At 50.9% G+C, this 57671-nt stretch carries 54 protein-coding genes (2 of these 54 cut by a window edge); 27 read left to right on the forward strand and 27 right to left on the reverse strand.

Translation table 11 applies throughout. The annotated features are described in order from the left end of the window. The 4 genes from BUF15_RS08870 to BUF15_RS08890 all read left to right on the forward strand — a co-directional run. Nucleotides 1–177: the final stretch of a biotin carboxylase N-terminal domain-containing protein gene (locus BUF15_RS08870; RefSeq protein WP_073613120.1), read on the forward strand. It extends 1227 nt beyond the left edge of the window; 177 of the gene's 1404 nt are visible here — the last part of the coding sequence; its start codon lies off the left edge, out of view; it ends in the stop codon at nucleotides 175–177. 27 nt (nucleotides 178–204) lie between these two features. Then, a complete protein-coding gene (locus tag BUF15_RS08875; protein WP_073613121.1) occupies nucleotides 205–2472 on the forward strand; it encodes a carboxyl transferase domain-containing protein in 2268 nt (755 codons plus the stop codon). A gap of 683 nt (nucleotides 2473–3155) precedes the next feature. Further along, nucleotides 3156–3743 carry a hypothetical protein gene (locus BUF15_RS08885; RefSeq protein ID WP_073613123.1) on the forward strand — a complete coding sequence of 196 codons (588 nt, stop codon included), beginning with the start codon at nucleotides 3156–3158 and terminating at the stop codon, nucleotides 3741–3743. 88 nt (nucleotides 3744–3831) lie between these two features. Next, nucleotides 3832–4500 carry an ATP-binding response regulator gene (locus BUF15_RS08890; RefSeq protein WP_268753176.1) on the forward strand — a complete coding sequence of 223 codons (669 nt, stop codon included), beginning with the start codon at nucleotides 3832–3834 and terminating at the stop codon, nucleotides 4498–4500. Nucleotides 4501–4555: 55 nt separating this feature from the next. Here BUF15_RS08890 and BUF15_RS08895 read toward each other — a convergent pair whose 3' ends face one another. The 4 genes from BUF15_RS08895 to BUF15_RS08910 all read right to left on the reverse strand — a co-directional run bounded on the left by BUF15_RS08895 (nucleotide 4556) and on the right by BUF15_RS08910 (nucleotide 9890). Further along, nucleotides 4556–6202, reverse strand: a complete 1647-nt coding sequence (locus BUF15_RS08895; protein ID WP_073613125.1) for a putative ABC transporter permease subunit — start codon at nucleotides 6200–6202, stop codon at nucleotides 4556–4558. After that, on the reverse strand, nucleotides 6202–7032 hold the full coding sequence (locus tag BUF15_RS08900; protein WP_073613126.1) for an ABC transporter ATP-binding protein: 831 nt from the start codon (nucleotides 7030–7032) through the stop codon (nucleotides 6202–6204). Before BUF15_RS08900 ends, BUF15_RS08895 begins: the two co-directional genes overlap by 1 nt. A 90-nt stretch (nucleotides 7033–7122) precedes the next feature. Next, nucleotides 7123–8520: a transglutaminase-like domain-containing protein gene (locus tag BUF15_RS08905; RefSeq protein WP_073613127.1), complete on the reverse strand. Its 1398-nt coding sequence runs from the start codon at nucleotides 8518–8520 to the stop codon at nucleotides 7123–7125. A gap of 149 nt (nucleotides 8521–8669) precedes the next feature. After that, complete coding sequence (locus tag BUF15_RS08910) at nucleotides 8670–9890, reverse strand: MFS transporter (protein WP_073613128.1); 1221 nt, start codon at nucleotides 9888–9890, stop codon at nucleotides 8670–8672. A 396-nt stretch (nucleotides 9891–10286) separates the two neighbouring features. Here BUF15_RS08910 and BUF15_RS08915 point away from each other — a divergent pair, with 396 nt between their 5' ends. Continuing rightward, nucleotides 10287–10790 carry a DsrE family protein gene (locus tag BUF15_RS08915; protein WP_073613129.1) on the forward strand — a complete coding sequence of 168 codons (504 nt, stop codon included), beginning with the start codon at nucleotides 10287–10289 and terminating at the stop codon, nucleotides 10788–10790. A gap of 33 nt (nucleotides 10791–10823) precedes the next feature. Beyond that, nucleotides 10824–11279 (forward strand): Lcl C-terminal domain-containing protein, encoded by a 456-nt coding sequence (locus BUF15_RS08920; protein WP_073613130.1) that lies wholly within the window; start codon nucleotides 10824–10826, stop codon nucleotides 11277–11279. A gap of 18 nt (nucleotides 11280–11297) precedes the next feature. On the opposite strand, the gene BUF15_RS08925 is transcribed toward BUF15_RS08920, so the two are convergent. Further along, nucleotides 11298–12275: a hypothetical protein gene (locus BUF15_RS08925; protein ID WP_073613131.1), complete on the reverse strand. Its 978-nt coding sequence runs from the start codon at nucleotides 12273–12275 to the stop codon at nucleotides 11298–11300. A 203-nt stretch (nucleotides 12276–12478) separates the two neighbouring features. On the opposite strand from BUF15_RS08925, the gene BUF15_RS08930 reads away from it, so the two are divergent. Continuing rightward, on the forward strand, nucleotides 12479–13270 hold the full coding sequence (locus tag BUF15_RS08930) for a substrate-binding periplasmic protein (protein WP_073613132.1): 792 nt from the start codon (nucleotides 12479–12481) through the stop codon (nucleotides 13268–13270). 29 nt (nucleotides 13271–13299) lie between these two features. Here the strand turns inward: BUF15_RS08930 and BUF15_RS08935 are convergent, their stop codons facing one another. After that, on the reverse strand, nucleotides 13300–13803 hold the full coding sequence (locus BUF15_RS08935; protein ID WP_073613133.1) for a GNAT family N-acetyltransferase: 504 nt from the start codon (nucleotides 13801–13803) through the stop codon (nucleotides 13300–13302). Between the two features lie 313 nt (nucleotides 13804–14116). Here BUF15_RS08935 and minC point away from each other — a divergent pair, with 313 nt between their 5' ends. From minC to minE, 3 genes are all read left to right on the forward strand, one after another. Beyond that, nucleotides 14117–14914 (forward strand): septum site-determining protein MinC, encoded by a 798-nt coding sequence (gene minC, locus BUF15_RS08940; protein WP_073613134.1) that lies wholly within the window; start codon nucleotides 14117–14119, stop codon nucleotides 14912–14914. A 152-nt stretch (nucleotides 14915–15066) separates the two neighbouring features. Then, complete coding sequence (minD, locus tag BUF15_RS08945; RefSeq protein ID WP_073613135.1) at nucleotides 15067–15918, forward strand: septum site-determining protein MinD; 852 nt, start codon at nucleotides 15067–15069, stop codon at nucleotides 15916–15918. A 1-nt stretch (nucleotide 15919) separates the two neighbouring features. Further along, the gene (gene minE / locus BUF15_RS08950; protein WP_073613136.1) at nucleotides 15920–16174 is read left to right on the forward strand and encodes a cell division topological specificity factor MinE; all 255 of its coding nucleotides are present in this window, start codon (nucleotides 15920–15922) and stop codon (nucleotides 16172–16174) included. Nucleotides 16175–16262: 88 nt separating this feature from the next. Here the strand turns inward: minE and BUF15_RS08955 are convergent, their stop codons facing one another. The 6 genes from BUF15_RS08955 to BUF15_RS08980 all read right to left on the reverse strand — a co-directional run bounded on the left by BUF15_RS08955 (nucleotide 16263) and on the right by BUF15_RS08980 (nucleotide 19958). Next, the gene (locus tag BUF15_RS08955; protein ID WP_073613137.1) at nucleotides 16263–16877 is read right to left on the reverse strand and encodes an NAD(P)H-dependent oxidoreductase; all 615 of its coding nucleotides are present in this window, start codon (nucleotides 16875–16877) and stop codon (nucleotides 16263–16265) included. A 214-nt stretch (nucleotides 16878–17091) separates the two neighbouring features. Then, nucleotides 17092–17442: a DHCW motif cupin fold protein gene (locus BUF15_RS08960; RefSeq protein WP_073613138.1), complete on the reverse strand. Its 351-nt coding sequence runs from the start codon at nucleotides 17440–17442 to the stop codon at nucleotides 17092–17094. A gap of 69 nt (nucleotides 17443–17511) precedes the next feature. Continuing rightward, a complete protein-coding gene (locus tag BUF15_RS08965) occupies nucleotides 17512–17856 on the reverse strand; it encodes a DsrE family protein (protein ID WP_073613139.1) in 345 nt (114 codons plus the stop codon). A 55-nt stretch (nucleotides 17857–17911) separates the two neighbouring features. Then, on the reverse strand, nucleotides 17912–18472 hold the full coding sequence (locus BUF15_RS08970; protein WP_073613140.1) for a cysteine hydrolase family protein: 561 nt from the start codon (nucleotides 18470–18472) through the stop codon (nucleotides 17912–17914). Between the two features lie 129 nt (nucleotides 18473–18601). Beyond that, nucleotides 18602–19036 (reverse strand): hypothetical protein, encoded by a 435-nt coding sequence (locus BUF15_RS08975; RefSeq protein WP_073613141.1) that lies wholly within the window; start codon nucleotides 19034–19036, stop codon nucleotides 18602–18604. Between the two features lie 385 nt (nucleotides 19037–19421). Next, complete coding sequence (locus tag BUF15_RS08980; protein ID WP_073613142.1) at nucleotides 19422–19958, reverse strand: DUF3750 domain-containing protein; 537 nt, start codon at nucleotides 19956–19958, stop codon at nucleotides 19422–19424. A gap of 566 nt (nucleotides 19959–20524) precedes the next feature. On the opposite strand from BUF15_RS08980, the gene phnP reads away from it, so the two are divergent. From phnP to nudC, 5 genes are all read left to right on the forward strand, one after another. Next, on the forward strand, nucleotides 20525–21283 hold the full coding sequence (phnP, locus tag BUF15_RS08985) for a phosphonate metabolism protein PhnP (protein WP_073613143.1): 759 nt from the start codon (nucleotides 20525–20527) through the stop codon (nucleotides 21281–21283). Between the two features lie 132 nt (nucleotides 21284–21415). Next, complete coding sequence (locus BUF15_RS08990; protein WP_234981144.1) at nucleotides 21416–22369, forward strand: histidinol-phosphatase; 954 nt, start codon at nucleotides 21416–21418, stop codon at nucleotides 22367–22369. A 211-nt stretch (nucleotides 22370–22580) separates the two neighbouring features. Continuing rightward, nucleotides 22581–22781 (forward strand): 4-oxalocrotonate tautomerase DmpI, encoded by a 201-nt coding sequence (gene dmpI / locus BUF15_RS08995; RefSeq protein WP_073613144.1) that lies wholly within the window; start codon nucleotides 22581–22583, stop codon nucleotides 22779–22781. Nucleotides 22782–22941: 160 nt separating this feature from the next. Then, nucleotides 22942–23313 carry a winged helix-turn-helix transcriptional regulator gene (locus BUF15_RS09000; RefSeq protein ID WP_073613145.1) on the forward strand — a complete coding sequence of 124 codons (372 nt, stop codon included), beginning with the start codon at nucleotides 22942–22944 and terminating at the stop codon, nucleotides 23311–23313. Between the two features lie 27 nt (nucleotides 23314–23340). Then, nucleotides 23341–24162 (forward strand): NAD(+) diphosphatase, encoded by an 822-nt coding sequence (gene nudC, locus BUF15_RS09005; protein WP_084553781.1) that lies wholly within the window; start codon nucleotides 23341–23343, stop codon nucleotides 24160–24162. A gap of 21 nt (nucleotides 24163–24183) precedes the next feature. Here the strand turns inward: nudC and BUF15_RS09010 are convergent, their stop codons facing one another. Then, nucleotides 24184–25629, reverse strand: a complete 1446-nt coding sequence (locus BUF15_RS09010; protein ID WP_073613146.1) for a multicopper oxidase family protein — start codon at nucleotides 25627–25629, stop codon at nucleotides 24184–24186. Between the two features lie 179 nt (nucleotides 25630–25808). After that, complete coding sequence (locus BUF15_RS09015) at nucleotides 25809–26162, reverse strand: type II toxin-antitoxin system RelE family toxin (protein WP_073613147.1); 354 nt, start codon at nucleotides 26160–26162, stop codon at nucleotides 25809–25811. Nucleotides 26163–26391: 229 nt separating this feature from the next. On the opposite strand from BUF15_RS09015, the gene aroC reads away from it, so the two are divergent. Then, a complete protein-coding gene (gene aroC / locus BUF15_RS09020) occupies nucleotides 26392–27483 on the forward strand; it encodes a chorismate synthase (RefSeq protein ID WP_073613148.1) in 1092 nt (363 codons plus the stop codon). 304 nt (nucleotides 27484–27787) lie between these two features. Continuing rightward, the gene (locus BUF15_RS09025; protein ID WP_073613149.1) at nucleotides 27788–29872 is read left to right on the forward strand and encodes a chloride channel protein; all 2085 of its coding nucleotides are present in this window, start codon (nucleotides 27788–27790) and stop codon (nucleotides 29870–29872) included. Between the two features lie 30 nt (nucleotides 29873–29902). Here BUF15_RS09025 and BUF15_RS09030 read toward each other — a convergent pair whose 3' ends face one another. Continuing rightward, a complete protein-coding gene (locus BUF15_RS09030) occupies nucleotides 29903–31324 on the reverse strand; it encodes an FAD-dependent oxidoreductase (protein ID WP_073613150.1) in 1422 nt (473 codons plus the stop codon). 17 nt (nucleotides 31325–31341) lie between these two features. After that, complete coding sequence (gene gltB, locus BUF15_RS09035; protein ID WP_073613151.1) at nucleotides 31342–35802, reverse strand: glutamate synthase large subunit; 4461 nt, start codon at nucleotides 35800–35802, stop codon at nucleotides 31342–31344. A gap of 342 nt (nucleotides 35803–36144) precedes the next feature. Here gltB and BUF15_RS09040 point away from each other — a divergent pair, with 342 nt between their 5' ends. From BUF15_RS09040 to BUF15_RS09065, 5 genes are all read left to right on the forward strand, one after another. Beyond that, a complete protein-coding gene (locus tag BUF15_RS09040) occupies nucleotides 36145–37164 on the forward strand; it encodes a BMP family lipoprotein (protein WP_073613152.1) in 1020 nt (339 codons plus the stop codon). Nucleotides 37165–37257: 93 nt separating this feature from the next. Further along, the gene (locus BUF15_RS09045; RefSeq protein ID WP_073613153.1) at nucleotides 37258–38961 is read left to right on the forward strand and encodes a hypothetical protein; all 1704 of its coding nucleotides are present in this window, start codon (nucleotides 37258–37260) and stop codon (nucleotides 38959–38961) included. Between the two features lie 192 nt (nucleotides 38962–39153). Then, a complete protein-coding gene (locus tag BUF15_RS09050) occupies nucleotides 39154–39942 on the forward strand; it encodes a substrate-binding periplasmic protein (protein WP_073613154.1) in 789 nt (262 codons plus the stop codon). A gap of 119 nt (nucleotides 39943–40061) precedes the next feature. Further along, entirely contained in the window at nucleotides 40062–44036 is a 3975-nt protein-coding gene (locus tag BUF15_RS09055) for a VWA domain-containing protein (protein WP_073613155.1), read from the forward strand. An 811-nt stretch (nucleotides 44037–44847) separates the two neighbouring features. Then, nucleotides 44848–45273, forward strand: coding sequence for an ArsC/Spx/MgsR family protein (locus BUF15_RS09065; protein WP_073613157.1), 426 nt, complete (start codon nucleotides 44848–44850; stop codon nucleotides 45271–45273). 87 nt (nucleotides 45274–45360) lie between these two features. On the opposite strand, the gene BUF15_RS09070 is transcribed toward BUF15_RS09065, so the two are convergent. Beyond that, nucleotides 45361–45606 carry a hypothetical protein gene (locus BUF15_RS09070; RefSeq protein WP_159441264.1) on the reverse strand — a complete coding sequence of 82 codons (246 nt, stop codon included), beginning with the start codon at nucleotides 45604–45606 and terminating at the stop codon, nucleotides 45361–45363. A 472-nt stretch (nucleotides 45607–46078) separates the two neighbouring features. Here BUF15_RS09070 and BUF15_RS09080 point away from each other — a divergent pair, with 472 nt between their 5' ends. The 3 genes from BUF15_RS09080 to BUF15_RS09090 all read left to right on the forward strand — a co-directional run bounded on the left by BUF15_RS09080 (nucleotide 46079) and on the right by BUF15_RS09090 (nucleotide 49736). After that, entirely contained in the window at nucleotides 46079–47812 is a 1734-nt protein-coding gene (locus tag BUF15_RS09080) for a sensor domain-containing diguanylate cyclase (protein ID WP_073613160.1), read from the forward strand. A 229-nt stretch (nucleotides 47813–48041) separates the two neighbouring features. Beyond that, nucleotides 48042–48533, forward strand: coding sequence for a cyclic nucleotide-binding domain-containing protein (locus BUF15_RS09085; protein WP_143170673.1), 492 nt, complete (start codon nucleotides 48042–48044; stop codon nucleotides 48531–48533). 756 nt (nucleotides 48534–49289) lie between these two features. Beyond that, nucleotides 49290–49736: an AP2 domain-containing protein gene (locus tag BUF15_RS09090; RefSeq protein ID WP_073613162.1), complete on the forward strand. Its 447-nt coding sequence runs from the start codon at nucleotides 49290–49292 to the stop codon at nucleotides 49734–49736. 191 nt (nucleotides 49737–49927) lie between these two features. Here the strand turns inward: BUF15_RS09090 and BUF15_RS09095 are convergent, their stop codons facing one another. The 4 genes from BUF15_RS09095 to BUF15_RS09105 all read right to left on the reverse strand — a co-directional run bounded on the left by BUF15_RS09095 (nucleotide 49928) and on the right by BUF15_RS09105 (nucleotide 51779). Then, nucleotides 49928–50470: a rhodanese-like domain-containing protein gene (locus tag BUF15_RS09095; protein ID WP_159441265.1), complete on the reverse strand. Its 543-nt coding sequence runs from the start codon at nucleotides 50468–50470 to the stop codon at nucleotides 49928–49930. After that, nucleotides 50418–50642 (reverse strand): hypothetical protein, encoded by a 225-nt coding sequence (locus BUF15_RS27070; protein WP_159441266.1) that lies wholly within the window; start codon nucleotides 50640–50642, stop codon nucleotides 50418–50420. Before BUF15_RS27070 ends, BUF15_RS09095 begins: the two co-directional genes overlap by 53 nt. Nucleotides 50643–50784: 142 nt before the next feature. Next, nucleotides 50785–51309 (reverse strand): rhodanese-like domain-containing protein, encoded by a 525-nt coding sequence (locus BUF15_RS09100; RefSeq protein ID WP_073613163.1) that lies wholly within the window; start codon nucleotides 51307–51309, stop codon nucleotides 50785–50787. Next, entirely contained in the window at nucleotides 51306–51779 is a 474-nt protein-coding gene (locus BUF15_RS09105) for a MauE/DoxX family redox-associated membrane protein (RefSeq protein ID WP_073613164.1), read from the reverse strand. Before BUF15_RS09105 ends, BUF15_RS09100 begins: the two co-directional genes overlap by 4 nt. A 257-nt stretch (nucleotides 51780–52036) precedes the next feature. Between BUF15_RS09105 and BUF15_RS09110 the strand changes: the two genes are divergently transcribed. Then, nucleotides 52037–52366: a hypothetical protein gene (locus BUF15_RS09110; protein ID WP_073613165.1), complete on the forward strand. Its 330-nt coding sequence runs from the start codon at nucleotides 52037–52039 to the stop codon at nucleotides 52364–52366. A 229-nt stretch (nucleotides 52367–52595) separates the two neighbouring features. Further along, nucleotides 52596–52925 carry a PilZ domain-containing protein gene (locus tag BUF15_RS09115; protein WP_073613166.1) on the forward strand — a complete coding sequence of 110 codons (330 nt, stop codon included), beginning with the start codon at nucleotides 52596–52598 and terminating at the stop codon, nucleotides 52923–52925. 90 nt (nucleotides 52926–53015) lie between these two features. Here the strand turns inward: BUF15_RS09115 and hypD are convergent, their stop codons facing one another. From hypD to BUF15_RS09145, 6 genes are all read right to left on the reverse strand, one after another. Further along, on the reverse strand, nucleotides 53016–54098 hold the full coding sequence (gene hypD / locus BUF15_RS09120) for a hydrogenase formation protein HypD (protein ID WP_073613167.1): 1083 nt from the start codon (nucleotides 54096–54098) through the stop codon (nucleotides 53016–53018). A gap of 157 nt (nucleotides 54099–54255) precedes the next feature. Next, nucleotides 54256–54513 (reverse strand): hypothetical protein, encoded by a 258-nt coding sequence (locus BUF15_RS09125; RefSeq protein ID WP_073613168.1) that lies wholly within the window; start codon nucleotides 54511–54513, stop codon nucleotides 54256–54258. 360 nt (nucleotides 54514–54873) lie between these two features. Beyond that, complete coding sequence (locus BUF15_RS09130; protein WP_073613169.1) at nucleotides 54874–56226, reverse strand: Ni/Fe hydrogenase subunit alpha; 1353 nt, start codon at nucleotides 56224–56226, stop codon at nucleotides 54874–54876. 1 nt (nucleotide 56227) lies between these two features. Next, a complete protein-coding gene (locus tag BUF15_RS09135) occupies nucleotides 56228–57172 on the reverse strand; it encodes an NADH-quinone oxidoreductase subunit B family protein (RefSeq protein ID WP_073613170.1) in 945 nt (314 codons plus the stop codon). Between the two features lie 11 nt (nucleotides 57173–57183). Then, nucleotides 57184–57603: a hydrogenase iron-sulfur subunit gene (locus tag BUF15_RS09140; protein ID WP_159441267.1), complete on the reverse strand. Its 420-nt coding sequence runs from the start codon at nucleotides 57601–57603 to the stop codon at nucleotides 57184–57186. Between the two features lie 50 nt (nucleotides 57604–57653). Beyond that, nucleotides 57654–57671 carry the 3' portion of an FAD-dependent oxidoreductase gene (locus BUF15_RS09145; RefSeq protein ID WP_084553789.1) on the reverse strand. The gene runs 3036 nt beyond the window's last position, so the window shows 18 of its 3054 coding nt (coding positions 3037–3054); the start codon falls outside the window, past its right edge — the gene reads right to left on this strand; the stop codon is at nucleotides 57654–57656.

The following is a 57671-nucleotide window of genomic DNA, read 5'->3' on the forward strand; positions in this document are numbered from 1 at the left end:
TTCGACCCCAATCTGGCGCTCGCGCTGGTCTGGGGCAAGGATGTTGACGAAGCCAAGGCCAGGGCCGCCCAGTTTATCGATGAGACGGTCATCAATGGTGCCGATTCCACCGGCAAGCCAATTATCACCAACCTGGCATACCTCAAAAATAACCTGGATCGTCTGCTGGCTTTCTAGTGAGATGTAATCAGACGGAACACTTTTATGAATGAACAACTGAAAAAACTCATTAAAATCGAAGAGCGGATCAACTATCTGCTCCAGATTAAAGACTATACCAACTGGGGAAACCTCGAGGGTTTCAAGTCCACCTGCGAGACGCTGAAGCATACGGTCTACGACCACACCGAAGAGCAGCTTTGCGGTGAGATCAGAAAACTGCATGATTCGATCAGCTTTCTCGAAGAACGCGCCGAAGAGCATCTGACCCCTATGGAACGGGTGCGCATCGTTCGCTCTATCCAACGTTTCAGCTTGAAAGACATTCTTGAAAACGTCTACGAAGACTACACCGAGCTGGGCGGCGAAGGCGACGCCAATATCGACCCGGCAATGATCTGCGCCAAGGCCACCATGGTACGGCGGGTAAAGAAAAAGACCTATACCTGCTCGGTGATGGTCATCGGTCAGGAAACAGGTCACGGCGAAGAATTCCGTAACGGCGGATCCTGCAAGCCCGAGGGCAACTCCAAGGCGCTCAGATTTATGAAGGTCGCCGAAACAGAAGGTATTCCGATCCACAGCTATATCTTCACCCCCGGCTCCTACCCGGTGGAGGAATATCCCGGTGCTGCCCAACAGATTGCGAGAAACATCTACGCCATGTCAAAGCTCAGGGTGCCGATCATTTCGATGATCTCCGAGGGCGGCTCGGGCGGCGCTGAGGCGATTGGCCTTTCCGACTACCGCATGATGCTCTCACACGGCTACTATTCGGTTATCTCACCGGAGGGTGCCGCAGCCATCGAAGGAAAAATCCGCGAAGGTTCCAAAGTACCAAAAGAGCTGATTGAGGTCTGTGCCGACCGGCTGCGCCTCACCGCCTATGACAACTTACGAAAAGGCACCATTGACCGGGTCATCCAGGAGCCGCAGCTTGGCGCCCGACGCGACGATTTCGCCTTTTTCGCAAAACTCCGAAACGAGATGATCCGCGCCACCGACAAGGTGGTGATTGATACCAAGAGCTTCAAGGCTTTCCGCTCCTGGGAGATCCGTCGTAAAAAGACCAGCTCCACCCAGGAAGACGAGATCATGGTCAACTGGGACCTGAATAAGGACGAAACCAAACGGCTTTTGGCTCTCAGATCAAAAAAATACTGGGCCATGGGCGTCAACGGCTATGAGGGAGAACCGGAAGCGACTCTGAATCTCTACAACCTTGCCAGGGTCAAATCGGAAAAGGTTTATTACACCATCCGCTACGATATTTTAAAGAACCACAAGAAACAGGTTGGCAAGGTCATCAAGGATGTGTCAGGCGAGGGCTCGGTGATGATCAAACGGCTTACCGAACCGGTCACCGCCGTGATGAATCTCTTGGCCAAGAAGGAAGACAAGAAACCCACCCGGCTCATCACCTACACGCCATCAGTCCAGGTTGAAGAGCAGCGACTGGTTGACCCGTTGGAGCTGACCGACACCTACACCAGCCCACTGGCCAACGAGGACCGCACCGTCAGTTGTCCCAACGCCGACAAGCACGGTTGTAAAGATCTGTGGATCCCTGACCTCTATGGCGAATTTGCTGGGGTCTGCGAGACCTGTGGGCACCATTTCCCGCTGGAATATCAGTGGTATATGGAAAACATCTTCGACAAAGGGTCTATCCGTTTCTTCAACTCCAGCATACGTGCCGGAAATCCGCTGGAGTACACCGGATTTACCAAGCGGCTTGAGGCATCAAAGAATAAGACCGGCAAGAATGCAGGCAACCTGACCTTTCACGCCAAGGTGAATGACATTAAGATCGTCACCACCATGCTCTATTCCGACTTCAGAAATGGAACAGTGGGCAGCGCTGAAGGTGAGAAATTCGCCCAGGCATGCGCCCTTGCCAAGCGGAAAAAACGGCCGCTCTTAGCTTACGTCCACACCACTGGAGGCATCCGCATCCAGGAGGGCACCCTCGGCGTCGTCCAGATGCCGAAGTGCACCATGGCGGTACGCGAGTATATCGACTCTGGTGGGCTCTATATCGTCGTCTACGACAATAACAGCTACGCTGGGCCTGTGGCATCGTTTCTTGGTTGCGCTCCTTACCAGTTCGCCATCCGCTCCAGCCGGGTTGGTTTTGCCGGGCCGCGGGTTATCCGGGAAACGACCGGTGTCGAGATCCCACCCGATTATCATTCAGCCAGAAATGCGCTGAAACGAGGGCATATCCAGGGAATCTGGGACAGGCGCGATTTCCGTCGCAACCTGCACAAAGCGCTAATGACCATGGGGAGCCCGAACCTGTATTACCGCTAAACACAGTAAAGATATCAAAGCAGTTTACAACGGAGATAGACGAATACGTCTGTCTCCGTTTTTTTTGCTCTCATTTCGCCAACACATCTCTGACACATTACACCAGTAAACAAATAGCCCTCCTCGTCTGCCGAATCAAATAGGCCAGATAGCAGCTTCCCCCTAAATCCGCGAAAAAGACATTGAAATCCCAGCCTTGTAATCCGCATATCACTGCTATATACTGCAACGAAATTACTCTTCTTTTCCTGTAGTATCACCTCCAGCAACAAGCGGTTGACTTTTACGGGGAGTGTCCTCCAGCAGTGACAAAGTATACTTTTCCCAACAAGCTCATGTATTCATGCCGCATATGAGTATCGACATGAGACGAATAAACACTGCACAGTATGCCTATTTGACTACCTGGTAATTCTTGCCAAGAGTAATCGAATAGCTCTGGCTGAAAAGTTTATTAATTTTTTAAACGGACCAGAAAACGCCGCTCAGCTGGCAGTCTGGACCCAATATGCCTCCCCAAACAATGATGCTGAAAAATTATTACCGAAAGATTTCCGAAATAATCCTAGCATTTACCCACCACAAGAACTCCTTGAGCACTATGAGATAGATGGAAACCTTCCGGCAGAGATCCATCGAATACGATCCACTATTTTCGCCGAAGTTACCGGCGGAAAAATCTAATGAATATCAGTAACAAAATCATATTTATCTGTCTGCCGATGGCGGTTCTGCCCCTGCTCTTGCTGGGGTTAGTCTTTTTCGTACAGGTGGAAGATACCGTCAGCGATTCGGTACTCAGCGAGCGCGCCAACCTGCTCGACCAGATGAGCGACCAGATTACCCGCACCCGCGGTACCGTCGAAGCGAACTCCAACCTCTTTGCCGGCTCAAAACTCCTGCAAAAGTATCTCACCATCGACGACAGCTGGGAGCGATACTCCATTTTTCTGCCGTCGGTCATCAGCCTCATCCAAAGTTACCAGCAGGCCTATCCTGATTATTGCGAATTCCGCATCCTGTTACCCGACGGGTCCGAGGACTGTCGTGTCACCACCACCGCTATCCCCAACGCCAAAGAAAACGAAGCAGGAAGCAGTTTTTTCATACAAGCGAGCAAAGAGGCGGGAGAGCTTTATTCTACGTTTTCCCTGAGCCCTAACACTCAGGAGCTCTCGTATCTTCTGAGCAGAAAGATGATGCTTGTCAACGAAGGCGCAGTTGAAAAGCTGCATCCGCCAGAACTGCGGGATTTCTTGTTATCACGATAAATATTGAATTTCTGAACGCTGCTCTGGACCGGCTTTCCAGCAACCTGAAAGGCAATCTCTTTTTTATGACCCCTTCAGGCCACCTTATCTGCAACAGACTCAATCACAAAGCTTTTGCCGGCCATACGGCGACACTGACAGAGCTTCTCCAAAGCCCTTCGCCCAGACAGACCATCACATGAGCCGAAAAGTTGGCGGGACAGGCCTTGGCCTCACCATTTCCAGACAGCTGGTTTCTCTTATGGGCGGTGAGATGAGCGTGGAGAGTACCCCCGGCAGAGGTTCAACCTTCCGTTTTAACGCCTGGTTTGGTCGCACAGGAAATCCGCCGGAAAATATTGAAATGGAAATTGCAGCCCCTCCTGCTGACCTGCCAAAGGGAGCCAGGATTTTAGTGGTCGAAGATAATGAGACCAATCAGATTGTGGCAAAAGGCATGTTACAGAAATTGGGCTGCAGACCACAGATAGCAATCGATGGAGCACAGGCCGACGCTGCCACAGCAAGGGAACAATTCGATGCGATCCTGATGGACTGTCAACTGCCTCTTCTTGACGGCAATCAGGCCACCCAAGAGATACGTAGGCTTGAAGCAGAACGGAACCGCCCCCCTGTCCCGATCATTGCTCTCACTGCCCATGCCATCGCCGGGGAAAGAGAACGCTGCCTGGAGGCGAGGATGAACGATTACCTCAGCAAACCTTTTAGTGATAATCAGCTGAAGGAAATACTCGGGCGCTGGCTTCCTGCCAGGTAGCAAACTCCAAGCTTTCATTTCTTTTGGGTGCTTCAGCACTCGATTCGTAAAAAGCTCATTTTTCCGTTTTGCGAATTGCCCAGCAGCACAGCAGCAACACCAGAAGCAGTGAGAGTATCACCATGCCGACTGCCCATCCCAGAATGAAACTGAGGTCGAGGGTAGCCATTCCACCATGCCGCAGCCAGCGGCGCGTCAAGCGAAACGCCGGCCATAAGCCGGAGAGAATCACCACAAACTGATAGAGCACAGCGCAGAACAGAAAGAGAATGGCCCCCGGCTCCATGGTGGCATTGCGGTTTTCGGTTTTGAAATCGGCAAAATACAGGCCGAAACCAAGCGCCAGACCAAGACATGTCCAGGTGGTGAGCAGCTCCGTAAAGAGTGATATCCAGTACATCGGCCCCGTTATCTGCAGCATCGAGTTGGATACCAGCACCAGAATCAGGGTGAGAAAAGTAAAGGGTGGGAAGTAGAAAAGGTATTTGTACAGGAGATAGCGACCGAGCGACAACGGCCCGGTGCGGATGAGATAAAAAGCCCCTCGCTCGTTGCTGATCGACGGGTAGACAAAACGGGTGGCCAGCGATGCCGCCAGAAAGCCCGACAACCCGATATTAGCGAAAGCTATCAGATTACTGATATACTGGGTCGGCATTGGCGAACGATCGAGTGGCAGTACCTTGAAGTTGTAGAGATAGACCACCACCAGGGCACCGATCATAAAGAACTGCGACCATTCCGAGGAATCACGCAAAAAATGTTTCCCCTCCTTTCGAAAGATCCAAGCGGCGGTGGAATGAAAACGGCGCACTGGTCGAAATGCCATATGGCCGCCAAACGACTCCTGTGACTTGGAAAAACCGGTGATAAAAAGCTTTTCCATCACCATCTCACCCACAAAAAAGAGTACCAGCGGTGTCGTGACCAACAGCCCAAGCATCAACCAGTCAACCCTGCCGTCCAAAAGGTAAACGGAGAGCATATTGGCTGCCCATCCAGCTGGCAGCCATGGACCGACCGGGGTGGATATAGCCGAGAAGTAGTCGATAAACTCCGAATACTTATCTGGATTTACCAGATCCTCCGGCCGCATCATCCGAAAGACCAGATAGAGAAAGATTCCAAAACAGAGCGAGAGATAGAGCACAATATCCTTGGTGCGCTTTGCCGGAAAAAGGTAGACGATGGCTACGGTAAGCAGCATGGCAAAGCCCGAAGCGATGGCGGCTGCTGTTGGAACGGCCACTGCCAGCAGCGGCCAGAATAGGGGTCCTGCAGAAAAGATCGAACCATAGGCACCAAAAACCGGCAAGGTAAAGACCAGAATCATCCAGGAGGTGTTGATACTGGTGGTGATGTAACGCATGAAGAAAATTTCCCGCGGTGGAAGCGGAGCAGCGAGTAGAATTTCGTTGTCGTGGGAAAGATAGAGGGTTGAGACCGAAGCCACCATCGACGAAAAGATCAACATGGCAAAGATGGTGATCCAGGCCATCTGGAAGATCTTAAGACTCAAAATAACACCCAGCTCATTCTGGCTGTGAAAATAATTCAGCACCTTATGGGTCACCAGATAGATGGTAACGCAGACTCCAAGACCCAAGAGAAGAATCAGTAGGGAATTGATGCCGAACCGTTTGCCCGGAAAAAGCCGGTTGGCACTGGTTCTGAACCAGGGCTGCAGCAGACGGGGCAGCATCAGGCCGGTCCTCCGGGCTGTTTATTACCGGTGACTACACCGCGTGGCCCGGTCCTGAGAGCCTTGATCACCTCCTGCAGTTCAAAAGCACCGGTCAACTCTAAAAAGATATCTTCAAGATGACCGCTTCCCGCTTTTGCCAGCGCTCGCAATTCCTCAACAGTACCGGTGGCGCGAATCTTGCCATTTACCAGAATAGCGATGCGATCACATAGCTCCTCGGCAATCTCCATGGAATGGGTGGAAAGAAAGATCGAGGTCCCTTCCTCCGCTTTTTTCTTGAACAATTCTTTAACTATGCGTGCACTTTTCGGGTCCAGCCCTACCATCGGCTCATCGACAATGATCAGTGGCTGGTCAAGCATCAGCACCGAGGTCATGATCAGTTTCTGGCGCATGCCGTGGGAATACCCCTCGATCAGGTGATGCCGCCACTCGGTCAGATCGAAAAGCTCAAGATAATCATCAGCCGCCTCCGGCAGCGGCCATGCGCCATCGCCAGGATAGAGACTGCTGATAAAGCGCAAATACTCATCGCCGGTCAGTTTTTCATAGAGAAATGGCCGGTCGGGGATATAGCCGGTGATAGCCTTACACCGGATCGGCTCCTTCACCATATTGAAGCCGCCAATCAGCATCTCGCCGCTGGTGGGTAGCAGAAGTCCCGCCATCATCTTGATAGTTGTGGTCTTGCCTGCCCCATTCGGACCGAGGAAACCATAGATCTCTCCTTTGCCCAACGTAAGACTCACCCCGTCGACAGCATGAAAAGTCCCGAAACTCTTGGTAAGATCTCTCAGCTCCAGCATATGGTCGTTTATGGCTGTCATCTACTCTGCACCCTTTTCTTCATCACCAAGCGGTTCTATGGTCAGCCGGCCCAGCAGCGCTCCGATGCGGACCTGCTCACCCAGCTCACCCTAGACAAATTTGATATGACTGAGATCGGCCGGAAACTGGTTGGTGGTGGTATCAAGGGACAGCCATCGTCCGCCAACGCAGACCTCATTCCAGGCGTGATAGTAAAACGCGCCTTGATGGAACATCACCCCAGCGGCAATCCGGGTGGGGATTCCTGCGTTTCTTGCCAGGGCCGCGAAAAGCGCCGCATGTTCATTGCAATCCCCCCGTAGATTATCAAGGGTGGTCAGGGCGTCGGGAATGCCCAGCACCGGTCGTTTTTCCAAATTATTGTAGACCCAGTCTGCCAGTTTCTGGATGCGCTTAAGGCGGCTGTCACCCAGGGCAATCACCTTCGCCACAAGCTCAGCAATTTTCGCAGAATCCGCCTGGATATAGGGTGTCGCAGCAAGGCTGTCGCCGAGATCGTCACACGCGTTCTCGCTATCGGCGATCGCATTCTCCGGCTCCACTTCCTGTTCGATGGTCAGGATATCGCCGTTGTAGTGTTGCCGTCCATCGTTCAAATCGAATTCCCCATCCTCAGGCAATTGCAGGCGATAGCGCATCTGTGTTCGCCCCTCAAGTACCGGCATCGTCCCGGTTACCTGCACCGCCACTGAAGCCAGCAGCTCATCACCGGTTTCGCTCACATTCAGCGCCTTGAACTTCGGCTCCTTGATAAAGACAAATCCGGCAGGCGATTCTTCCTTCATCACATCACCCTCATCGCTAAGCCACAGGCTTACCCGGGCACCACCATAGTTTTCCGTGAATTTATGAAGGTTATAAACCCGTCCACCGATCTGCACCCGGTCACGCCCCCAGTATTCCACCACTGAGTCCTTGGCAGTCAGACTCACAGGGTCAAACCAGGGCACCTTGAGCCGGTCGCCTTTGGCCAACCCTTCTGTCAGCAGATAACCGCGCCGGGCGGTGGGGACTATGGGCGGTCCGGTCACCGGCAAACTGTCGGTGATGGTATTGCTGCCGGTGGTGAGATTAAAATCCACCATTTTTCCATTCACCGCACCGCTCGCCGACATTCGGTAAAACGGTGATTCAAAATCGAAAATGAAGCTCTCCAAGGTGGAATCTGCATTCAGCACCGCTTGCAGATGGAGGTCGATCTTGTGCATGGTCTCCGCAACATTGAGGTTCATATGCGCTTTCTGATCGATCTGGATGGTCTTCCCCTCACCAGGCTGATACTGATTTATCACATAGCCGATCTTCTGGTCGCGAAAATAGATCCCCTGATACTCTTCCCGGGCAGCCTGCTCAAGCAATTGCTGCTCACCTGGCGTTACAGTGGTGACAAAGAACTCGCGCTGGATGAGCAGGCCGAGGAACACCAACCAAACCAGGATGACTGTGGAGCGGAACCAGAATGCTTTTTTATGAGAAAAAAAGTTCATTATCAATGTAGCTCTGGGTATTCTCAATGATGATGGATACGTAAAGCTGCGCTCTGCCATATGTACTGCCAAATCACCGCACTCCTAAAAGAATATAACAGCCTCACAGTTCAGACAAGGCAATCCCCCAGACAAGCCAGTTCTCACTTTCAGGGCTTACGATAAATTACAAGCAATCCCAAAGCCGCCACCGCAGCGAACGTTGCCCCGGCCAAAAACGTCGCCGAAGCACCAAAAGACTGCCACAAGGTCCCGGCAATACCACTCGCCAGCAAAATCGCTCCGCCGCTCACCAGATGAAAAAAGCCGAAAGCCGTTCCTCGCAACTCAAGAGGCGCCGTTTCTGCAACAAGTTTGGCAAATAACCCTTGGGTGAGTGCCATATGCAGCCCCCAGATCGCGGCCCCGATAAAAACCAACCAAGGTGAGGCTGCCATTGCCAGAACCATGTCGGCAACAATCAAAACCCCAATTCCCATTAGCAGCAGCGTCCGCGGCTTCAACTCGTCGGCAGCCGCTCCCGCCGGATAGGCGCAGACAGAATAGACAACATTCATTACTATCATAATCGCCGGGACATAACCAATCGCCAGCCCGACATCTTGCCCACGAAGAATCAGAAACGCCTCACTGAATCGAGCCAGAGCAAAAACTGCCCCGAAAATGACAACCAGCCAGAAACGAAGGGGCAACCGTTTGGCATCCGCCAGAACAAGTGGTTTTCTCTGGTCGGCGGCAACACCGGCAGAGCCGGTCTCATGAACCATGGTCATTAAAAGCACCACCGCCAGGAACCCAGGCACTACCGCCACCCACATAACTGCGTGTATATTACCTGCCAGCACTATCATCAGCACCAGCGCGAGAAGCGGCCCAACAAACGCCCCCACCGAATCAAGCGCCTGCCTGAGACCATATGCCGCACCCCAGAGTCGAGGCGGAGAGATATCGGCGACAAGGGCATCACGGGGTGCACCGCGAATACCTTTGCCGATACGATCGATAAAGCGCGCAATGAATACCCAGCCGATCGTTGTCGCCAACGGGAATAGCGGTTTGCTCATCGCGCCAAGCGTATAACCGGCAACTGCCAACATCTTTCGTCTGCCAAAATAGTCACTGATGGCTCCAGAAAAAATCTTGGTGATCGCAGCCGTCGCTTCGGCAATACCTTCAATAAAGCCCAATGCAGAAACAGACGCCCCGAGGGTTGTGACCATGAAAATTGGCAGAAGGCTATGAATAAGCTCAGAAGAAATATCCATAAGCATTGAGACAAAGCCCAACACCCAGACGCCTTTCGGCAAAGTGCGAAAACCTTCTTTACCGCTCTCTGGCAGCCCAGGTTGATGTATCTTTGTAACTGTCATTTATGATGATCTCGTGAAAAAGTCATCTCGGCTGTTTAGATCGACATTGAAAATGATATGTCGCAGCCAAACTCAAACCCCTGTGCACAGCCGAAAAGATATGCATCCTTTCATTTTTTCTCATCTGATACCTTGTTGAGCAGCAGTTTTCCCTCTCACTCCTCATGGAAAAAAGCCCTATCTCGCAGGCCCTTTCGTGCTTATCAAACATAAGTGGTGGAGAAAATCGCGCAAAGTGAACAACTCCTTCTGCTGCGGCTGCCACCCTTTGTTTAAAAAACCAGCAGCCGAACCGTTTCCCTAAATTCTGTGGATTGAGACTGCTGAATTTCCTCGACGTATATTTCTTTTGTACAACGATGCCGGGCCCCCCTTGTCCGGGGCAAGGAGGATATCATGAAGTCACGTGTACCAGCGATAATCATTGTCCTTATAATAACTGCTTTCTTTTGTGCGAGTGGTCCAACCTTAGCGGCAACTATAGATGATAGCGACTCGCTTGCCGGGGTCAAAGAGACCAAGACGCTTTTTGACGTCAGCGTCAGTGAGCCAGAAAAGCTGGAATTTTACCTGCGCGTTATTAAAAGAACTTACGACGGTCTTGTTCGCCAGGGCCAGAAACCCGATATGGTCATTGCCTTTCGCGGCCCTTCTGTCCTGCTAATCAACAGTGAAACCTGGTCCTATTCGGAAGAAGATGAGAAAATCCTGAAACAAGCTGCTGTGCTCTTGCAGGAACTGAAAGCCCTCGACGTCCGCCTCGAAGCCTGCTCGGTTGCGACCGAACTCTTTAAGGTCGACAACAGCACCATCCTGCCGGAGATCAAGGTAGTGGGCAACACCTTCATTTCCCTTACCGGTTATCAAATGAAAGGCTACGCACTTATTCCCATCCATTAACACAGTGGCTCTTGTCAGCAACGAGGCATAACAATGTACAACAAAAGTAAAATACAAAGCCGGGCGGCCCTGTTCCTGGTCGCTGTGCTGATCCTGACGGGAAGTGCAATCCGTGTGTCAGCAATGGAATCCTCGCTGGTTCCGGTGTCCGATTCGATCTTTCACGATAATCGGAGTAAAAAAGACTGGCAGATGAACCGTTCCAGTAGAATGAAAGATGTGGAGGAGGTTCAACACTATCTGCAGAAACTGAACACGAATGGAGATACGGGATGGCGATTGCCAACCAAGGAAGAACTCTACAGTCTCTTTTCCCTGTTTGACCTCAAAGAGAACGGTAAAGTGAAAATTCGACTGGAAGGTAAATACTGGTTGCAGGACGAGGCTGACACCATCTATGTCGGAGCCTGGGAAATTGGCGATCAATGCGAACCGACCCGAAGTTTCTTTCGGGGCAATGCCGGCTATATCCGAGCTGTACGACCATAACCCCGCAAGCATAAGGCTCTATAAGCTCCAGCCCCAATACTTGAGAAACGCCGGAAAGTCACGAAGGTCCGAAGCCGCACGGGCCCAGGGTTTGAGACTAGTGTAGAATACGGGGCCGTCATCTGTATTTCTGCCTAGGCGCTTATCCTCTCCCACCCGCCAGTCAAAGGCCCACCAACTGATGAGCAGCCGCTCCCAGATCTTCTGACTGCCGTGTACATAATCTTTCCGTGGGCCATCTGTTTCAAAAAAAGAAAACGTCTCACCATCGGCAAATGGCAGACGCACGAGGGATTCTTTCGGATGCAGTGTTACCGTTACCTGGGGGTAGCGTATTCCTCCCGCCGCATCCTCCAGTCGGATAGCCATCACCCGGTGCACACCATCCCGCAACCAAATATGGAGTTTTGCAAGTGTAGGATCACCATCATAAGTCAGTATTCCAGGTAGCGTTTCCCCATAGACATATTGCTCTTTACTGTTCCAACCTTCCGGCAAAGCTGCAGGATCGAGAAAAGAGGTGGGAATAATGGCGAGATAACAGCCGCAGGTGTGAAGACTGGTAACAAGAACCGGCTGGTTTCGTTCATCGAGAGTGACGATGACCAGGAGGCCGACATTTTTCCCCGCAGTAAGATAAAATGGCAGAATTGAAGAGGGAATTTCGGAGAAATGTACACGATAGACAAGATTGGTGTACCTGCCTCTCTGGCCCGCCCAGCTCCGCTCTTCAGCAAATATTTGTGGGGTATCGGGGTTAATGGAAACAATGCGGCTACCATCACCCACATCCTCAATGATCGGTGAGCCAATACGGTTATAGTCATGTGCAGGGTTTTCAACGACAAACAGCGGCGCATTGTCAGCGAGTCGGCCTTCACCGCTCACGTTGTAGGCGAGGGAATTTTCAGGAGTCAGATGAACGGGCGGTGTAGCGCATGCCGAAAGGACACACAACACCAAGCCAAGGAGAGGGAGATACCGTGTTATCGCCATGTCGGTTCCTTCTGGGTGGGCACACTTTAGATTTCTACTTTCAAGGTCATGTATTTCTTGCTGTCAAGACAACGTTCATTTAAAAACATAACCGTTGACGCCTAAACGCGTTCTGATCCCAACTGGATTATTATAAAGTTGAAAAATGTGTCAGAAACTGAAATGCAAGATCTATCTCGTTTTCATCTGAAAAGAGGCAACTCATGAAATTTAAAGGTGTACTTATCCTGCTGGCTTTTCTTATGGCCATAAACACTACCATGGCTGCGGAAAAAACGGTACACTTTGCGACCCTGGACTGGGAACCGTATGTCGGCCAAAACATAAAAAACAACGGCTATGTTACAGAAATTGTCATCGAAGCCTTCAAACGCTCCGGTTATACCACCGAGATCATTTTCTATCCCTGGGCAAGAGCTGTCAGAACAGCTGAATATGGAGAGGTGGATGGCATTTTTCCGGAGTATTACGACGAGGGCCGAAAAAAGAGTTTTGTTTTTTCCGACCCATTCCCTGGCGGACCGGTCGGACTTTATAAGCGAAAGGACACCGCCGCCACCTACTCTGTAGATCCGCAAACAAACCAGACAGAAGCACTCCGCGGTTTAGCAGCCTACCGATTCGGCGTCGTCCGTGGCTATATCAACACCGCAGAATTTGACGCAGCTGATTTTCTCAAGAAAGATGAAGGGTTCAGTGACGAAATTAACATCAAAAAGCTGTATAATAGACGTATCGATTTCATGTTCATTGATAAGTTCGTCGCCGAGCACCTTATCACGGATAAATTCCCGGAATTTGCAGCGGAACTTGAATTCATGGTACCACCCTTAGAGAATAAACTGCTCTATGTCGCGTTTTCCAAACAGGCCGCCGATTACCAGGAAAAGCTTTCGGCATTTAATCAGGGGCTTGCCCAGATCACGGCAGACGGAACCCTGGCTGCAATAATAAAACGACATGGCTTTGAACACCATGATATTCCTATTAAATAGTTTTGAGTCTTAACAGACTAGAAAAAACATTACTCAGTCAACTCCATGACCATCTCATGCCAGCTCATACCACCATGATCCGATGCTGACGCTTTCACATAACTGAAACCAAACCGCTGATAGATGGCCACATGCTGTTTTTTGCACATGAGCTGAATGGATGATTTGTTGAGCTCTTTCATCCGTCGTACATGACGCGCCATAAGAATTGAGGCAAATCCCTGTCCCTGATACTCCGGGCGAACAACCAGCGACATAATGACGTTGTGCCTGCCGTCCGGATCATGTCCGACAAGTTCCTTGAACGACTCGTCCGTCATTTCCACCTTATCGGTGCAGCCGGAATTGATAAAACCAACAATGCGCTTATCAACCTCAAGTACCCAAAACCCCTCTGGATAGGTCTCAATACGGGTTTGTATTTTTTCTCTGGTTGCAGCTTCATCCCCGTCATAGGAGACCGTCTCGATTTCAAAACAGCGATCGAGATCTGTGAGCCGAGGGGGGCGCAGGGTGTAATTAGAAAGTTCCATATGTCTCTACAATATCCGGTATGTAGTTTTTAAAAGCCAAAGGCAAATACTCTACACGTCGCTTCCATCTCGTGCAACTGGATCATAGTTAACCTGCCGAAAACGGTCAGCACCAGCTCCGGAAGCTGAAGCCCAAAGAGCAGAAAATCAGGTCGGACATGACTCCCGACAAGTCACGATGTCAGCAAAAAAGTAAATCATCGAATCCCCGACATTCAACAGGTATGCGCTCAATTTTGTCATTGAATTGGACCGGACGACTTGGTATATGTCGCTGCTTTATGTTTCCCTCTCCCCGAGTCGACACGAGTATATGAATTCGATCAATACCACATTTGACACACCGGTCCTTGAACTCAAGGGCAGCATCATGACCGTCATCGTGTTGCATCTGAAAGCAACCGACGCCGGTCGGCTTTATCCGCAGCTCGAACAGAAAATCGGCAAGGCCCAGGCCTTCTTTCGGAACGCCCCGGTACTCATTGACCTGAGTGACCTCGGCGAAGCAGAGCAGTTGGCTCTTGATTTTACAGAACTTGCTTCGACCCTGCGTGGGATGGGGGTCGTTCCTGTCGGTGTTCGCGGCAGTGCTCGTTCGCAAAATGAAAGGATCCTGCATGCGGGGCTCGGCTTGCTGCCGGCTGTCAAGGCGGAAAGGTCGGTTGCCGCGACAGAAAGCCAGCCTTCAACCATTCAGGATACAACGCAGGAAGCGGAAGAGGCAAAGCTCGTTGCCAATGCACCTCAGCAAACATCTTCCGCAATCCCGACCAAGGTGATAACCCAGCCGGTTCGTTCCGGGCAGCAGGTATTTGCTCCAGAAGGGGATTTGGTCATCCTCTCTTCGGTCAATGCCGGAGCGGAGCTTCTCGCCGCAGGCAACATCCATGTCTACGGCGCTCTGAGAGGTCGGGCCATGGCCGGCATCAACGGTGATGCGACGGCCCGGATCTTCAGCCTGCAGTGCAACCCGGAACTGGTGGCCATCGCCGGTGAATATCTGGTGAACGAATCGCTGGCCCCGTCCTGCATTAATCAATGCGTACTCGTGTCTCTAGGGAGCAAAGGTTTGCAGTTTGATGTCACTGGATCGTTTACGCCTGCTCCGTAAACGAAATTCAAAAAAATAATCAGCCAGATCTGCCGATCTGTTATCCGCTGAAGAAACAGACGACTCCCCGATAGGGCCGGTCGATCCCCGGTGCGAGCCACGCACATTTTCAAACCTCTACTAACTCCACATTTTTCATTTTTTCTAACAATATGACTGAGAAACTTCTTCACGAACACACGGAACAGACACAGGCCAAAGTGGTCGTCGTCACCTCCGGTAAAGGCGGGGTGGGTAAAACGACTACCAGCGCAGCTTTTGCATCCGCACTCGCAGTGCGGGGATACAAGACGGTTGTTATCGATTTCGATGTCGGTCTGCGCAACCTCGACCTCATCATGGGCTGCGAGCGCAGAGTGGTTTACGACCTCTTGAATGTCATCCATGGCGAAGGCTCCCTGAACCAGGCCCTGATCAAGGATAAACGCGTCGGCAACCTCTATATCCTGCCCGCCTCCCAGACTAGGGATAATGATGCCCTGTCGATCGAAGGTGTCGGTGAAGTCATTGCCGCTTTGCGGAAAAACTTCGAATATATCATCTGCGACTCACCTGCCGGTATTGAAAAGGGAGCCATGACCGCAATGTATTTCGCCGACGAGGCTCTGGTAGTGACTAATCCGGAGATTTCCTCGGTACGTGACTCGGATCGCATCATTGGCATGCTGGCCAGTAAAACCCGCCGGGCCGAGCAGAACCTGCCGCCGGTCAAGGAACACCTGATCATCACCCGTTATGATCCCCTCAGGGTTACCAAAGGCGATATGCTAAGTGCCGGCGATGTCAATGAAATCCTCGCCATCCCATTTCTGGGTGTCGTGCCTGAGTCGAAGTCGGTTCTTGCCGCCTCCAACTCAGGGATACCGGTGACTCTGGCCGATGAAGGTGATGCCCACGAGGCCTATTTCGATATCGTCGACCGATTCCTCGGTGAGGATAAACCATTCCGGTTTATGGATGTCCCCAGAAAAGGCATTTTTTCCCGCTTATTTGGAGGCCGATAACATGAGTTTTTTTGATCTGTTCCGCTTTAAACGGAAAAGCTCCGCGTCGATAGCCAAAGAACGCCTCCAGATTATCGTCTCTCATGAACGGCGGCGTCCCTCGACCCCTGATTTTCTGCCGCAGCTCCAGCAGGACATTCTGGGAGTCGTGCGAAAATACATCCCAATCAATGAAAATCAGATCAAGTTGTCGGTCGACCGAAAAGGCGACTCCGAAGTTCTTGAATTGAATATCTCGTTATCTTCGGATTCATAAGTATCTTCGGCCGCGAGGAATTCGGCAGGAAAGCACAAGCCATATGCTTTCCTGCCTTCATTACAGCATTACAGCAAGTATTTCATCGTTACCTGTTGTGTTGCATGCAGGTTTCATTAAAAATAGAGGCTACAGTTTCTTCCACTTCTTTCAGCCAATTTTCCCGTTGTTCCCTCGTGCTCGTTACGATGACATTGAACATTCTTCGATGGAAATGACGTACTCCGCACAGGTCGAAAATGCAATTTTTCCAAATAGTCTCAAGTGGATCCAGGAAAACGGTTCGTTCGCGCTCGGTTTCGGTGTTCGAGGTGTTGAAGACAATGACACTTTTTGCCTTTAATAAACCGTTCGGCACGCCCTCCCCCGTATCACCTTCCAGAAATTCATACGCAATACCCGGCCGCATTACCCTATCCACCCAGCCCGTTAAAATGGCAGGCGGCATTCCCCACCAGTTCGGATGAATAATGACGAAGCCGTCGGCTTCTGACGCCTCCTGACAATGCGCTGCAATTTCCGGTGGAAGCACCACGTCTTTGGGAATTTCTCCAGACGGCAGAATAGCATCGAATCGTTCCTGGTATAAATCATGGTACATGACCTCTAAACCACCTTTCTTCAGGGCAGTAATGGTGGCTTGAGCGATAGCATGATTGAAACTTGCAGGATCGGGATGCGCAAGAATGACGGATACTTTCATGAGTTACTCGTATTCCTCCTTTTTATTCACGTTATACTTACCACCAAAATTCAACCGCATGCGGCAAGAGAAATCGTGCATAGGCTATGTGGAGATGTTCTTTTTCAGCTGATGAAACTGCCAACATAAGCGATGCGGATCGCAGGTCCGCTCCATTGGCCTGTTTGGTGAACTTATCGCTTTCCCAACACCGGCAAACGAGAGTGTCATGTTTTTATTTGAGCCGAAGAAATTCTCCGTCGATGATCATGAGTTTCACCCCAGTTTTTGTAACTGAACGATGAGAGCTCAACTCATCTGAAACGACATACGACATACCGGGCGTCAAAATGGAATACGTACCATCTTTTTGTTCATTAACGACTTCCCCTTCCAGACAATGAACAATGTGTCCTTTCTCACACCAGTGATCAGCCCTGTAGTCCTCCGAATATTCAACTATTCTGAGGCGAAGACCATCGAATTGTACAGTTTGCCAGTGGGCAACGCCTGTTTCGCCTTTATGTTCAGTCTTTGGTATTTTCGACCAATCAATGGTTTGAAACGGGATGTTTTTATTGTGCATAATTTTTAATCCTTTGAGGTCGTATCAACTGGTGCATGGCAGACACCTCTGTCTAAGCCTGCCCCTTATTCAAATCGTTATAAGTTTCTCGTCATCTTTCAAAATTCTCGTCAGGGGCTCGCCCCAATAGATAACTTCAATATCCAGCTTTTCTAAAGCCGCGGTAACCCCAAGCTGATTTGCACATGCCTTGCACGCTGTGAGATGAACACCCTCCAGCTTCGCTTCCTGGATCAGTTGCTGGATTTCGAGATTTTCACTCACCAGCTTGGCAGTTGCTCCCCAGACAATGATCGTGACATTTTCCCACCATTTATGTCGTTTGGCGTTGATGCCATACATGAAGACCATTTTCTCTGAAGTGATGAAATTATCATTTGTCCACAGTATATAAAGATCTGTTTTATCTTTCATTTGTATCCCTTTTATGTATTTCCTGACAGTTCGTCTGGTCAACCGACACCCTCAGTCAATCAGCAGGCCCTGCCTGTTCCATATGTTTAATTATCTCGTCGGCCCTTATAGCCTGTATAACCACGCCAAAGCTCTTAATGCTTGATAGCGTTTCATTGTGATGTTTCCGGATGAGTTCTGCAGGAGCATGATTTTTGTCATGAGTCGTGTGTCCATCTGCAACAATCTGAACCGAGTAACCGAGTGCAGCAGCGGCCCGAACTGTCGAATCGACACAATATTCAGTGGCATAACCGCAGACTATTAAGTTGTTAACCCCTTCCCGCTCAAGAAGTTCCTGCAAGTTGGTTCTTAAAAATGAATTTGGCGTTGTTTTTCGTACCCTATAGTCTAAAGGGTCGCTTGTAAGCTCTCGTACCAGAACCCAACCAGGACTATTATATTTCAATGTCCCTTCAGCCTGTTCATGCTGAACAAATACTACTGGTACCCGGTTCTTTCTTGCGCGGGCTGTAAGTCTGTTAATCCTTTCAATCGTATTTTCATACTCATACGGTTTCCCAGGCTTATCAAACAAACCAACTTGAAGATCTATGACAATGACTGCGGATTTCATGATATTCCTTTAAAAAATAAATGACGAAAAAGAGAGACACCCGCTGAGAAGATGATTCTTTGTTAGGTAATGGAATGAATAAATGTACTCATTACCAAAGAATGCCAGAATACCTATTTATATTTTTCTTTACTCTCGATTTACATTTGATCCTTTTCTGGAGGTGCGCCACAAAAGATATGTGAGCAGCAAGGCTTGCAGTCCAAAGAATACTGAAGTCATAACATTCATCATCTGGCTTACATTGAGTGCGGTATAAAGCTCATCTGCAAAAAGATGACGGCTAATGTTCCTTAAGATGAAGAACTCGATAAAACCAATAATAATTACCTTATGCCTCATCGGATCGCGAGAAGCCATCCAGGCAAGATAGCCGAGAACGAATGCAAAAGACCCTATTATTCTAATAAAATAGATATTCGTAGTGTTCCAATCGAGGGTGCCTCCATAATGAGCAATAGCGGCTTTTTGAAAATCAATTGAAAACATGAGCCCAAAACCAAAAGCAAGATGGAAGAGAGCTATGAAAATAAGCACGGCCCTAAGCTGATTAAGAGCATTCATTTGGTAAGCTCATAAGTATATGGTGATGGGGTAAGTATCAAGCTGCGTTAAACATTTCCCCTTCTGGAAAGTCCAATCGCGGCCCACTCAGGCCAGCATCGTTCTCTATAACCTGAGCCTCTTACATCATGAGGATTTCAGAAGAGGCTCAACTGTAAAAGATTGTCTGATTACCCCGAAGTTCAGCTTCATGACGTATGGGGTAAGGAGAGAGAAGTGAGGAACGCCTGCATGAAATGAGAGTGCTCGTTCCAACAATATGAAAGTAGAAGAAATTCTGTTTGGTGACTACTCCCCAATATGTCACGCCTCTCACCTCTCACCTCTCACCTCTCACCTCTCACCTAACCTTATCAGGCTGAGAATGAGGTGGAATCAAAAAAGATTATTTCACATAACCGCTCCCTATGGCGGAGAAAGGGAGTTCTAACTCGAGTTCTGGGACCTGTTTTGCAATCCACGCGACAAAAGTGTTGCTGTTAGGTCCGGGGAATACTTTATAGGTTGTTTTCCACGGATAATCTCTGGCTGCCTGATCGATAGCATTGATCAATTGGTCAGCCTCTGCACCTTGGATGTCTTTTAGAACCTTCGGTTTCTCTCCATACCAGTAACGATCTGGTATATCCCGGGCCACTCTCATGACAGGTTCGTTGCGGGAACTGCGCCAGCCAACCACATCATAAACGGTGTAAAAGTCTTCGCCCGACCGTTTGGCAGCTATCCATGTATGAATAGCAAACCAGCCGCGCCAGCCCCAAGCGTCTGCACCATATACCTGGACTATTGCTTCATGGGTACGAGATGGGTCTGGCGCGATTCCTGCGGAGTCACGCCTTGCTGTCTTCCAGTCGTTATTCAGACCGCAACCTGTTATCAACAATCCGGTTATGGTGATTGCCAGCAATGATTTCAGAGACATTGTTGATCTATGTATTTTAATATATTTGCATTATACAATATTATTACATCGTTCATGCTACTTTAAAGCCGGCGCCCTTGCCTTGCCAACCCTCATGAACGAGAGTAACTCGCCGCTTAGATATTTTCTCAACATACTCCTTTACTAGACATTTCCAGAAGTCTTCACAACTTACCCGCCTTGAAGTGTGCCACAATGCATCATACCCTCACCCCTAACAGCATATTGCCGTCTTGTCATTCCAATAAGCACTTCTAACTATCCTGTGGCATTTTGGCTGTAGCCACATCTTTTCTACTTCGTACATATTTTCTACGATATGTACGAGGGTAGATAACTAAAACCAATATTTTCGGGAAAACCTTGAAGGGCTTTTACACTTTTCAGGGTAGTTGCGTTAGGATATAGTACCTTTCAACTCACCATTTCTAAAACATTGTAGCTTGCCAATCTCGACACTATCTTTCTATCATCGAAACTCGAACACTCGCACTGAAATATTACTGAAGAAAACATCATATTTGTTATTCACCCAGAGAGTCAATGACCATGGAGAATGAAACCCCATGCAACTCACCTTCATCGGCACAGGCGATTGCGCCGGTGTACCGGTCTACAATTGTACATGTCCCATTTGCGCAGAAAGCAGAACCAACCCACAGAAAAGACGCAGCTCCTGCTGCGCCTACCTCACCACTGAGACAACGCGACTGCTGATAGACGCAGGAGCACCAGACCTCGGTGATCGCTTTTCCCGAAATGCCATCGACCTGATCCTCTTAAGTCACTACCACATCGACCATGTCTATGGGCTTTTCCCTATGCGCTGGGGCTCGTCCTGCAAGCCAATTCCTGTCTACGGCCCTGATTATCCCAAAGGATGTGCTGATCTGTTACAACATCCGGGCATATTTGATTTCTCTCACACCTTGCAGCCATTTATCAGCCAACAACTTACCGATATTGAAATCACGCCACTGCCGCTCAATCACTCCAAGCCGTCTCTTGGTTATGCCCTGAAATACGGCAATTCACGCCTTGCCTGGCTCTCCGACACCAGCGGCTTGCCCGGTGACACCATCAATTTCCTCAAAAAATGGCTACCATCAACCATGGTTCTTGATTGTACCTTTCCACCACTTGAACACCCTCATCCCAACCATAACGACATCGACTCGGCGATTGCACTGCACCATGCAATAGGCCCTGAATCAACCTACCTTACCCATATAAGCCACGATCTCGATTTCTGGTTTTCCACCAGTGGATTTCTTCTGCCACAGGGATTACATTTGGCATCAGATGGGTTGAATATGAGAGTTTAGCAGGTCACCGGCTACGTTTTCAGCAGTTATTCAAATACTTGTAATCACATGCCCTATTCACCAATATCAAAAACCCTGCTTGTACATTCTTTACGGTTTTGGTAAATAGCAGAACCAGTTCACCCCATCTTCATGTCTCACCATTCCCTTCCGGCTGCCTGCCCGATCGACTTTATGGGCAACAACTGCTGGGATGGAAACATAACTCACACCAGCAAGGGCCAGGAAGTAATGAGTACAGCGCAGTATGTATCGGTTCATGGCGGGCATTCAGGCCAGTTCTGTTATCACGCCAAAGACACACTTGAAGAGATCATTCAATCATATATCAGTCATGGTTTTCCCTGGGTTGGCATCACCGAGCATGTTCCCGGTATCACTATGGAACTGCTCTACCCGGATCAGCAGAAAGCCGGATTCACCCCGGCATCACTCCTCGAACGTTTCGATCGCTACATGCAGGAGTGCAGGAGACTGAAGCAAAAATATGCTGACCAGATTGACATCTATGCCGCCATGGAAATTGAAACATACAGCGGCTACGATACCTTCATCCCAAATTTGATCGAACGCTACCGCCCTGATTACATTGTCGGTTCAATCCATTTTGTTAACGACATGGTTTTCGATTATTCCAGGGAACGCTATGATCTTCTGGCCGAGACAGTTGGCGGACATGACGAATTGTACAGCCGTTATTTCGACATGCAGTATGAGATGATCGAACTGTTGCGCCCGGAAGTCGTCGGCCATTTTGATCTGATACGCATTTTCGACCCCTACTACAAAGAGCGGTTACGAAAACCGGAGATTGAGGCAAAAGTGATCCGCAATCTCGAATTAATTAAGAAGTATAATCTGATCATGGATTTCAATATACGTTCACTACTGAAGGGAGCGGACGAGCCCTACATCACCGCTCACATCCTGCAGATGGCCAAGGATCTTGATATTGCAGTGGTACCCGGAGACGATTCGCACGGGCTGGATAATATCCATATCAATATGGATAAAGCCATCAGTATCTTGAAGGAATACGGCTTTGCCACCAACTGGCGAAAACCACGACGTATACACTACGATTGATATTTTCCCGAAAACGATACCCACCCTACCTGCAGCGGCTCTTCCTTACGGAAACGAGCCGCTTTTTTTTTGACAACAACCTCGCGTGCTTCCTTTTTTTATGGTTATGACATTTTTGCATTGCTATTCTTTTCGTAGCGCGCTACGTTTTTCATAGCGAGGCGCCATCAAGGCTTCCAACTCAACCACGAACATCCAATGGAGGAAAATCATGCCTGTTATCACCGTCACCATGGCCACGGGGCAAACCAGCCGCGAACAGAAACAGCAACTGGTCGAGAGTTTCACTACTCAGGCAGTAGAGATTACCAAAATTCCGGCAGCTGCCTTCACAATCCTCATCCACGAACTTACGCCCGATGCCATCGGTGTGGCTGGAGAGACTCTGGAACAACGATTGAAGAAGCAATAGCGTGGCAATTTTTCAAACACGAGAGGAGATTCTGCTGACGGGGTGATGCTGTAACATAGCCAGGATAGCTTCTCTCCTTTGCTCTTTCTTTTTTTTGCCTTCGGCGCTACACTATCAGTAGCACCAGTAACCCAGCGTTGACGAAAGGAAGAGGGAACACATGGCAATACCACGTCCTGGAAAACCGGTACGGGGCTCGCAGTCTGGAGCCCCGATCATGGCAGTATTCGATCTATTGGGCAGGCGATGGGCCATGGGCATCATATGGAATCTCAGTAGAGGAGCAGCGTCATTTCGCGCCTTACAAGGATACTGCGAAACCATTTCCCCATCCATATTAAACAGCCGGCTGAAAGATCTGCGTGAAGCGGGACTGATAGAGCTGGTCAGCGACGGCTATCAGCTGACAGCGATGGGAGAAAAACTCTTTCAATTGCTGAAACCTTTCGGTGACTGGGCCATCCATTGGGCAAAATCGGTAAGTGACGATGACCCGGCACGCTGGGACAACTACCGCACCCGTAAAGACTGAACAGTAACAACCATTTTCATCACCGTTATGCACTTCACCCACGACTGCGATCAATCCATCCAGGACACGACTCCACTCTGGTTTATCCTGCATCATGACGCCATCTACCTGACCGGAAGCGACCAGCAACGCCAGGTCCCGTGCCAGGTTGCGCCACCGGTGAGCGCGACGGATATCGTCTACAGCCGCTGTATCGGCAGCTATGGTGGGCACGCCTGTATGGTGCTTGAACTGCGGGAAAAAGTCGCAGATACATCCCTTAGCAGCGTAACCCTGCGGGAGGCACACGGCCATATCGGCGAGGAGTTGTGGATCATTGCCGGTCGGGCCAGCCAGATTTTACGCTGGCGACACGATCATCGATTTTGCGGTCGCTGCGGTACTGAAATGAATGAAGAACCGGGTGAATTACTGCGCAAATGTCCACACTGCGGATACTTCACCTATCCCCGTATCTCGCCTGCCGTCATCATGTCGGTAGTGAAAGACGACCAGATACTTCTTGGCCGCTCGCCCCGTTTCCCTAGAGGCATGTATAGCGTACTTGCCGGATTTGTCGAGCCAGGCGAGACGCTTGAGCAGGCGGTGGCGCGGGAAGTGCGGGAAGAGGTGAAGATCGAAATCACCGATATCCGCTATTTCGGCAGCCAGCCATGGCCCTTCCCCCACTCGCTCATGGTCGGATTCACTGCCCGTTACGCCTCCGGAATCATCGAGGTGGACAACCGGGAACTCGAAGACGCAAGCTGGTTCTCACCTCTGGATATGCCACGGCTCCCCTCCTCAATCTCAATTTCCCGTAGATTGATAGATGATTTCCTTGAAGGATCCAACAACACATCCTCCTGACATCACAAACACGTAGACTGGCTACTCGACCACCTCAAACTGCCCCATCATCCCCCGATCCTCATGCTCCAGCAGGTGGCAATGGTACATGTAGATTCCGGTGTAATCCTCGAAGCGAGCAATTATTCTCACTTTTTCACCTGGCAGAATCAGTACGGTATCTTTCCGACCGCGTTCCTGTGGTTCGGGTGGCTGGCCATTTCTATCGAGAACCTGGAACTGGACGTCATGTAAATGCATGGAGTGCGGCATCTGCATCATGCCGGTCGATAAATTACTGATTTCCCAAATCTCGGTTGTACCAAGCTTTACCTTCTCATCGATCCGATTCATGTCCATATGCTTACCGTTGATGGCCAGAGGACCGCTTTGTGAAAAGGTTTCCATGGAAAATGTTCTGGTTTGGACGGCGTCCTTTTCCTGCAGCCAGTCGAGGGTAACCAGTTTCTCCGGCAATGCAAACGAGGTCGATGGGGCTGGCCCCACCTGAAAGCGCATGGCCTCGTGACGTCCGCCAGGCAGCTGATCCACTACCAGACCAGGACCATTTCCCTTCGTATCTCCACTGAAATCAACCAGGATTTCAGCACGTTCTCCCGGCGAAAGCAGCACCTCTGTCAGCCCCACCGGCTGTTCTAAAAAGCCGCCATCGGTTGCGATCTGTAAAAATCTGCGACCGTCACCAAAACCGATCCTGTAGATCGTTGAGTTGGAGCCGTTCAAGAGCCGCAGCCGAACCAGCCCGCCAGGTACCTCCAGAACCGGCCACTCGGTTCCGTTTACCAGAAGAATATTACCGATCAATCCGTGCATCACATCCATCATCGACTGCACGTAAGCCAAAGTACCATCCTGGAAAAAACGTCGATCCTGAATAATCAATGGAAAATCGTCAACCCCATATGTTTTCGGGATAGCGAGCGAGTCGGCAACCTCGTCTTCGATATAGAAGAGACCTGCCAAACCCATATAGACATGCTCGCCAGTCAACCCCATGGCATGGGGATGGTACCAGAGCGTCGCCGCTTGCTGGTTGATGGTGAATTTCGGCTGCCAGCTCGTACCCGGTGCAATAGGCTGGCGCGGACCGCCATCAAATTCGGCCGGAACGTGGAGCCCGTGCCAGTGCAGCGTGGTCTGCTGATCAAGCTTGTTCAGTACATTGAGATGTACCTTCTGCCCGTTGCGCACCCTGATTGTGGGCCCTAAATAATTGCCGTTATAGCCCATGGTTGGGGTAAGAAACTCTTTGACTAATCGGCTTTTACCCCGCTGGGCTGTGAGTGAAAAGCTGGCCGTGCCTGGATCTGTCGACAGGTTCTCAAGAAGTGGCGGGACCGGCAGTGGCGTAGTGAAAGGCTGATAATCGCCGGCAGATAATACCGGCTGAGGTAAGAATACGTTTTCTCCCAGAACCGCAAGGCCGAGTGCGGCGCAGCTCGTCTTCAGGAACGTCCGACGCTTCATACTTCCTCCTCATCAATTGCATCCGCTGCCTGAAGGCAGAGATGTCAGTCCAACGTGCGAAAATAACAGCACAGAAAAAATGTAAGCACGTTCTGGTTTTGTAAGGAGAGAAAAGAAATGATCGAAGCAAAAGCAGGAGCTGCAACCTCATTACGACAGTTGGCTCATCGGAAAGTTTATTAGTCCAGTTCTTTCAACCGCTTTTTATCGCTCTTGTGATAAAGGTCAAAGAAGATGACGGAATTGTCAGGCAGGGTATCACAGCCATCGCATTTCTGTTCCAGGCGAGCATTTTCCTTGCGGCAGAGACGACACCAGTAATAGATAAGCCGATAATCCCGGCGGCCGACATATTTTTTGAACCTGCCGTGATAAAGGCCTTTCATTTTACCATCGGCGTTGGCAGGGTCATCAAGAAGCCGGTCGATAATTTTCTGGATGCGCACATAGCCGGGCGGATCTGCCTGATGCACCTCGTCGAGCTTTCTTTCGAAATGCGGCATCGGTCTGTACACAAACTTACTATTTTCCATATCGGACAACCCGTCGTATTCTACATTGAAATCTTAACAACATGTAAACGTATCGGCCCTCATGCTCCTATCTACTCAAAAAATACCCACCCTGCAATTCCAGAGATAGTCTGCCCAAGGTTTGGCACAGTTCGGGCAGCACCACCTTTACAAACTACGCGATGGTGCCAACAGTTAACGGATTGACTGAATCATTTATCCATCCAACTTCACACCACAAAGGAATGTTATGTCCAGTAGCTTCGGAACCCTGTATCGAGTCAGCACCTTCGGAGAATCTCACTGCAAGGGGGTCGGTGTGGTCATCGACGGCTGCCCTCCCGGTCTGCAACTGACGGAAGCGGATATTCAACCGCAGCTTGACCGCAGGCGTCCTGGTCAATCGAGTTTTTCCACCGACCGGCAGGAAAAAGATCAGGTTACCATCATTTCCGGTACCGAGAACGGAAGGACACTGGGCACGCCCATCGCCCTGCAGGTTGCCAATAAAGATCAGCGTCCACAGGATTATGGTGAGATGGCTGATATCCCACGCCCCTCCCATGCCGATTACACCTACCAGATGAAATACGGCATTAAGGCCTCTTCGGGCGGCGGCAGGTCAAGTGCCAGAGAAACTATTGGGACAGTCGCAGCCGGAGCCGTGGCGGAAAAGGTGCTCAGGGAAAAATTCAACGTCGAGATCATCGCCTGGGTGGAGAGTGCAGGTGACATCACCGCTGCAGAGCAGGATATGCTGACGATCACCCGACAGCAGGTCGATGCCAGTCCTATCCGCTGCCCGGACCTTAACGCAGCTGCCAAAATGCAGGCGATGATTGCCGAACTGAAAGAGGCAGGGGATTCCACCGGCGGTATCGTCTCCTGCGTTATCCGTAACGTGCCCGTAGGTCTTGGCGAACCCACCTATGAAAAGCTCGAGGCCAAACTGGCCCAGGCGATGCTGGCCATCCCGGCCACCAAGGGTTTTGAGATCGGCTCCGGTTTTGCTGGCACCCGACTGCGCGGCTCACAGCATAACGATCCCTTTGTCGCAAAAGATTTGGGACTCGGCACCGCCACCAATAACTCGGGCGGCATCCAGGGCGGTATCTCTAACGGCGAACCGATTTATTTTCGTATAGCCTTCAAACCGCCGGCCACCATTGCCCTGCCCCAGCCCACTGTCGATTTTGACGGTAACTCCGTGCTACTGGAAGCAAAAGGCCGGCATGACCCGTGCGTGGTCCCAAGGGCTGTGGCTATCGTCGAATCAATGGCTGCGCTGGTATTGCTTGATATGGCACTCAGGCAGGAAGCACGAAAAGCAATGAGCTTTTAAAGCCAAAGTGAGAGCACTCTGTAAGCCAAAGAGCGTTTTTTCCAGCCATAGGACCACAATGAGGGAGAAAATGCTTGAATCTACGGCCTGAACACAGTACTAAATCCTGATGTTGCATGCTGCAATAGGCAACATATAAACGTTTTTGCATTGTCAGTACAGGCGATACCGACACGCGTCCCATTCGGATGCGCGATGGTATCGCTATTGCTTTTACCATAGTGACCACACCTGAAGAGCCTCGGACAGCGCTGAAGTAACTTGCCTAAAAAGGGCAACATCAACCCCCAGAGCCAGTAACGGCATGACACCCAGACGCAATCTCCCCAGTAACTTCCTTGACAGGCTGGCCCCTCCCGAAGGGTTGCTGCTGCTCATTCTCTCCGTGCTGGTCGGTAGCTGCACTGGTCTTGCTGCAGTCCTTTTTATCAAGTTGATTTACTACATCCAGACGCTTTCATACAGTTCGTTGGCGGATGCTGTCCCATTTCTCGGCAAATGGGTCTATTTCGTGGTCCCTATCGCCGGAGGTCTGCTGGTCGGCCCGCTCATTCTCTTTGCCCAGGAAGCCAAAGGACACGGGGTCCCTGAAGTTATGCAGGCGCTCATTCTGCGCGGGGGCCGTATCCGCCCCAGAGTGGCTGCCGCCAAGATTCTGGCATCAGCCCTCTGTATCGGCACCGGTGGTTCCGCCGGTCGCGAAGGTCCGATCGTCCAGGTCGGCGCCGCTCTTGGCTCTAGCCTCGGTCAAATATTGCGGCTCTCTGATGAGCGAATACGCAATCTCGTAGCCTGCGGCGCCGCGGCCGGTATCGCCGCCACGTTTAACGCCCCCATCGCCGGGGTGGCCTTTGCCATTGAGGTTCTGATGTGCGGCCTGCAGGTCCGCCATTTCGGTAACGTTGTCATCGCCGCAGTTTCCGCCTCCATTGTCAGTCACACTATCCTGGGACGCCGGGTCGCTTTTGAAGTGCCGATCTATGCCTGGCACAATCCCATCGAGCTGCTGCTCTATCTTCTTCTCGGTTTGTGCGCGGCCCTTATCGGCATCATGTTCATTCGGATGCTGAACTTCAGCGAAAATCTCTTTGATAACTGGAAATTTCCGCAGATCCTGAAACCGGCCGTTGGAGCCGGCTGTCTCGGCATTCTCGGATATGCCTACATGCACCTGCCGGGTGTTGCCGAACCAATCACCGGAGGTGCCCACGGCGGGTCCGGCGCTGTCATTCCACATATGTACGGATCGGGTTTCCCGTTTATCGAAGTAGCGATTCAGGGGCATGCCAGTCTGTGGATTCTGGTATTGCTGATTTTCTTAAAACCCATCGCGACCTCCTTCACCCTCGGCTCGGGAAACTCGGGCGGTGTTTTCGCGCCCTCGCTTTTTATCGGCGCCATGCTGGGCGGCGCGCTCGGCAATGTCTTCCAGACCCTGTTTCCAAGTATCGCCAGCAGCCCTGGAGCTTATGCTCTGGTTGGAATGGCCGCGCTTTTTTCCGCCACCGCCCGCGCCCCACTCACAGCCATGCTCATCGTCTTTGAAATGAGCAACGACTATTACATGATCCTGCCACTGATGATCGCCGGTATCACCGCCTGCTTTTTCGCCCAGTGGCTGCATCCGGAATCGATCTATACCATCAAACTGGCCAAGCGTGGCGTGCGGTTCTCTGAAGGCCGGGACATGGATATCATGCAGGGGGTAAAAGTCAGCGAGGTGATGCGGACCACGCCGGTCACCATCCACAAGGACCAGCCACTTTCCGACGTCATGGCACTCTTCCAGGAAACCCACCTCCACGGCTTTCCGGTGTTGCAGGATGAAGGTAAACTCTGGGGTATCGTCACCCTTCAGGATATCGACCGAGCCCAGATGAAGGAAAACTTCTCGGCAACCACCATGCGGGTCGCTGATGTGGCAGTGGAAGATCCGATCACCGTCTTTCCAGATGAGCCAATCTGGGTAGCAATCCAGAAGATGTCCCCCCGCGACCTTGCCCGATTGCCAGTGGTACGGCGCGGTAGCTCTGGCCGCCTCTGCGGACTCATCAGCCGTAGTGATATTCTGAGGGCCTATGATGTGGGCGTAGTGCGCAAACAGCGGGGCCAGATCATCAGCGATCAGGTCGATCTGCGAAAACCCGCCGATAACGGTTTTGTGGAGTTTGTGCTCAAGGAGGGCGATACCTGCAACAACGCCATGGTCAAAGAGATGCAGGTGCCGCAGACGGTCAATATTGTTTCCATCAAGCGCGGTGGCCAAATCATCATCCCCCGCGGCTCTACACGGCTGAACGCTGGCGATGTGCTGACGGTCTATGGCAAGTTCGAGGATATCCAGCGCTTAAAAGATATCCTCAACACCTGCCCGCTGCCGGTACAGTAGCCTCTATGTCAAAACTGGGGTTTCCTGCTGTTAAAAAGGCAGCCCCAGATAGGTCATAATCCCTTCAGCCGCTTTTCGGCCTTCGGCGATGGCGGTCACCACGAGATCGGAGCCACGCACCCCGTCACCACCTGCAAAGACTTTGGGATTGGTGGTCTGGAAGGGATGCAGGCTATTTTCATCGGCCACAATGAGTCGTCGATCTGAGAGCGATATCCCGTGCTCTTCCAACCAGGCCGGCGGGCTCGGCCGGAAACCAAAGGCCATGATCACCGCATCGGCCGGCAGTACCTGCTGGGTACCGATCACCGGTTCCGGTCGACTGCGGCCATTTTCATCCGGCTCGCCCAACTGGGTGGTGACAACCTCCACCCCTTTCACCCGACCATCACTGCCCGCCGTGAGGCTCAACGGCTGTAGGTTCCAGAGAAACTCCACCCCTTCATCCCGAGCATTTTTCACTTCGCGCCGCGAACCCGGCATATTCTGTTCATCACGCCGGTAAGCACAGGTCACCGTATCGGCACCCTGCCGAACCGAGGTACGTACACAGTCCATAGCGGTATCACCGCCACCCAGCACCACCACCCGCTTCCCGGCCATATCCACATATGGGTAGAGCGGTCGTGACCAGCCCATCAACTTGTCGGTATTACCGATAAGAAAAGGTAACGCATCGTATACTCCGGCTAAATCCTCACCTGGCAAACCAGCACGCACATTGCTATAGGTGCCCATGCCGACAAATACCGCATCATAGTCGGCCAGCAACTTTTCAAACTCCATATCGCTGCCGATTTCCACTCCGAGCCGAAACTCCACACCCATTTCCGTAAAGATCTCCCGCCGGAGCTGCAGCACCCGTTTTTCGAGCTTGAACGACGGGATACCGAAGGTAAGCAAGCCGCCAATCTCCGGATGCCGATCGAAAACCACCGGCGACACCCCGTTACGCACCAGCACATCAGCACAGGCCAGCCCTGCCGGGCCCGCCCCCACTACCGCAACTTTCAGATTATGTTTCACCACCTTGCTCAGATCAGGCCGCCAGCCCCGGGCAAAAGCGGTATCGACAATATGCTTTTCGATGGCGCCGATGGTAACCGCACCAAAATCGCTATTGAGGGTACAGGCTCCTTCACACAGCCGATCCTGAGGACAAACCCGGCCACACACCTCCGGCAGGCTGTTGGTCTGGTGGCAAAGTTCCGCCGCCTCCTCGATCCGTCCCTCGTTGGCCAGCATCAGCCAGTCGGGAATGTAGTTGTGCACCGGACATTTCCACTCACAGTAGGGATTGCCACAGGTAAGGCAGCGATCTGCCTGCATCTGGACCTGGGCCTTGCGAAACGGCTCATAGATTTCGACAAAATCGCTTTTGCGCTGCTCTATTTTTTTTCTGGGCGGGTCAACCCGATCAACTTCAATGAACTGATAAAGGTTCTTGTTCATGATTTTCTCTCTTCTCGTTACAGGGTATTAGCCATCAACTCTTTGGGAGAACTGCCCCGATGTCCAAGCAGCGTCGCAAGATCACTGGTAATGGGCTTCACTAACTTGAATTTCGGTCCATAGCTGTCGAACTCGGTGAGGATCTGCTCAGCCCGAAGACTGCCGGTCTCACTGAAATGACGGCTGATGATGCCACGCAAGTGCTCAAGCAAAAGCTCGCGGCCCTGGAGATCTACCAATTCCACCAGTTCCGTGTTGGTTCTGTTGGCCAACCTGCCATCTTCATCGAGCACATAAGCAAAACCACCTGTCATGCCCGCCCCGAAATTGACGCCGGTACGACCGAGAACTGTCACCACTCCGCCGGTCATGTATTCACAGCCGTTGTCACCAATGCCTTCAACCACCACTTTTGCCCCTGAGTTCCTGACCGCAAAACGTTCACCAGCCCGACCTGCCGCATAGAGTCTACCTCCGGTGGCGCCATACAGACAGGTGTTGCCGATGATGGCCGCCTCGTGCGATTTATACGAGACACCCATCGGCGGGCGAATCACCAGCTTGCCGCCGGCCATCCCTTTGCCCACATAATCATTGGCATCTCCGGTGAGCACCATGTTCAGACCTCCGGCGTTCCAGGCACCGAAGCTTTGTCCTGCGGTGCCGGAAAATTCGAGGTCGATAGACGCATGGTCCATGCCCCCGTTGCCGTGCATTTTGGCGATCATGCCGGAAAGCCGTGCCCCGACAGAACGATCGGTGTTGCGGACCTGATAGCTGCCCCGGCCGCCCCGCAGCTGTTCGACCGCCTCCCTGTGCTCCTCTACCAACCGGAGATTGAGATTGCCGGGATCAGCGGGCATATTCAGCTCGCCATGATAGAGACTGGTCGTGGCCGCTGCTTTTACCGGTGCGGTGATATCAGAAAGTTTCAACCGCCGTTGTTTGGCGGTGGTGCCGGACAGCTCCTCCAACAGATCGGTACGGCCGATCAGATCAACCAGACGGGTCACACCGAGTTCCGCCATGATCTCCCGGGTTTCCCGAACCACAAAGGTGAAATAGTTCATCACCATCTCCGGTAGCCCCTGGAAGTATTTACGCCTGAGCGTCTCGTCCTGGGTCGCCACACCAGTGGCGCAGTTGTTGAGATGGCAGATACGCAAAAATTTGCAGCCCAGGGAAATAAGCGGTGCTGTACCAAAACCAAAACTCTCGGCACCCAGGATTGCGGCTTTGACGATATCCAGCCCGGTCTTCAGCCCTCCATCCACCTGCAACCGCACCTTATGCCTCAATCCGTTGGCCACCAATGCCTGCTGGGTTTCGGCCAGGCCGATCTCCCAGGGGCTGCCCGCATACTTTACCGAGGTAAGTGGACTTGCACCGGTACCGCCATCATAACCGGAGATGGTGATCAGATCGGCATAGGCCTTGGCAACGCCGGTGGCGATTGTGCCAACGCCCGGTTCAGAGACCAGTTTGACACTCACCTGTGCCTTGGGATTCACCTGTTTGAGATCGAAGATAAGCTGGGCCAGATCTTCAATGGAATAGATATCGTGATGGGGCGGCGGAGAAATAAGGGTCACCCCGGGGATTGAATAGCGCAGCTGGGCGATCTGCGGCGTCACCTTATGCCCTGGCAACTGCCCGCCTTCACCGGGCTTGGCCCCTTGCGCCATCTTGATCTGCAACACATCGGCATTGACCAGATAGGCCGGTGTTACACCAAAGCGCCCCGAAGCGACCTGCTTGATCCGCGACACCTTCTCGGTGCCAAACCTGGCAGGGTCTTCCCCTCCCTCGCCACTGTTGGAAAATCCGCCCAACCGGTTCATGGCGATGGCCAGCGCCTCGTGGGCCTCCTGGCTGAGCGCCCCGATGGACATAGCTGCGGAGTCAAAGCGGCGATAGAAGTTCTCTGCCGGCTCGACCTCATCAATCGCTACCGGTGTACCGGTTGTTTTTATTTTGAGCAGATCCCGAATGGTCGCCACCGGCCGCTGATTGACCAGCCGGGAATATTCACGATACACCGCATAATCGCCGGAACGTACTGCCCGCTGCAGGGTCTGGACCACGTCCGGGTTAAAGGTGTGGTACTCGCCGCCATGCACATATTTTATCAGGCCACCAGGGGGAAGCGGCCGATGGCGGGCCTGCCAGCCGTAGCGTGAGCGGGCTCGTTGCTCTTCGTGAAAATCGTCAAAATCCGCCCCGCTAATCCGGCTCGCTACCCCGCGAAAACAGAGGTCGGTAACACAGTCGTCAAGACCAACCGCCTCAAATAACCGCGAATTCCGGTAGGAAGCGATGGTAGAGATTCCCATCTTGGAGATGATTTTCAACAACCCGTTGTTGATGCCTTTTCGGTAGTTGGTGATGACCTCGCGCAGTTCCATTGCTACCACACCGTTTTTCACCAGGGCTCCCAGAGTCTCATAAACCAGATAGGGATAAATGGCAGTAGCGCCAAAGCCAAGCAGAACCGCGAATTGGTGTGGGTCACGGGCGCTGCCAGTTTCCACGATGATATTGGTGTCACAGCGCAGATTATTTTCCACAAGCGTTCGCTGAACCGCACCAACCGCCATGGCGGCGGGAATCGGCACCGTGCCCTCAGCGATATCCCTATCAGAGAGCACCAACAGCACAGCCCCGTTTCGTGCTTCTTCAAACGCCCGGTCGCACAGAGCGACGATGGCATTATCAAGCCCCGAGTTTTCAGGGTAGTTGAGGCTCAACACCACATTCCGATAATGCTGTTCATCCAGCTGCAGCAACTGCTCGAAATCGCTCCGCACCAGCACCGGCGAACGAAACGACACCCGCCGGGCATGGCCTCGGGTTTCGTTGAAGACGTTCTGTTCACGGCCGATCAAGGTGCCAAGCGACATCACGTGCCGCTCGCGCAGTGGATCGATGGGTGGGTTGGTCACTTGCGCGAATTTCTGGCGAAAATAGTCATAGAGGCTGCGGTTCTTTACCGAAAGCACTGCCATTGGGGTATCATCGCCCATGGAGGCCATCGCTTCCTTACCTGTTTCGCCGAGCACCCTAATCACCTGCTCAATCTCTTCACGGCTGTAGCCAAAGACCTTCTGGCTGACGAGCAGATCATCGGTGTCTCGTTCTAATTCCGGCACAGCATCTGCCAGCTCTTCAAAGGGAGTGAGCTGCATACAGCTGGCGGTAAGCCATTTGCGGTACGGATGTTGTGACTTCAGCTCCTTATCGATATCCCAGGAGGCCCAGCGCTTGCCGGTGTGGGTGTCGATGACAAAAAGTTCTCCCGGGCCGACCCTGCCTTTTTCCACCACCTCATCCGGACCATAATCCCAGATGCCCACCTCGGAGGCCAGGGTAATAAGCCGGTCTCTCGTCACGACGTAGCGCGCAGGCCTCAGTCCATTGCGATCAAGACCGCAGGCGGCAAAGCGCCCATCACTCATCACCACCCCAGCCGGCCCGTCCCAGGGCTCCATGTGCATGGAGTTGAAATCGTAGAAGGCGCGCAGATCCTCATCCATGTCGGGATGGTTCTGCCAGGCGGGCGGTATCAGCAGACGGAAGGCCCGGAACAGCCCCATGCCGCCAGCGAGAAATAGCTCCAGCATATTATCGAGGGACAAGGAATCGGAGCCACGATCACTCACGAAAGGTGCGGCATCCTGCAAGTCCGGCAGTAGCGGCGAACGAAATTTGTAGCTGCGTGCCTTCGCCCACAACCGGTTCCCAGTGATGGTATTGATCTCACCATTATGGGCCAGGAAACGAAAGGGCTGAGCCAGCTCCCAGCGCGGAAGGGTATTGGTTGAAAAGCGCTGATGAAAGAGGCAGATCGAAGACTGCAGGCGCAGATCCGCGAGATCAAGGTAGAACTTCGGCAGATCCACCGGCCTGCAGAGCCCCTTATACACAACCACCAGGGTGGAAAGGGATGCCACGTAAAAGTCCCTGTCATCCACCAGCCGTTTTTCGACCCTGCGGCGCACCATATAGAGCCGTCGTTCAAGATCGGTGGCTCCCCAGGCAAAGGGAGCATTCACGATAACCTGGACTATTCTCGGCAAACTCTTTTTCGCCAGTTCGCCAAGAACGGACGGATCGATCGGCACCTCCCGCCAACCAACCACGGTGAGCGTCTCCCGTGCCAGTTCGTCGTCCAGCACCTGTTGGGCCGTCTCGGCCAGCTGTTCATCCCGGCTGAGAAAGAGCATGCCCACCGCGTACCGGTTGCCGAGCGTCCAGCCCTGCTCTTTGGCAACGGCCTGGAAAAAGGTGTCGGGTTTCTGCAGCAACAGACCACAACCGTCACCAGTGCGACCATCGGCGGCAATGCCGCCACGATGGGCCATCCTGGCGAGAGCGTGCATTCCCGTCCGTACTACCCGATGACTCGCCTCCCCATCCATATGGGCGATCAGGCCGAAGCCGCAGTTGTCCTTATCAAGTTCCTGGTTATAGATGGCCATCTATCTCCTCCACATACTGGCTTGGTGTTACTAGGCACCGGTGGTTGTATTGTCTGAGTATTGAATGAAAATTCGCGAAAAAGAGCACGAGTTGAAAAACGTAAACATGATTTCCATCAAGACCACATCTGAAGGTGGATTCGTCATCATTCTGATGGTATAGTAGCACTCATGGCGAACCGACAGTTTCCAAATCCGGCAACTCGGTCGACACCTGTTTACCAGATTTCCCGGACTGCGCGGGTATCAACCCCGCTGTTGGTCAGCATTTCCGGATAAAGAAGGGTACCCCTTTTCTTGAGGGTACTCAAGCGGTCTCATGGTTGATACAGGATCATCAGTGTGAAAAAAAACATCTTCACCCTCCTCTTGCTTGTCCTCCTCGCGTTTCCCGCTTCAATCGGCCATGCCGCAACCATTGTCGGCTTTCTGGTTCCGGCCTCCGGCCTTGGAGATGAGTCATTCAACGACATGACCTATACAGGTCTCATCGAGGCTAAAACGCGTCATAACTTCCGGCTCATCCGTGAGCAGTGCACCGGTGGCTCGGATGACGACCGCCGAAAAGCACTCGAGCAATTGTTCAGGAGAGGCGCGGATATCATCGTCGTCAATGGCTGGCAATACCGTAATCTCATCAAAGAATACGCTTTACGCTCTCCGAAACGTTTCTATATCATCAACGATTTCCCGGTAGACGGCGTGCCAAACGTTATCTCCAGCGTCTTCGCCCAGCATGAAGGTGCATTTCTGGCCGGGGCACTGGCTGGCTGGATGACCCAAAATGACAAAATCGGCTTTATCGGCGGCATGGATATGCCAGTCATCAGGGCTTTTCAGAGCGGCTTCCACCAAGGCGCGCTCTATGCCAACCCGAAAGTCCGTATCTCCGATGTTTTTCTCGCCTCGGACCAGGACGCCTTCGCCGGTTTCAGCAGCCCCAGCCTCGGCTTCTCGATGGCCAACAAGCTGTATGACAGCGACGTGGACATTATCTTCGGCGCGGCAGGGCTCTCTAATCAGGGCATTATCCAGGCGGCTCGGCGACGCAAGCTCTTTGCCATCGGTGCAGATGCGGATCAGGACCACATGGCTCCGGGATATGTGCTGACCAGTGTTATGAAACGGCTCGATACGGCGACCTCTTTAATTCTCGATAAGCTGATGCGTGGAGAACCTATCAGCGGCATCCAGCGCTTCGGCCTAAAAGAAAACGGTGTAGCACTCTCATACATGACCTACACAAGAGAGGTCATCCCCAAAGAAATACAGCAGAGACTGGAGCAGCTCCGGGAAAAAATCATTGCCGGAGAGATACCGATAGCTGATCCCCTCCAGGAGTCCGTTGAAAAAGGCGAATAGAGAGAGACAAAAAAAACTCTCTCCCTGCCATTATCGTTGCAGGGCTTCGGTCCGTAACCAGCTCATAATTCTCTACCAATCATGAGGAATTCATTGAAAAGCCTGCGTTCGCTCATAGTGATCTGCCTGTTATGTATTCCCGCTTTGTCTATTGCCCTCGAAGAAAAAGACGGTGTGCCGATGACACTCGTGGCAACCCCACAGATTGCGCTGCCGGGGATGTCAGTCAAGCTGAGCGGCACCACGGTTACAGCCGGAGACTATGTGATAGTCAACCTGCTGGTCACTCCACCGCCAGAAAAGGTCGTCGGTGGAACAACTTCCAAAGCACCGACACCCGTTAATCTGACGACGAAATGTGATGCACATGGAGCGTTCTCGGTAGACTTCATCCAGACGAAAACAGTCGGCACCTATACCGTATCAGCCAAATCACCTGTCGGTACGGGAACGGGCTCCACCACATTCCAGGTACAAGCCATCAGTGACATCAGTTCGCTTGCGACCTCGAAGTTCGAAGAGCTGGGACAGGCATTTACTGAGTACGCCGATACACTCGAAGAAAGTGTCAACAACCTTCCGGCATCGGATGAGCGCAAACAGTTACTGCAATCGTCGGCCCAAATAACCGCACAACTCACAGAGCTGAACAGCCAGGCAGCAACAATACGACCTCATCTGAAAACTATGTCGGAGGCGCTGGATATTCCACCGGAAGAGCTCGCCAGCCAGCCTGCAGCGGAATTTATCAAAGATCTCTCCGCCTGGACCATCGAGGCGGACCAGCAAATAGATCGACTCAAAAGCCTGCTGCCTAAACAGAAAGCGGCCCAGTCCATTTGCGAAATGATTCATATCGCGGGTGAAGGAATGCGCATGGCCAGCAATGGTCTGGCATTTTACGGCAAGGGCATGAGCGTGGTGATAAATCTGGCCATTGATAAAGGGATTCCCCTGCTCTTAAATCAAATATCCTCGGAGCGCTGTGCCTTGTGGGATGCCAGCGCCAAAGGGCTTGCAAGCGCCACCCAGAAAACAGCGGGCATGCTGAGCGGCATCGTGGGACTCCTCAATGATGCAGCTACCCTCTATACCGATGTTCTGCTCAATCGATACTGTGGGGTCTATTCGGGACCAATCAAGGCGACGATGTCCGCTGATTTCAAGCATCTCGGCCAATCGTATTGGAAGTATTCCACGACAGTAGAAGGAACATTCACCTTACGCTTTCCCAAAAACACTCCCGGCGGCGGAGCGGTACGCATGACGGGCGAGGTATTTGGCAATGCGACCAGCTATACATTCTGGGAAGATATCGAAAAGGTGATGGAGGTTCCCGCGGCGGGACAATTGCTTGCCAGGATACCCATAACACCCGGGCCATTTCCACCCCTCTATAAGGACAGCCTGGGACTTGGCCAGCTCACCAATCTGTTGATCCCATCGGTATTCTATATTCCGCTCGAAGCCCAGATGGAAGGTGACAATGTGGCCATCAAATTCATGGAACCAGTGAAGGAAATAGAAAGTTACTTACTGAAAAACCAGCTCATTTTGGTCTATATGGCATTTGGGTTACCGGTACCTGCCGTAAAATATATCGAATTCCCGGTAAATGGCGCCCATTTCATCCTCTCGCGCGGTATGCGAAATCCTGCCGAAATCACCATCAGCGGCCAAGGAAAGCAGCGAGCCATGAAGAAGACCTACCAAAGAACATATGAAGAGCCGGCAAACAAAGAGTTCACGATAGACTGGGTCGTCGACCTGGATGCCACAAATCCACCGAAAAAATAATCTTTAACGCCAAGTTTGAACGAAAAGGCTTGCCAAACCCTTCTTCACCCCTCCTCTCGCAGGGAGCGTGCAGGTATCGAAAAAAAATGGGTAATGCCGCTTTATCTGGATAACAAAAAAATGTATTGTACGACATATCTAACCAACAAATAAAGCCGATTTGCAATCTACTGAAAATATTGGAATGACAGAATGTCGCTACCATTTCTGAGATTAGTAAGCCGAGAAAGGCGTATACGCCTCATTGTTTTTTTCATAACACTCCTGACTTTAGTTACAACAAACAACCTTTATGCTGAAAAACTCGTTTTAGTTGCTGCAGATAGCATCCCTACCGCCTATATCGACAATGGAAAGCTCACTGGCATTCTTGTCGATGTCATTACTGAAGCGTTCCGAAGAGCCGGATATCCAATCGAAATTCAATTAATGCCTTGGGCACGCGCGTTGAGCGAAGTGAGCAATGGCAATGTTGATGGCATATTCTCAGTTTTCAAGTTACCGGAACGAGAATCTTTTCTTACCTACACAGAAAGCCCAATCATCACGCAGGTAGAATCTTTTTTTGCCAGAAAAGACTCATCAATCACATTTGAAGGTGATTTGAACAAATTTAAACATATTCCAATCGGAATTATTCGGAAAACCAGCTATGGCGAAAAAATAGATGCAGCAATACACGATGGAATCTGGGAAAACATAACTGCAACAAACAGCGTCGAAAGCGTGGTAAAGATGCTTGTTAACGGCCGAGTTGATCTTGCGCCAAGTTACAGACATGTATTTATTCGTGGTGCGAAAGAAATCGGGGTATTGGATGAAATAAAAGAGCTTTCTCCGAGTGTCGAGTCGATACCTAGCTACTTGGCGTTTACAAAAAAACATGACTATTCGGAAATTATCAGAGCATATCATAAGGCACTTGCTGCGATGAAGCAGGATGGAACCTTTGACAATATTTACAATAAATACCTTCAATGAAGCTCATCCGGCGTAAGCGCACTTTTCGAAAATGATGCGCCTCTTGTTACATCCTCAATGGTTATCAAAGGGCTCCTTGAGCAAGTCGACATACGAATTCAACGCCATAGGAGGCCATAATGATCGGACGATTACTTATGACAAAGCTGTTCAGTCTCTCTTTTCTCCTCCAATTGCTTGCCATTCTCATTGTCACTCAGGGAAATGCTGTTGCTGCAAAACTTGAGGCAGTACTCTGCACCGAGGCCGATCTGGTCACCGGTCAATTCCAGAAAATTGAGAACCTGAGGGCAGGAGGCAACGGCTTTATGCTGGCTGTCACCTCAAGCTATGAAGACAGTGTACTGGTGAATCTCAGATGGGAACGGTTGCCTGATGCAAATAGCGGCAATAATCAACGGTTAGCCAGCGACATGCTTGCACTCAGCACCAATCAGACCAAATTTGTCCCTTTCAAAGCGCCGGAAGGTGGCCTGATGCAGGGCCGATATCAGGTGGTGTTAACAGTTGCCGGCCAAGAAGATGAGACCCTGAATTTCATTGTTACGCCTGCTGTGGCTGCTGCAGGTCCCAACGCGGTTCAGTCCAACAATGCTGAGAGTACTTCAGGTGACGAAACAGTTTCAGAAGCACTGACCAGAGTCTTTGCCACCACGGAAGGTCCAGAAAGTGCAAAAGCCGGAATCGAGGTGATCGGTACATTCTTTGACAAGGAGTTGAACCCATCAACCACGGACCCAACTGCAGCAGCCAAAGAGACCGCAACAAACAATCAGGACCCGGTAGCCAGCCAGAACAACTCTCCACAAACGACTTTTCCAGAACCTGCTGCCACCTCCTATGAAAGCAATCAGAGCAAGCCAGCTTCAGACGCTTCACCACCTTCAACCGCAAATTCAGACAATCCTCTACCTTCTTCAGAAGCTCAAGTGATACGAGCAGGCGGTATTGAAATTGTCTGTGCCCGACAGGTGGATAGCAGCAAGACGCCAACCGAGACTCCCGCAATATTTCAATCCAATGATGCGAAAATTTATCTGGCAATGCGCAGCACTGACCCCAACCTGAAAGATTTAGTCGCTGTACAATGGTTTGCCAAACAGGTGGAAGGTTTGCCGGCAGGTGTGAAACTGGCTGACTCCAAGGAAGTCTTAAGGGTGGGCAACTGGAACACCGCGGTTTTTCCTCCCCCTTATGGCGGCTTTTTCCCGGGGACATACCGCGTTACAGTTGCCAAGGATAGAAAGCCCCTGGCCGAGACAGAATTCAGCATTCAGTCTCCCGAAGAAACTGCTCTTCTGCTTGAAGAGATGGCACCTCCGCAAGGAATCAATATAGCCCTCGCGGGGCTGGGAGGTACCGTCATCTCAGCGACATCTGAATCCAACAGTTCAACCTGGGCAAAACAGGGACTCATCGACGGTTTTGGTTTCGGCGGTGAAGACTGTAAACCTTCGTGTGGCTGGGCGTCATCAGATCGCAGCTTTCCCCAAGAGTTAGTTTTTTCCTTTTCTCACGAACGGAAAGCGCAACTGGAAGGTGTGATTGTTGATGGCGGCTCATGCCCTGGCGATGAAAAATGTTTGCAGAGTCTTCCCCGCCTGGTTGAGGTATGGGTCTCAACAACTGCAGCTGACGCCGGCTATACCAAGGTTGCGACAAGGCGCCTCAGACCTGTTGCCGACAAACATTTTATTCCGCTCCAAACCGTTCATGCCAAATATCTCAAACTGGTCATCGCCTCCAATTACGGCGGTACCCGTCGAACCCAATTGGCTGAAGTCGAAATTCTCGAAAAACCCGGCCCGGATTCCATCGTAAAAGATGGGCCAATTGACCTTGCAATTCCGGCTTTCGGTGGATCTGTTCTGCGTTACACCTCAGAGAGTCATGGCGGTGAGGCCGTGCGGCTCCTCAAAGAACATCCGGACGGGAAAGGGTGGCGCTCAGAGGATCAGAATCTCCCACAGGAATTCACCTTCTGCCTCCGTGATGACGGAGAAGCCCTGATAGACAGAGTAGAGCTCAAACTCGATTCCGGTTATGACGACCCCACATCCCGACCTAAGGAAGTTGCTGTACTGGTTTCCTCCGCAAGCCCCACCGAAGGTTTTGTTGAAACCGCGAGGGTCGAACTCCCAATGGACGGTGAGGCTTCGGCCATTCCCGTCAACCATCGAGCTCGCTTCATAAAACTGCGCATTCTTGAAAACCATGGCGGCAAGAACACCAGCCTTGGCAAAATCTCGATATTCGAAGGGCAGGAAGCCGGATACACCTCTCTTCTACAGCGAGCCGTTACACCACTCACCTCTGCAACATGGGCGCCGCCAGAGCTGGACCCGTCGCTGGTGACCTCTTCAGTACAACCAGCACTGTCGCCTGAAGAACCACCTTTGCTGGAGCTTGGGAAGCAAGTCAAGGCTACATTCGACGAGTACGACCAGGTCCACTATTATTCTCTTCAACTTCAGGGCGACCAACCGGGCATGCTGAACCTGGAACTGATGGGGTTACCCTTTTTGCGGACCAAGCTCACCTTGAAGAACACAAATGGTGATACGGTAGCGGTTTTTCAGCCACGGCGAAACGCAAGCCATCAGACAATTGTGTCCTGGTTTGTTGAACCGGGCCAATACCTGCTTGAAGCTGAATCGACTCCTGCCAACCTTGTGCTGGCCTGGGATGTGAGTGGCAGCATGGCGACCCACGCCGACCTTTTGCAGCAGGCGGTCATAGGTTTTCTGGAGAATGTGCAGCCAAGTGAAAAGCTGAGCCTTATCGCCTTCAACAACAATATCCATGTCCTGACCAAAGGATTTACCAGCGACAAAAGCCAGCTTCTTGCCGCGGTCTCAGGGAGATTCAAGACAGAAATGGCCACCCGGCTCTATGATGCGATTGAAAAAGGCATCAAGCTTCTGGGGGATACCGAAGGGGTCGGCGCCATGGTGGTCATGACGGATGGGGCGGACATGGGCAGCATCTTGACGCCTCCACAATTCTGGGATGTTCTGGACAAGAACTCAGTGCGCATGTTCACCGTCGGTCTCGGCGGCGAGTTAAAGGTCAATAATCCGGAAACAGGTATGAGCGGAGCCCACCTGCTGCGTCACATCGCAGAAGCTGCCGGCGGCCGGTTTATCTTTATCCCAAATGCCGAGCAATTGGTCGACGCCTACCAACAGATCGCTCGCGAGCTGATGGCGGGAACCACCTATTACCTGAAACCAACCTGGACGATTGAACCGGGCTCGTTGATCGTCAAAACAGAAGGCGAACGTATCGCCCAGGTGGCCACCCCGCCCAGCATTGAACTTGTCCTTGACGGTAGCGGTTCCATGAAAGAGAAACTTGGCGATAAAACCAGGATGGCTGTCGCCAAAGATGTCTTGAGTGAACTTGTTCAGGGACTGCCGGCAGATGTCGAGATTGCGCTCAGGGTCTATGGGCATCGGGTGCGTGAAGGAAAAAAAGGCGACTGCCAGGACACGGAACTCATCTATCCTTTTGGTAGACTGGATAAGGCTCGTCTCATCAGCCAGATCCAGGCCGTGAAACCATTGGGCACCACCCCCATTGCCTATTCGCTTTTACAAACCGCCAAGGACTTCGGTGAAAAAAAAGGTGAGAAGACCATCATTCTCGTTACCGATGGCAAGGAAGAATGCGGCGGCGACCTGGTCAAGACCGTTGAGGATCTGCAAGCTCAGGGACTGGATGTGCGCCTTCATGTCGTGGGCTTTACGGTCAAAGATCCCACAACCCAGGCTGAGATGCAGAAGGTCGCCGAGGCGGGTGGAGGACGATATCTCAGCGCCGCCGACCGGCAAGGCCTTGAAAAAGCCATTGCCCAAACTCTGGCCATCCCCTTTACTGTTCGTGATTCAGGGGGAAGGGAAATCGCCAGAGGAGTAGCGGGTGAAGAATTACGTCTGCCCGCCGGCTATTACAAGATTGTGATGAATACGCCCAAGGGAGAGCTGATTGAGGAAGCAGTCCTGGTAGATCAGGGCAAAATCACCCAACTGCGCGTGACCAAGGACGGACCAAAGATTGGAGTGCAGGTGTTGCCACCGGTGGAAAACCGGTAGAGCGACATTGAGGGAGCGATAGCGTCAGACACGTCAGACCGGTGCGTCTGTTCCAGTTCTCGTCACTGAGAGGTGAATCGAGCAGGACCAGAAAAACCACGACCACTATCGCCATGACTGTAAACGAGATATTCCCCCAAAGTCCGGAACACCGGCGTGTAAACATTTTCAGTTACTTTTCAGATTGAGATAAGAAGGTGTCTATTTTTTTGGACGATTGCACTCATCTCACATTGCATCATTATCGAAGATAGCCAAACAGACATAAGGTAGCATGAAGCATGAAATGACAACTCCGTATCTATCGAAAAACAAGTAGCTCTAGAACCTGTCATTTCTGGAATTTTTCTTCTTTTTTGTAGGAGATGACACAACCCTGCTGCAGCTCGCCCCGCTCCGACCCCTTCCACAACGTCTAGTAATGTTTTGATTTTTTATCACAATAAACCAAACAATTCAAAATGGCTCAAAATTTGTAAAATACAATTCCATGAATGACAGTCTATATAGGCGATGAGGTTCAAATCAGGGGGAAACAATCATGGCGCAACTGATCTGCCCAAGCTGTGGGTCAGAATATTTTCTGACCTCTAAAACCGGGCCGAAAACAATTTTTAAGGTTACGGCTGAAGGCGCTGTTCAGGTTATTCAATCACCCACCAATTCTTTTCGCGATGGGGATATTGATCAACACAATATTTGCTGTGGAGCCTGCAGCTGGATAGGGAAGTTGGACGGACTGGCTGAATCGCAAAGAGATTGACGGGGCAGGCGATTCTTAAAGCTAACGATACTCAAAAAAGGAGACAACATGGCTTTTATCCAATTCTTCGAAAAACCGGGCTGCATCAATGGGGAAAAACAAAAGCGAATTCTATTAGATGCCGGAAATGCTCTCGATTGTGTGAACATATTGGAACACCCATGGAGTCGAGAGGAACTCTTCCCGTTTGTCGAAGGGAAACAACCATCCCAAATCATGAATCACACCGCTCCGGCAATCAAAAAAGGAGAGATAGTGCCTGCTGACCTGCACTACGATGAGGCCATTTCCCTCATGATCAAAACGCCAATACTCATTAAACGCCCACTCATTCGCGTTGATGGCCTCTCGATCCAGGGTTTTACCGACGAACGTCTTAAACCGTACCTGGGCTCATGGGATGGAACAGATGATGTCGTGACCTGTCCGAATCTTAAAGCGCTCTCGTGTGATGATCGCAAGAAGCCTGCCTGACATTGCCTTTAGGGTGGATTAAAAGGAGTATATGCAGGTAATCCATTAATACCTGGATAATATTTGAGTGAAGGGTGAAGCTCTTGCCTATTTCGCTTCCAGGAAAACCCTGGGCCCTTTTTCTTCGAGAACCCTATATCTCTCAAGGATTGCAGAACGGGTTCTGAGAAAATCTTCCTGACTGTGGATGTAGATATATCTCCAATTGGTTGAGTCGGCTTCAAGTTGGTCAATTCCGAGACTATCTAAAAACGAAATATCGTCTTTATCGAAGTCATGGATATTAAGCTTTAACAACGGCTTGCCTTCAATCTTGATTCTGTTGGCGGTCATGAACATGTTGTTATCTCCGTTTCCGTCTCAGTTTTTTTGTCACATTCTTATGTTTAACGCATATCGACCAAGAACCAAGAACGAATATCTGCTATTCTAGTAAATATGATTCATCCGGTTTTTGCGTAATGCCTTCAGGATTGCGTATCCATTCAGACTAACGTGTTTAGAGCACTGGATCAAGGAAGGTCAATATCCCTCTTTGAGAGTTCGGCTCAATACGGCTTTCGCCCTCCTCTCATGACAAGAGAGCTGAAAGATGCAAACGGATATCCCCGGTACGGTGCAGTGCGCTGCAAGTATCTCATTACAGAGAGACGTTTTCTTGAAACCTGACAAACCATTTCTACTTGAAATTGAAAGGTTACAGATAAAGAAGTTGTTGCTTGGAACAGCTGTTTTTTCAATAACCGGCAAGTATAGAAAAAGATCCTCATACTCTTAAATCCCTATTCGACGCGCACATGATGACATGAAAAAACCCATCGGCTTTTCCACTCAGATCCTGGTCCTTTTCATATCCTTGTGTGTGCTCTGCATCGGTCTTGTTGGGGTCATCAGCTACCGGATCACCAATCAGCTGAATATCGATCTGGTCATGACCAACCTCCGCACCCTGACCGATTCAACGTACAACCTGATTGATTCGACAATCAATACTTCAATCAGAAACCATTTGCGGGCCATTGCCGAGCAGGACAGGAAGCTGATGGAAATGTACTTCAAACGAGTGGAGTCTGGAGAGCTCAGCGAGACAGCGGCTAAGGCGGAAGTCGAGGAAATTTTCCTAGGTCAAACCATCGGTGAAACCGGCTATACCTATGTCGTCGATACTGACGGCACCCTTATGGTCCATCCGCTCATGAAGGGCTCGGATCTATCGAACTATACCTTCATAAAAGAACAGATCGATAAAAAAAACGGTTACATGGAGTATTCATGGAAGAATCCGTCAGATCCTCTTCCCAGAGACAAAGTGCTTTATATGTCATATTTCGACAAATGGCAGGCTATTATCTCAGTCTCTTCTTATAAATCGGAATTCACCTCACTGGTGAATGTCGACGACTTTAAAAACAACATTCTGTCCATCGTTCTGGGCGAAACCGGATATTTGTATGTGATGAATTCACGGGGGGAGCTGGTCATCCACCCCAAACTGGAAGGAACCAGTATTTACGACTCAGTTGACTCACAGGGAAATTACTTCATTCAGGAGATCATCAAGAATAAAAATGGCACCATCATCTATCCCTGGAAGAATCCGGGGGAATCTGCGCCGCGGGAAAAGATTGTCATCTATAAATATTTCAAACCGATGGACTGGTATGTGTGTAGCGGTGTCTACATAGACGAACTGATCAAGCCCATCGAACAGATGAAAAAACAGCTGACGCTAACGGCTCTCTGTATTCTCATTTTTGCGGTCTGCATTTCGCTCTGGTACAGCAGACTTCTGTTGCGACCGATCACCGGCCTGATCCGCGCCACCGAACGTGTGATAGACGGGCACTTCGATGTACAAATCGTCACCAGACGTGGTGACGAAATCGGCAGACTGACCACCATCTTCAATAAAATGCTCACTCAGATCAGGCAGTATATGACCGATCTTAACAAGACCAACAAAGAACTGGAGACTGTCAACACCAGCCTTGAGCAAAAGGTTGAGGAGCGAACCCGACAGCTGGAGGCTCTCTCCAATCAGGACTGGTTGACCGGAATTGCCAATCGCCGCAAACTGGATGAATACCTCCTACATGAATACAACTTGGCCGCTCGCAGCGACTTTCCCCTTTCTCTCATCATCTTGGACATCGATTTCTTTAAGAAGTACAATGACCGGTATGGCCACCTTGCCGGAGATGACTGCCTGAAAGAGGTGGCTCGCACACTCTCCGAGTCATTGCACAGAACATCAGACTTTGCCGCCAGATACGGTGGCGAGGAATTCATAGCCATCCTCAGTAACAGTTCTCATAATTCTGCCTGTGAGATCGCCGAACGGATCCGCACCAACATCGAGCAGCTTAACATACCCCACGAAGGTTCGACGGTGGCTCCCGTGGTAACAGTCAGCCTGGGAATATGCACTCTTACCAACTGCCAAAAAACTCCCCTCCGACAATTCATCACCCTTGCTGATCAATCCCTTTACCGAGCCAAAGAGAAGGGGCGGAATCGTATTGAAGGCATTCAGATCTGAAGCATAGACAACAGCATATGGCTGTTTATGACGTGTAATCGAACATGTTTTCAAAATCTTAGTTGCACCTTTAACTTCAGCCAGATGGATATCCAAGCAATGGACCAATTTGACAATTGGAGGAACATTCCCTTATCCTAAGACAAGACTGGCATGAATAAACAAGTGAAACGTGGCTGATTGATATTCTCAAGAGACAACAGACGGTGAAATTAACAGAGGTGAAGGCGTGACTATACAACCGGGTACAATATCTTCTACTATTCGGCAAAATGTGCGACAGATAGAGCTTTTCTCCAACCTGTCAGATGATGAAATCGACATCCTGATGAAACATGCCAAAATTCGCTCCCTCGTAGAGGATGAAGCGCTTTTCCATCAGGGAGACAATGGTGATTTTTTCGCGATAATCATAGATGGTCGCATTGAAATCACAAAACACACAGAAATGGAGACCCCTGTTTCTCTTGCCTCCCTAACCTGTGGTGATACCCTTGGAGAAATGGCACTCATCGACCAGGAAGCAAGATCCGCTTCAGCGACCGCCATCGAGCCATCCTCCGTATTTGTTCTTTCCAGGAAAAGCTTTGATATGCTGGTTGACCAATACCCCCGATGTGGAACAAAACTACTGAGAAAGTTAGCAATAATTCTCTGTAATCATCTTCGCAAAACTTCAGGACGGTTCGCAGAATCCATCGAGCCAAGTCTTCTCACATAGACATCTCGTTCGCAGTATTGGCGTAATGCCATATTCTCTGCCTCTTGCTGAACTGGAGTATCAGAACTTTCACAGTGCAGGTAATACTGCACTGTGGCTAAACCATCTGCAGTGCCCAGTTCATGGATCAAAGTATTGACGATTGTCCCGGTTTACGATCTGTTCCGACCAAAACATGATTCTTCGTACATTCCTCCTGTTTCTGCCTGAGCGTTGTTTTCCATGAGATAAAATTTTAATCATTTATTTGCAGACAGATTCGGCCCCTGATCATCGGTTACAAACGCGGAGCCTGATAACGAGGGTTGATTTACAATTCTGTACTTCAGCCTTCTATCGAATTTCACATATGAAATCGAGTTACGTTTTAGTTATTGGCGTAAACCATCATCTTTGCATCCGATTACGAATTTTCTCTTTTTATAACAAATAACACGAGTAACAATTCCTTTTATCACACTCCTGGCACCATACCTGCATAACTCCATGTGGTAGTTATCGATGACACGTTCATTTTGTCAGAAAATACAATTTCTTTTCATCCCAAGACTCGATCTTTTAGTCACAATTCAGGAGTAAGAGAAATTTTTACCACAGACATACAACCAATATCAGGATCTTCGTTTGCCTCTAAGTATACAATTTAGAGCATAAGGAAGATATCGTCCCAAAGGGCAGTTTCAGGATGAAAACAAGTTGAACATTTCCCTGGTGGGATAGCTAACAGTGTTACAAACTTTACACTACGAGGGAACAATGAAAGAATTTGAGAAACAGAAAATGTTGCTGGAAAAGCACAAGGACATAGCGCGCATTGATCAGGAGTCAAAACGAACACATGGCTGGTATGTACGTGTGCGCTTTATTGGCAAGACACATTCAAAGTTTTTTTCTGACAAAAAATGTGGTGGAAGATATTCAAGCCTGTTGTCGGCAATCTCCTGGCGAGACAAAATTGAGAAGAAGATTGGGAAAATACGCACAAACAAGCATATGGTTACCGTCAGCAACTCAAGCACCGGCGTTGTCGGCGTGCGGCTGAATGAAAAACTGAGCAGGTATGAGGTAAGCTGGGTAACCCATCAGGGCAAACAAGGAAAAACCTCCGTTTCCATTAAGAAACACGGCAAAAAATCTGCATTTGCCAAAGCGTGCGCTATTCGCCAGCAAAAAGAACAGTCTCGCCTCGAGTACTCCGCATAGCCTCCTCCCGAAGGCTCCCTGACAACTCTGCAGAGTGTGTTGTCGGGGAGTCTTTTGAAAATATTGCTACTTCATGAAAACAGGCTTGAGCGATGGGGTAGAAAATGAAGACACGTTTCCCATGGCGCCCTGCCTAATAGCTTCATCACAATGCTCCAGACACAACCTTCCTGAAACCTGACGTAATCCCATCATGGTCGTCTAGCCGGTACATCATCTCCGTTTTTCTCACTGCGCAATTCAGGTCGCAGCAGTTTTCCCCAGCGCTCATTAAAGGGATGAACCCTCGCCACAGGCCCATTATCACTCTCCAACGGATAGCCTTTATTGGCCCACATGAAAATTGAGCCACGCAGGTTATAGACATTTTGAAGGCCCTGCTGTTGTAATTGCTGGACATACTTTGCCGAGCGCAGACCAACAGAGCAGTAGGCAACAATCAACAGGTCCTTCTCACTTTTTTCAGGTTGAAATGCGTCTGCAGGAAGGGCATTTGGCAGATGACTGACCTGGTATTCCGCCGGTTCACGAACATCGACCAAAACAAATTGTTGATTACTATCCAGCATTGACCGCACCTCTTCCACGCTCAATTGCCGGACGGTTGGGAAATCTTGATCAAGAGCCTGATCGATATCCGCCCATTCAAGTTCACCAAACATGAGCGACCAGCGAAAACCGCTAAGCAGAAGCGTTGCCAGCAGGACAATAAATATTTTGGAGATCGTCTTCATCCACATTTCCCTGTCGGTTACTCAGCAAGTCTCTTTGATGAAAAGGATCTGGTTTTAAATAAACATCAGCGGAGAGCACTCTGCCTGCCCTTTCCGGTCTTTTTCGTACCATCTGAGCCAGCGCAATACCTGGACAATCTATTTCGATCAGGCGGATTTTGATGACAGCCATTGGTGGTAACCTACCTTCGGCTCTCAAAAAGGATAGCGACCCGGCAGTTATCATCAAATACCGCCTGCAACACGCAAAAAGGGGAATTTCGACTATTTTAACACGAAATTCCCCATTTGGCAGCGCAGCTCAGTACCAGACCTTATTTGACGGCGTCAACCTCGTAATCCGCACCCTTCCAGGCAAAGATCCCGCCCGGATGACGGAAGACATTGGTGTAACCCATTTTTTTGGCCCACAGAGCCCCGTTATGGCTACGGGTACACTTAACGAAGCCACAGTAGACAACGATCTTTTTATTTTTATCAGCACCCAGCAGTGCCGCATAGTCAGCTTCGCTCTTACCCCCAGTTTCCTCGCTGTTCCATTCGCTCATTTCAGGGATGGGAAAAAGAAACTGTTTTGCACCAGGTATATGATTCTTCTTGTAGCTGTTCTCATAAGGCATGGTGTCAATAATGAGAATATCCTCATTTGCGGCAATGGCCTGATGCAGTTCCTCGGTGGTGATTACATCATATCCGCCTTGCTGAACTTCTCGTACCAACTTCACCGCCGAACTCTCAGTTGTAACTTCCTGCTCAAACTTTGAAGTGCCAAAGGCAAAGGCGTTTCCGCCAAAGCAGAATGATGCTGCAACCAATAGTGTAATCAATGTTTTTTTCATCGCTGTTCTCCGTGTTGAGTGGATAATTTAGAAAAAGAATGCCAGAAACCATAAGTCAGGGGGATAAGTAACAAAAGATCTCGAATAAGTGCGGTACGTAAGCCGGAGAACGCAGTATGTTCGGGATCTTCAGCACTAAAACAGCCGCAGTCAATATCGAGACCCAGATGGATGCCATAGGAGAGAACCGCTATAAAGATGCCCAAAAGCACTGCAGTGAGCCAAAGGCCTGCCTTTCTGTTCATAAGTAACAGAAGTGCAGCAAGCAGCTCCACCAATGGCAGGACGATCGCCACCGGCAGCAGCAGAAACGTCGGTAACAGACCATACGCCGCTATGACGTTTGCAAACAGCGCGGGATCAAGCAGTTTGGGAAGGCAGGCGTAGAGAAAGATCCCAGCCAGCAGCCAGCGCGCGCCACGGTCAAGCCAGGTTGTACGTCTCTTGCTACCACTGCCCTTTGGTTCCATACTTCTCCATTGCTCATCCAGCTCATCGACGTCGGCCACACGGTTTTTCTGCCCAAAGCCATCGTATCAAGGCGCCAAATATCGCGTGATGCTGTCGATTTGTCAAATCGTTAATCCCGATCAGAGTATGGAGTTTCATCCGACATTCCAATACACTGCAACAGAGTGAGACTTTCCACTTCACTTGCCTTCTACAATCGCGCTATAATCAAATAACAGCTATCCCCCTCACCTTTCTATCCAACGCTGGAGTCACGATGGGAGCTAACAGAATACCGCATCTCCTAAAAGCAGCTTTTCTGCTTCTCGCCACATCACCCATTCTCGGTGGTCTATGGATCATCCAGCCCTGTCTTGTCACGAGGAATCAGACCATCCTCTATCTTGCTGCCGGATTTTTTCTCATAGGTATCGGCGAGATAGTAAATCATCCAAAGCAAACCGCAGCCAATTACACAGAGAATAATAACAGTGATCTACGACGAATCCACCACCGTAGCCGCAATCCCTGCCCGTTAGGCAATCTCCTTATCATTGGCGGGATCATTTTTCTTTTCATGGCCTTTGGCCATCTCATCCTCCCCTGACCATTATAAATTTCCGTTTTTCGCCCATGCCAGCACTCTTCTGTCAGGTTTTTCTCCTTGGCTTTTTCTGCCCCATGTCTACAATGAAATAAGGGGGTGGAAGAAATACAGAGGCAGGCTGTCCTTGGTATTTCACACCGGGGAAGAGAGAAGAGAGAACCGGTGCACGCGCCGTTATCCGGAGATATCCGGAGAACCGGTCACATTAATTCAGCTGCAGGTGATGCATATGGACAAACGGAAACATCCACGAATTCCCATTCGCGGGTTAAGCGCGGATATTTCGGACGGCAAGGGCTTTTTCACCGGGACAGTAATGGACATCTCCCGATTCGGTATGTCGCTCAACCACATCCCCAAAACGTTGGACGCCAGTGCGGACATTCTTTCAGTGATTATTGACGGACAGGGAAACCATTTCAAACTTCTGGTCAGGCAGAAATGGGAAACAGATACCGGCCAAACCAAGACCATTGGCGGCCAGATTGAGAATAGCCCATGGGACTGGACGGAATTTATTCTGCAAATTGAACCAGACAAGGACGATATCTGGGGATAACCCCCTAACGAGATCGCACAAAAGAAAAACGGCGACAGGAACTGTTGTTCCTGCCGCCGTTTTTTGCTCTGTTAAGCTCCCCTCTAGCAATCAGGCATGCTGTGCCGCCCGGGAAGGCTCCAGATTATATTTAAAGTAGGATGCACAGATGCCCTCACTGGAGATCATACAGGGCCCGATAGGATTCTGCGGTGTGCAGGCCATTCCAAATGACGGACAATCCGGCGGCAAGCCACGGCCGGAAATGATCATGTCGCAATGGCAGGAGCAGCGTTCCTCTCCTTCCCCGAACCGGACGTTAAAACGCTTGGTCGCATCGTACAATGACAATTCATCGCGGATCACGAAGCCTGACTCGGCAATTGTACCAAGACCGCGCCATGCGGTATCGACGGCAAAAAACACCTCAGAAACCATCCGCCGGGCATTCTGGTTATCTTCAGACGAGTAGATGACAGCCGAGCTGTCGTCAAAAAGCGATACACCATGGCGGATCTGCATCACCATTGAGATCAACCCTCGCAGGATATCACTCTTGTCAAATCCTGCTATGCAACAGGAAATATTATACTTTTTCGCAAGAGCAGTGTATGCCTCGGTATCGGAAATTGTGGTAACATGATCGGAACAGAGCAGACCATCGATATCGACCTCCGGGTCGCACATAATGGAATCGATGGTAGGCGGCAGCAAGCGGATAGAAGGGATAACACAGAAATTTGTGATGCCCTCGCTCGCGGCTTCCAGGATGGTCTCGGCAACAGACGGGGCAGTCGCCTCAAAACCAACCGCCGGATAGACGATAATCTTGTCCGGATTACGACGTGCCACATCAAGACAATCACGCGGCGAGGAGATAACCTCTACCAGTGCTCCTTTTTGGCGGATCGATGCCAGCGATTCCCTACTGCCAGGTACCTGCAGCAGATCCTCACAGGTGGTGGTAATCACATCAGGTTGCAGCGCAACCTTGACAAAAGCATCAACATGGCCAGCCGGCATAACGCAGACCGAACAGCCCGGCCCCGAAACTAATTCCAGCCTGCTTGGCAGCTCCTCCCGGAGCCGATAACGTAATATTGCCTGGTTATGCGCACCGCACACAACCATAATTCGGATTGGTCTGTCGACAATTTCGTGTAGCCTCTGGAGCAACTCTTCCGGCTTTCTCAATTCGCCACCTTCTCATTCAAGGAACTGACAGTTTATGCGTGCAAACGGCGATGACGGCAACGAAGCCGACCCGCCAGGGTCAAGCGAGATAAGAAGCCGGCTGGTTGTACGAGCCAGCCGGCATATCTTGATGAGTATTCACTGCGGATCACAGATATTATTCAACGTTTTCTTCCGCTTCCTTCCTCATATCTGCAAAATTCTGGGATCTCGTAATTTTTTCGTTATTAAGCAGCTCAATCTCTTCCTTGGTCAGGTGAAACATACCGCAGGCAGGACAGGTTGCATCAAATTCCTCACCAACGGCGCGAGCCTTGAGTTCGTCGATGGTCATGTGATCGACATACCCGCAAACGCCGGATGGATTTTCCGCCCGAACCTGAACACGTTTACCCCTTTCACTTCGTTGTGGCATCTTGCTCTCCTTGGATTGAACAAATTGTGCCTGTTCAGCAGGATTGTCCCACATACGCCCTTACTATAACATTCTCGACCAAATCATCATCAAAAAAACGGCCGGGAGAAATGCATCAGCTTTACGGACATATGCAACTAACCAATAACAGGCAGATTTATGAAAAAATGCCTGCTAATGAATTTGTGTCGAATTATCTATTCACTAAAATGATCAGCCAGCCACTCCGGACAAGCCTGAGTGGCATAGGCTTGCTGACCGGTGTTAATTGGCCAGTCTATCGATTTCCTTACCTTTGGAATCGATGATGGTTACTGCTACAGGTACACCGCCATCCAGGCGGTGGGTTGCGCAAGACATTCACGGGTCGTAGGCGCGCACCGCCATTTCCACCTGGTTCAACAACCCTTCGTTATAATTACCATCCTTGATAAGCGAGGTAGCCGCCTGCTTCACACTCATATTCATGGGTGCGATGTTGTGGGTAGTACCGACAATCAGGTTGGCACTCTCGATGCAGCCGTTGGCATCCGTGACATAGTCATGGATGAGCGTCCCACGCGGAGCTTCGACAATACCTACACCGCGTCCGGCCTTCGGTTCAACCTTGGCCCGGATATCGGTATCGGTGATGCCATCCCACTCAAGCAACTCAAGGGTACGCTCACAGGCGTAGACCATCTCGATCAGTCGCGCATAATGGTACAACAAGGTCTGCTGTGCCGGTCGCCCGAACTGACTGCGGAACTGCTCCAGCGCCGCATTGGCCCGCGGAGTGGAGATCTTATCACAAACGTTGATTCTGGCAAGGGTATTGGATCGGTAGATCCCGCGCGGAGCTGCCAGATCGAGGTCAAAACCTTCGTTCCAGGATTTGGCGTAGGGCATTTTCGAATAGGCCCAGGGCTCCACATGCTCGCCAAGATAGTCGGCGTAATCGTCACCCTCAAAATCGACATAGCTGCCATCCGGTTTCATCAACCGCTGCTTGCCGTCATAGATCCTGAGCGAACCGTCTTCACGATCCACGGTGCCAAGAAAGCCGGTGGTGATATTCCCCAACTCGCTGATGACATCCATGTATTTTGAAAAGACATTGTTTATCGCGAAATCAAGCGAATAGAGAGAGAAATCAAGTAACGTCTCGGCATCTCTTTTCAGCTCCAGCCGTTCTTCTTCAAGCATCGGCTTGGCAAAACCACCCACAACACCAGCGATGGGGTGAATCGCCTTGCCGGCAAAGCGCTCAAGCATCATCTGCCCCAGCTGGCGCATCTTCACTACCTTGGTGGCCAACTCGGGGTTCGCCTTGGCAATGCCGATAACGTTTCTCACCGAGTAATCGGCATCCGGCCCCAGCACAAAATCAGGTGAGGCCAGAAAGAAGAAATGGAGAATCTTATCATTTATATGCGCCATCACCTGGCACAATTCTCGTAACTTATGGCCGGTCGCCGTCGGTTTTACCCCAAACGCCCCATCCACCGCCTTGTTGGAGGCCAGATGATGCATCCAGGGACAGATACCGCAGATCCGGTTAACGATACGAGGAACCTCCTCGGCCGGCCGCCCCTCAATAAATTTTTCGAACCCCCGCAGGGACTGGATGTGGAGGAATGCGTCTTCCACATTGCCATTATCATCGAGATGAATGGCAATCTTTGCATGTCCTTCAATGCGGGAGACCGGGGCTATGTTTAAAACAGTTCCCATGTTATGCCTCCTCCTTGGTTGGCCGCTTCCTGAGCGGCTTGAGCATTCCATGAGCGCCGGAAAAACGCAACACGGAACGCCTGTCGATAACCGACTTGTAGTCAATGCCGTTGCTGGCAAGTGCGTTCATCATGTCCAGCATCTGGTTGCCATCTTTTCGTACCGGGCCAAAACAGCCGCGACAAGGAACCCGTGCAGAGATACAGCTCGGCGCCCCACGGCGGGAGCAGCCAGCTACCGTCACCGGCCCAAGACAAAGAAAACCCTGCTCCAAAAGGCAGCGCATCTCGCTTAACGGCTCATCCGCCTTGTATTTGGCGTTGGTGACAAAGCGCCGGATCTGACCGACATCCCCCTTGCCCTCCCGTTTGACAGGACAGGTGTCGCAGACACTTTTGCCCGGCAGTACCGGAGCCCGGTTCTCGAGAAGTGACATAAGCACTTCAGCAATATGGGCCGGATTGGGTGGACAGCCAGGCAACTGCATATCAATTTTCACCTTCTCGTCACAGGCATAAACCCGATCAAGCGGTGCCGGCACCTCCACGGTCGGGATTTTGGCCCCGGGGTCCGTGGTATGCGTTGCAAAGATATCCTCCCAGCTCTGCTGGCGATCCTGACCGTTCATCAGTGCAGGAATACCACCATGAGTGGCACAGGTGCCAAGGGCGATCAAGACGTCGCACTTGGCCCGCATCTCTTCCAAAACCTCGAGATGCTCATGGTTACTGACCCCGCCGGTGACGATACCCACCACCGCCTTAGGGATCGTGAGTGTCATCCCCTCGCCGGTCTGACCAAAATATTTATGATCCATCAATACCGGAGCATGAACAATATCAAGCGCCTCGGTAATGATCGGAATCAGGTCCTCTCCGATATTGAGTATTGCGATTTCGCAGCCTGAACATGACCCAAGCCACTCCAAAGCAGTCGTTACTCCCATCTCAACCTCCTTTATGCCAATTCGGCATCCTGACTGTTAATTGGGCCCAACTGTTTGATCCGGTTGGTCATTTTCGTTACCGCTGCGGCAAACTTGTCGGGTTCCGCCGAGGAAACCCAGGCAATTTCGAAGCGGCTGCTGTCGTATCCAAAATCCTCCATCAGATCGTTGATCATATCGGAGCGACTCAAGGCTGTATAATTACCATCCAGGTAATGACATTCACCAAGGTGTCAGCCAAGTACCATAACCCCGTCCGCCCCTTGGTTCAGGGCGTCCATGACATACTCCGGGTGGACCATGCCGGAGCACATGACCCGGATTATCCGCACGTTATGCGGATACTGCATCCTGGAAATACCCGCGAGATCAGCAGCGGCGTAGGAGCACCAGTTGCAGCAAAATGCAATGATCTTCGGCTCAAAACTCATGTGATCTACTCCTTTGTTCCATAACTCATATTCGTAAATGCACCACGATTTCAGACGGCTAGAGCGGC

Source organism: Desulfopila aestuarii DSM 18488, assembly GCF_900143695.1.
Taxonomy (GTDB): Bacteria; Desulfobacterota; Desulfobulbia; order Desulfobulbales; family Desulfocapsaceae; genus Desulfopila; species Desulfopila aestuarii.

Bases quoted from the DNA above. Each gene is read 5' to 3' on its own strand.
- BUF15_RS09095 (WP_159441265.1), bottom strand. From the start codon at position 50,470: ATGAAGACGATCTCCAAAATATTTATTGTCCTGCTGGCAACGCTTCTG.
- BUF15_RS08930 (WP_073613132.1), top strand. From the start codon at position 12,479: ATGAAATTTAAAGGTGTACTTATCCTGCTGGCTTTTCTTATGGCCATA.
- BUF15_RS09050 (WP_073613154.1), top strand. From the start codon at position 39,154: ATGTCGCTACCATTTCTGAGATTAGTAAGCCGAGAAAGGCGTATACGC.
- BUF15_RS09105 (WP_073613164.1), bottom strand. From the start codon at position 51,779: ATGGAACCAAAGGGCAGTGGTAGCAAGAGACGTACAACCTGGCTTGAC.
- BUF15_RS08980 (WP_073613142.1), bottom strand. From the start codon at position 19,958: ATGTCTCTGAAATCATTGCTGGCAATCACCATAACCGGATTGTTGATA.
- BUF15_RS08895 (WP_073613125.1), bottom strand. From the start codon at position 6,202: ATGCTGCCCCGTCTGCTGCAGCCCTGGTTCAGAACCAGTGCCAACCGG.
- BUF15_RS08885 (WP_073613123.1), top strand. From the start codon at position 3,156: ATGAATATCAGTAACAAAATCATATTTATCTGTCTGCCGATGGCGGTT.
- BUF15_RS09110 (WP_073613165.1), top strand. From the start codon at position 52,037: ATGGGAGCTAACAGAATACCGCATCTCCTAAAAGCAGCTTTTCTGCTT.
- phnP (WP_073613143.1), top strand. From the start codon at position 20,525: ATGCAACTCACCTTCATCGGCACAGGCGATTGCGCCGGTGTACCGGTC.
- BUF15_RS09070 (WP_159441264.1), bottom strand. From the start codon at position 45,606: ATGACCGCCAACAGAATCAAGATTGAAGGCAAGCCGTTGTTAAAGCTT.
- nudC (WP_084553781.1), top strand. From the start codon at position 23,341: ATGCACTTCACCCACGACTGCGATCAATCCATCCAGGACACGACTCCA.
- aroC (WP_073613148.1), top strand. From the start codon at position 26,392: ATGTCCAGTAGCTTCGGAACCCTGTATCGAGTCAGCACCTTCGGAGAA.
- BUF15_RS08910 (WP_073613128.1), bottom strand. From the start codon at position 9,890: ATGACAGTTACAAAGATACATCAACCTGGGCTGCCAGAGAGCGGTAAA.
- BUF15_RS08975 (WP_073613141.1), bottom strand. From the start codon at position 19,036: ATGAATGCTCTTAATCAGCTTAGGGCCGTGCTTATTTTCATAGCTCTC.
- BUF15_RS27070 (WP_159441266.1), bottom strand. From the start codon at position 50,642: ATGGCTGTCATCAAAATCCGCCTGATCGAAATAGATTGTCCAGGTATT.
- BUF15_RS09130 (WP_073613169.1), bottom strand. From the start codon at position 56,226: ATGGGAACTGTTTTAAACATAGCCCCGGTCTCCCGCATTGAAGGACAT.
- minC (WP_073613134.1), top strand. From the start codon at position 14,117: ATGAATTCGATCAATACCACATTTGACACACCGGTCCTTGAACTCAAG.
- BUF15_RS08965 (WP_073613139.1), bottom strand. From the start codon at position 17,856: ATGAAAGATAAAACAGATCTTTATATACTGTGGACAAATGATAATTTC.
- BUF15_RS08905 (WP_073613127.1), bottom strand. From the start codon at position 8,520: ATGAACTTTTTTTCTCATAAAAAAGCATTCTGGTTCCGCTCCACAGTC.
- BUF15_RS09010 (WP_073613146.1), bottom strand. From the start codon at position 25,629: ATGAAGCGTCGGACGTTCCTGAAGACGAGCTGCGCCGCACTCGGCCTT.
- BUF15_RS08935 (WP_073613133.1), bottom strand. From the start codon at position 13,803: ATGGAACTTTCTAATTACACCCTGCGCCCCCCTCGGCTCACAGATCTC.
- BUF15_RS08960 (WP_073613138.1), bottom strand. From the start codon at position 17,442: ATGCACAATAAAAACATCCCGTTTCAAACCATTGATTGGTCGAAAATA.
- BUF15_RS09030 (WP_073613150.1), bottom strand. From the start codon at position 31,324: ATGAACAAGAACCTTTATCAGTTCATTGAAGTTGATCGGGTTGACCCG.
- BUF15_RS09080 (WP_073613160.1), top strand. From the start codon at position 46,079: ATGAAAAAACCCATCGGCTTTTCCACTCAGATCCTGGTCCTTTTCATA.
- BUF15_RS08925 (WP_073613131.1), bottom strand. From the start codon at position 12,275: ATGGCGATAACACGGTATCTCCCTCTCCTTGGCTTGGTGTTGTGTGTC.
- BUF15_RS08990 (WP_234981144.1), top strand. From the start codon at position 21,416: ATGTCTCACCATTCCCTTCCGGCTGCCTGCCCGATCGACTTTATGGGC.
- BUF15_RS08900 (WP_073613126.1), bottom strand. From the start codon at position 7,032: ATGACAGCCATAAACGACCATATGCTGGAGCTGAGAGATCTTACCAAG.
- BUF15_RS09000 (WP_073613145.1), top strand. From the start codon at position 22,942: ATGGCAATACCACGTCCTGGAAAACCGGTACGGGGCTCGCAGTCTGGA.
- dmpI (WP_073613144.1), top strand. From the start codon at position 22,581: ATGCCTGTTATCACCGTCACCATGGCCACGGGGCAAACCAGCCGCGAA.
- BUF15_RS09135 (WP_073613170.1), bottom strand. From the start codon at position 57,172: ATGGGAGTAACGACTGCTTTGGAGTGGCTTGGGTCATGTTCAGGCTGC.
- minE (WP_073613136.1), top strand. From the start codon at position 15,920: ATGAGTTTTTTTGATCTGTTCCGCTTTAAACGGAAAAGCTCCGCGTCG.
- BUF15_RS08915 (WP_073613129.1), top strand. From the start codon at position 10,287: ATGAAGTCACGTGTACCAGCGATAATCATTGTCCTTATAATAACTGCT.
- BUF15_RS09090 (WP_073613162.1), top strand. From the start codon at position 49,290: ATGAAAGAATTTGAGAAACAGAAAATGTTGCTGGAAAAGCACAAGGAC.
- BUF15_RS09055 (WP_073613155.1), top strand. From the start codon at position 40,062: ATGATCGGACGATTACTTATGACAAAGCTGTTCAGTCTCTCTTTTCTC.
- BUF15_RS08970 (WP_073613140.1), bottom strand. From the start codon at position 18,472: ATGAAATCCGCAGTCATTGTCATAGATCTTCAAGTTGGTTTGTTTGAT.
- BUF15_RS08875 (WP_073613121.1), top strand. From the start codon at position 205: ATGAATGAACAACTGAAAAAACTCATTAAAATCGAAGAGCGGATCAAC.
- BUF15_RS09025 (WP_073613149.1), top strand. From the start codon at position 27,788: ATGACACCCAGACGCAATCTCCCCAGTAACTTCCTTGACAGGCTGGCC.
- BUF15_RS09115 (WP_073613166.1), top strand. From the start codon at position 52,596: ATGGACAAACGGAAACATCCACGAATTCCCATTCGCGGGTTAAGCGCG.
- BUF15_RS09125 (WP_073613168.1), bottom strand. From the start codon at position 54,513: ATGCCACAACGAAGTGAAAGGGGTAAACGTGTTCAGGTTCGGGCGGAA.
- BUF15_RS09065 (WP_073613157.1), top strand. From the start codon at position 44,848: ATGGCTTTTATCCAATTCTTCGAAAAACCGGGCTGCATCAATGGGGAA.
- BUF15_RS08955 (WP_073613137.1), bottom strand. From the start codon at position 16,877: ATGAAAGTATCCGTCATTCTTGCGCATCCCGATCCTGCAAGTTTCAAT.
- minD (WP_073613135.1), top strand. From the start codon at position 15,067: ATGACTGAGAAACTTCTTCACGAACACACGGAACAGACACAGGCCAAA.
- gltB (WP_073613151.1), bottom strand. From the start codon at position 35,802: ATGGCCATCTATAACCAGGAACTTGATAAGGACAACTGCGGCTTCGGC.
- BUF15_RS09100 (WP_073613163.1), bottom strand. From the start codon at position 51,309: ATGAAAAAAACATTGATTACACTATTGGTTGCAGCATCATTCTGCTTT.
- BUF15_RS09015 (WP_073613147.1), bottom strand. From the start codon at position 26,162: ATGGAAAATAGTAAGTTTGTGTACAGACCGATGCCGCATTTCGAAAGA.
- BUF15_RS08920 (WP_073613130.1), top strand. From the start codon at position 10,824: ATGTACAACAAAAGTAAAATACAAAGCCGGGCGGCCCTGTTCCTGGTC.